This window comes from Rhodococcus sp. BP-261 (assembly GCF_019835205.1).
In the GTDB taxonomy this organism is placed as follows: Bacteria; Actinomycetota; Actinomycetes; order Mycobacteriales; family Mycobacteriaceae; genus Rhodococcoides; species Rhodococcoides kyotonensis_B.
In genome coordinates this window covers 111,159-159,739 of record NZ_JABUCO010000010.1, presented here as the reverse complement: position 1 = coordinate 159,739, position 48,581 = coordinate 111,159, and the positions used below count along the sequence as shown (strand labels likewise).

The following is a 48,581-nucleotide window of genomic DNA, read 5'->3' as shown; positions in this document are numbered from 1 at the left end:
CGGAACGGCTCGCCGAGGTCGAGGACCTACTCAACAACCGTCCTCGTAGGACCCTCGGATGGGATACTCCTCTGAAGGCATACGACAAGACGCTCGTTGCGATGACCGCTTGAGACCGCCGTATAGCCCGCTATACATTCGCACGCACGTAGAACTCACATCGGCGAACTCGCCTGCGCCCAGAACCGCTTCGGGATCCGCCCGGCCCGACGGGCCTGAAATCCCGCTGCGACAGCGTGCTTCATCGCCGACGCCATGAGCGCCGGATCCTTCGCGCGTGTGACTGCCGTCGCGAGGAGGACTGCGTCGCAACCCAATTCCATCGCCAGCGCCGCGTCGCTCGCGGTACCGATGCCCGCGTCGAGAATGACCGGGACCCCTGCCGCGTCGACGATCATCTCGATGTTGTGCGGGTTCGAGATGCCGAGGCCGGTTCCGATCGGCGCACCCAGCGGCATGACGGCGACGCATCCGACGTCCTCCAGCCTGCGCGCCAGCACCGGATCGTCGGTCGTGTACGGGAGCACGTTGAATCCGTCGTCGACCAGTTGTTCTGCAGCCTTGACCAATTCGATCGCGTCGGGCAGCAGGGTGCGCTCGTCGGCGATGACTTCGAGCTTCACCCAGTCGGTGTCGAGCGCTTCCCGGCCGAGCTGCGCCGTCAGCACCGCCTCCGCCGCACCGCGGCATCCGGCCGTGTTGGGCAGCGGCGCGATGTCGAGCTTGCGCAACAGATCCAGCACACCGGTGCCTCCGGCGACGTCGACGCGTCGCATCGCGACAGTGGTCAGTTCGGTCCCGGAGGCGACGAGGGCCTCCTCCAGCACCGTCAGATTCGCGGCCCCACCCGTGCCCATGATGAGGCGGGAATCGAACGCCCTGTCGGCAATCTTCAGTGACTCAGCCACCCTGCACCGCCGTCAGAACCTCGATGTTGCAACCCTTTTCGACGGTCGTGGCGTCCCATCGACTTTTCGGCAGCACGACGCCGTCGACCGCGACGGCGATGCCCTTCTCCGGCATGGACAGTCGCGTCAGCAACTGCGTCATGGTCAGCTGCTCGGTCAGCTCGTGGTCCTGCCCGTTGACGGTGATCATTGTTTCCTACCTATCTCGAATCGGGCTGGATCTGCAGCCTTCGCTTCGGGGAGTGCATCGCCCGCCAGTAGTGCGGCGACGGCGTCTGCGGTGACGGGGGTCAGCAGAATTCCGTTGCGGCCGTGACCCGATGCGACGATGACGCGCTCGGAGATCCGGCCGATGACGGGAAGACCGTCGGGACTCATCGGTCGTAGTCCGGCTGCGGCTTCGTACAGTTCGTATTCGCCGATGCTGGGCATGAGGCGTTCGGCGTCGGCGATGAGGTCGCGTACGCCCGCGACGGTGACCTGCGTGTCGCGTCCGGATTCGTACTGGGTGGCGCCGACGACCAGGCCGTCGCCGCGCGGGACGAGGTAGATCGGCCGTCCGTGGACGCTGCCGCGGATGGTCCTGCTCGGAGCTTCGACGGCACTCGACCTGCGACGCAAGCGCAGGATCTCGCCTTTCACCGCACGGACGGGCACGTCGGGAAGCAGCGATGCCGTCCGATCTCCCGCCGCGACGACGATCTGATCGGCGTCCAGCGCGTCCATGTCGGTGACGGCTTCGGCGACGAACTCGACTCCTGTCGCAGCCTTCTGCAGCGCCGCGACGAGCAACCGGTTGTCGACGGCGAATTCGGTGGGCGCGAGCAGGCCGAGGCGGATGTTCTGCGCCAGCGACGGCTCCAGCTCGCGCACCTGGGCGCGGCTCAACACGTCGAGCCGATGCCCCTGCTCCCCGACGAATTCGGCGATGGTCCGCAGGTCCGCGGCATCGGCAGCGTCGAGCGCGACCGTCAGCGATCCCGTCGACGAGAAGACGTCGCCCGGGAGTGAACGCGCGAACTCCGGCCACCGCGCCAGCGAGTGAGCCCCGAGCTCGAGCAGGTCGTGTTCGCCTGGCCACCCTTCGGACAGCGGCGCGAGCATGCCGCCCGCGACCCAGGACGCTCCGGTTCCGACGGCCGGGTCGTACAGGCGCACCGACCAGCCGTCGCGTGCCGCGCGGACCGCCACGGCCAGGCCGATGACACCGCCGCCGACGACTGCCAGGGACTTGGACATTCTGTTCCACCTCACTCCCTGCGCCGGCATGATCCGGTTCAGGTATTGACGGTAAGGACCGGCGTGTCCACTCTCAGCCCTGCGAACCCCAGGACTCCCGTGTATCTACGTACTCCCGACAGACTACCGTTTGCAGAGTGCATCCCTACGAGAGTCCCCAGAACCAGACGGCGCGCGAGCGTTTGGCATCGGCTCGCCTCTACCTGTGCACCGACGCCAGGCGCGAGAAGGGCGATCTTGCCCAGTTCGCGGAAGCGGCCTTGTCGGGTGGCGTCGACATCATTCAGCTCCGCGACAAGAACTCGGCGGGCGAGCGCGAGTTCGGTCCGCTCGAAGCGAAGGACGAACTCGCCGCGTTGGCGATTCTGTCCGCCGCCACCAAGCGTCACGGGGCGCTTCTGGCCGTGAACGACCGCGCCGACCTCGCGTTGGCGTCGGGCGCCGATGTCCTGCATCTCGGCCAGGGCGACCTGCCGGTGCACTACGCGCGCGAGATCCTCGGTCCCGACGTCGTCATCGGCCGGTCGACGCAGAATCGCAACCAGGCTTCCCTCGCCGCGATCGAGGACGGCGTCGACTACTTCGCGACGGGCCCCGTGTGGGCGACGCCGACGAAGCCCAACCGTTCCGCGGCAGGCCTCGAACTCGTGCGCAGTACCGCCGAATCGGCTCCGGCGCGTCCGTGGTTCGCGATCGGCGGGGTCGACGCGACCAACGTCGACGAGGTCCTCGAGGCGGGCTGCGAGCGGATCGTCGTCGTTCGGGCCATCACTCAGGCACGGGATCCCCAGGCCGCGGCGCGAGAACTGGCGTCGAAGCTACGACGCTGAGCCCAACCACGCCAGCACCGTCGACGGGGCAAGCACGTGCACCGACGTCGGCACGCGTTGTCGAAGACCTCGGTCGGCGGTGACGAGCGCGGTCAGGCTGTCGGCCGCCTCGGCGCGGCGGGCGAGTTCGTCGTCGCCGCTACCCGGCGCATGGATGACGGGGACGCGGGCGTCGTCGAACGCCGCGCTACGCGCCTCGCCCTCGAGGACGGCGTCGATGTGAGTCAACCATCCGAAGTCGCCGCCGGGTAGTTCGACGGTTCTCGGCACGGCATCGGCGAGCGACGTCAGCAGCTCGCCGGTGGCGCCGCTGCGGTCGCGCCACCAGCCGTTCGGACGCGAGCCGAGCACGTTTGCCGTGTCGAGCAGGATGCGGAGCGGCGTCGCCCGGAGCGTCGGCCAGGCGATCTCGAAGCCGGGGTGCAGCGGCAGCTGATCGACCATGTCCTCGGGAACCCAACGCAGTTCGGTACTTTCACCGTTCGGCGTCGTCTCGAGTTGACCCGGGGCATCTGCGACGACGGTCGTGTACGTCCATCCACTGTCGGCGCGTGCGGTGACCTTCTCGCCGCGCACGTGCACGAATTCGGCTGCGATCGCCGCTTCTTCCTCCGCTTCGCGGACCGCGGCGTGCACGGTGGTCTCATGACTGTCGCGTGCCCCGCCCGGCAACGCCCATGTTCCGCCCTGGTGCGACCACAGCGCGCGGTGTTGCAGCAGCACGGTCGGTGTCCCGTCGGCAGCAGGAGCGCGCAACAACAAACCAGCGGCGCCGTGCCTGCCCCAGTGCCGCGTGCCGTTCTCGCCTACAACCCACCCGTCACCGTCGCCGCGCATACGACACACCTTAGGTGAACCGACATGCAGTGTGTTCACGGTCCGAGTACACGCGCTCACTGCTGCTTATATGCTCGACTCTGTGACTGTGGTCGGCACTACACCCTCTGCTGCCGTACCTCCCACGACTGCAGCCTCCGCCGCGAGCAGCGATCCGCGGCGGGACCTGCAGCGGCTGGTGCGTTCGACGCCCGTGCGCATGATCGCGTTCGGCGTCGTGCTGATCGTGGCATTCGTCGCCACCGGTCTCGTCACGTCGGTCGCCGTCTCCGATCGCGCGCGCACTCTCGACACTCTGCTCGTCCGCACCGAGCCTCTCGCCAATTCGGCCCAGAACCTGTACGGCGCTTTGTCGGTCGCCGACGCGGCCGCGTCGACCGCCTTTCTCGCAGGAGGTCTCGAACCGCAGGAGACCCGCGACCGCTACACGCAGGCGATCGGCGACGCGGGGGCCGAGCTGATTCGGGCATCCAACGGTCTCGGCGACTCCGACGACGACGCGCGCACGGTGCTGATGGAGATCGCCGCGGGTCTGCCCGTGTACACCGGACTCGTCGAGACGGCGAGGACGAACAATCGCGTCGGCAATCCCGTCGGCGCCGCGTACCTCGGTGAAGCCTCGAATCAGATGCAGACGGTTCTGCTTCCGCGCGCCGAGCGGCTGTACACCGAGCAGTCCGCCCGCGTCGCGACCGACCAGGAGCGATTCATCCGTCCGCCGTTGTTCGCGATCGCGCTGGTCGTTCTCTGCCTCGTCCTTCTCGTGCTCGCCCAGGTCTTTCTGGCGGGGCGCACCAACCGAACGTTCAACTGGGGCTTCCTCGGGGCGACGGCGACGATGACCGTCCTGCTGGGATGGATGCTGGTCGGCGGAATCGTCTCGTCGACGGCCACCGACCGTGCTCTCGATCGCGGCGTCGCGCCATTGCAGAGCCTGACTTCAGGTTTCATCCTCGCCCAGCAGGCACGTGCCGACGAGACTCTCGACCTGGTGCGCCGCGGGAGCAGCCGGGGCTACGACGCCGAATTCACCACCAACACAGACAAATTGACGACATTGTTCGCCGACGACCCGGACATCTCCGCCACGCTGACCGCATGGAAGGCCTCGCACGCCCGAATCGCCGACGCTCTCGGCACCGGCGACTTCGCGACCGCCGTCCTCATCACGACGGGGAGCGGAGTCCGGGATTCGTCGACCCAGTTCCGTGCGCTCGACAGCAAACTGGTCGACGGCATCGAGCAGGCTCGAATCGAGCTACGTGGCAACGTCATTCGCGCGAAGTCGGCACTGGCGGGCATGGCGTCCGGCGCGGTGGCGCTGACGATCGTCGCTGCTGCTGCCGTCGCCGCCGGCATCGCACCCAGACTGCGGGAGTACCTGTGAAAACTTCTGTCGCAGTTGCCGTTCTGTTCATGATCGCGATACTCGTGACCGGGTGCACGACGCAGCCGCCCATCCCGGAAGTGCCGGACGTCGAATACTCCGGCACACCGTTTCCCGATGGCGCAGGGCCCGCATCCGCCACGCAGGACCCGGGCCCCCAGGACGTGCAGTGCTCCAGACCGACTGCGAGCCTTCGTCCGACACCGGCGGGCACAGTTCCTGCTCCCCCCACCCCGACGGTCGACGCCATTCGCGAGCGCGGGCGTCTCATCGTCGGCCTCGACACGGGCAGCAACCTCTTCTCCTTCCTCGAGCCGATGGACGGCAAGCTCGTCGGCTTCGACGTCGACATCGCCCGCGAGATCGCGCGAGACCTGTTCGGCGATCCCGACCGCATCGACTTCCGCATCCTGACGTCCGCGGAACGCATCGAGGCGCTGCAGAACTCGACGGTCGACGTCGTCGTCAAGACGATGACCATCACGTGTGCACGCAAGGAGCAGGTGTCGTTCTCGACCGTTTACTTCCAGGCTCAGCATCGTGTGCTGGCGGTGCGGAACTCGGGAATCAACGGCGTCGCCGACCTCGCGAACAAGCGGGTGTGCGCGGTGGACGGCACGACGTCACTGCGTCGTCTCGAACGCATCGTGCCGACCGCGCAGATCGTGACGGCAGCGATGTGGTCGGATTGCCTTGTCGTACTGCAACAACGCCAGGTCGACGCCATCAGCACCGACGACACGATCCTCGCGGGTCTCGCCGCGCAGGACCCGTATCTCGAACTCGTCGGTACCAGCCTGAGCCCGGAGGCGTACGGCGTCGGCATCAAGAAGGAGAGCGACGACTTGGTCCGGTTCGTCAACGGCACGCTCGAACGCATTCGCGCCGACGGCACCTGGAACCGCCTGTATTCGCGCTGGCTCACGGTCATGGGTGCCTCGCCCGGTCCGCCGTCCCCGTCGTACGTGGACTGAGCAACGCACATGAACGCACGCGATCCGGAAACCCCCACCGGGCCGGCAACAGCCCCAGCGGCGATGACCGCCGCGTCCGAACGTACTCAGGCTGCCGAACGCACGCAGGCTTCCGAACGAACGCAGGCTTCGGAACGCACCCAGGCGGCCGAGAGAACGCAGGCAGCCGAGAGAACGCAAGCCGCTGAACGGACTCAGGCCGCGGTCATGGCTCGGTCGTCGCGCTCGTCGCGCACGTCGGGGCGGACGCGGTCGGGACGCACCAACGGAATTCGCCGACGCCTCGGCGCCGGGCTGGTCGACGTCCCTCGCGTCGATCCGGTTGATCCCGCCACGGCGGTCATGAAGGATCCGACGGTTCCGCAGAAGAAGCGGTTCTGCTGGAAGTGCAACTCACCGGTCGGCCGCAGCTCGGCAGGTGATCCCGATCAGGAATCGGGTACGTGCCCGCATTGCGGTGCGCACTACGACTTCTCACCGCTGCTCGAGCCGGGTGATCTGGTCGTCGGCCAGTACGAGGTGCAGGGCTGCATCGCGCACGGTGGCCTGGGCTGGATCTATCTCGCGATCGACCGCAACGTCAGCGACCGCTGGGTCGTCCTGAAGGGATTGCTGCATTTCGGCGACGACGAGGCGCATGCCGTCGCCGTCGCCGAGCGACAGTTCCTCGCCGAGGTGGCGCATCCGGGTGTCGTGAAGATCTACAACTTCGTGGAACAGCCCCGCGGCGACGGAACCAAGGTCGGCTTCATCGTCATGGAGTACGTCGGTGGGCGATCGCTGCGCGACATACTGTCCGCACGCGGCGATCACGAGCGTATGCCGGTCGAGCAGGCCATTGCGTACGTCCTGGAAGTTCTGCCCGCGCTGTCGTACCTGCATTCGATCGGTTTGGTCTACAACGACCTCAAACCGGAGAACATCATGGTGACCGACGACCAGATCAAGCTGATCGATCTCGGCGCCGTCGCGGGTATCGAGGACTACGGATACCTGTACGGCACCGCCGGCTACCAGGCTCCGGAGATCGTCAAGACCGGACCGACGATCGCATCCGACATCTACACGGTCGGAAGAACTCTCGCGGTCCTCACACTCGAGATGCCGTCGACCGGTGGGCGTTACGACCCCGGCATTCCGTCACCCGACGATCACGAACTGCTGCGCACGTATCCGTCGTTCCATCGCTTGTTGATGCGCGCCACCAATCCGGATCCGACGCAGCGCTTCGCGACGGCCGATGTGCTGGCCAGCCAAGCCACCGGTGTTCTGCGAGAGATCCTCGCGCAGCAGACCGGAACCGAGCGACCCGGCCTGTCCACCGCGTTCAGTCCTCCGCGCACGGTGTTCGGCACCGAGGAATCCGTCGGTCGGACCGATACGTACGTCGACGGCAAACTTCGCGGTGACAAGCTCGGTGCGCGAGAAGTAGTGTCGGCGTTGCCCGTTCCGCTCGTCGACCCGACCGACCCCAGTGCACCGCTGTTGGCCGCCGCAGTGCACAGCGAGCCGCAGCAGACTCTCGACTCGTTGGCGCACGCTCGTCGCAACGGCATCGAACGCTTCGCCGACGGTTCCACCGGTGGTCTCGAGATCACTCTGGCCGAGGTGAAGGCGCACATCGACCTCGGCGACGTGGCGACCGCGAATTCGGTGCTGTCACAGGTCAAGACCGGCGACGAGGACCCCTGGCGAGTGCAGTGGTACTCGGGACTGCTCGCTCTGCTCCGGGGCGAACTCGTCTCCGCGCACCGACATTTCGAGAAAGTGCTCGACGCGATGCCGGGCGAGCTCGCGCCGAAGATTGCTCTGGCTGCGAGTGCCGAACTCATCGTCGAGAGCAATCCGAACCTGGGGGCAGACGAGCGCGACATGTGGCGCGACCGGGCGGAGTCGTACTACCGCGTCGTCTGGCGGACCAGCCGGGCGGTCGTCAGCTGCGCGTTCGGTCTGGCCCGCCAGCTCGCCTACCGGGGCGAGACGGACGCCGCGGTGGCCACCCTGGACCAGGTGCCGATCAGTTCGCGGCACTACTCGGTGGCCAGGATGACGTCCATCTTGACTTTGCTGATGGACCGGCCGTCGAAAGATCTGCAGGAGGAGGACTTTCGCGAGGCCGCACGACGCGTCGGAGCACTTCCCCGCAGCGAGGCCCGCGCGCTGCAGATGCGGACCCTCGTCCTGGCGATGGCGATGGACTGGATTCGGTCCGGTCACGCATCCGAGGCCGAACGCGAGCCCATCCTCGGGGTGCACTTCACCGACACCGGGCTCGCGAAGGGCACCGAGAAAGGCCTACGAGCATTGGCGCGCAACGCGACCGACCGCGCTCATCGGTTCACGCTGGTCGACCTCGCGAACGCGATCCGGCCTCGGTCGCGGTTCTGACCAGGTGCCTGCGGAACGACCATGTGAGTGGGAATGTACAGCCGGCTGTACATTCGCACGCACGGGTCGCGTCAGCGGCTCCTGACCAGAGCATCTGCCGCGCGGGCGATGGCGAGTTCCTCGTTGGTGGGCACGACCAACACCGTCACCGCCGATCCGTCGGTGGAGATCACCCGAGCTGCTTTGCCGCGCTGCGCATTTCGTTCCGGATCGATCTCGATGCCGAAGCCCTGGAGGTTCACGAGCGCATCCGCTCGGACCTGCGATGCGTTCTCGCCCACGCCTGCGGTGAAGGTGATGACGTCGAGGTGCCCGAGGTCGACCATGTAGGCACCGATGTACTTGCGTAACCGGTGGATGTAGACGTCGTAGGCCAGGGCCGCGTCGGCGTCCCCGTCGTCGATACGCTGTTGCAGTGCACGGAAATCGTTGATGCCGGACATCCCCTTGAGCCCTGACCTGCGGTTCAGCAATTCGTCGATGGCGTCGACGTCCATGTCGGCGCTGCGACGAAGGTGCATCACGATTCCGGGATCGATGTCGCCGCTGCGTGTCCCCATGACGAGTCCTTCGAGCGGCGTCAGCCCCATCGACGTGTCGATCGGCTCCCCCGCCCTGATCGCCGACGCGGAAGCCCCGTTGCCGAGGTGCAGGACGATCTGGTCGAGCACCTCCCTGCCGAGAAACTTCTCGACCTGCTGCGACACGTATTCGTGCGACGTTCCGTGGAAGCCGTAGCGCCGAATTCCGTACTGGCGAGCGGTGTCTCGATCGATCGCATAGGTCGACGCGGCGGCGGGCAGCCCGTGGAAGAACGCCGTGTCGAACACTGCGACATGCGGTACGTCGGGCAACTGACGCCTGGCGACCTCGATGCCGAGCACGTTCGGCGGATTGTGTAGCGGCGCCAGGCTGCTCAGCTCGTCGATCTGCTTCAGGACTGCGTCGTCGACGACCGTCGGCCGGTAGAACACTTCGCCGCCGTGTACGACGCGATGCCCGACGGCAGTGACGCTGTCATGGAGGTCGACGCCCGCGTCGGCCAGCATGTCGAACGCGATCTGCAGGCCCTTGGCGTGATCCGGGATCTCGAGGCGCTTCTCGGACTCGTCGCCGGAAAGATCGAGTACGACGCGGCCCTCGGTCTCACCGATCTGCTCGACGAGACCGGTTGCGACGGCGGTTCCGTCCTCCGGTTCGACGAGCTGGAACTTGATGGACGAGGAGCCGGAGTTGACGACGAGAACGGTCATGCTTCTTTCGACCCCTGAGCTTGGATGGCGGTGATGGCGACGGTGTTGACGATGTCCTCGACGAGTGCGCCGCGCGAGAGGTCGTTGACGGGTTTCGCCAGACCCTGCAGCACCGGCCCGACGGCGACGGCTCCCGCGCTACGCTGGACCGCCTTGTACGTGTTGTTGCCGGTGTTGAGGTCCGGGAAGATGAATACCGTTGCGCGTCCGGCCACCTCGGAATCGGGGAGCTTGGATTTCGCGACCGACGGCTCGATGGCCGCGTCGTACTGGATGGGCCCCTCCACCAACAGCTCCGGGCTGCGTTCGCGGACGAGCTTCGTTGCCTCGCGCACCTTGTCCACGTCGGCGCCCGATCCGGAGTCACCGGTGGAGTACGACAGCATCGCGACGCGCGGGTCGATGCCGAACTGCGCCGACGTCTGCGCCGACGAGATCGCGATGTCCGCCAGCTGCTCGGCTGTCGGATCCGGCACGATCGCGCAATCGCCGTATGCCAGGACGCGATCGGACAGGCACATCAGGAAGATGCTGGACACGGTGTTCACGCCGGCTGCGGTCTTGATGATCTCGAACGACGGCCGGATGGTGTGCGCCGTCGTGTGCGCGGCGCCGGACACCATGCCGTCGGCAATTCCCTTGTGCACCATCATCGTTCCGAAGTACGAGATGTCGGTCATGATCTCGCGAGCACGTTCGATCGTCATGCCCTTGCGCTTACGGATCTCGGTGTAGTCGGCGGCGAACTCCTCGGCGTGATCGGACGCTTTCGGGTCGAGGACGGCGACGCCGTCGAGCGAGACGCCGAGTTCGGCTGCGCGCCTCCGGATCGGCCCCTCTTCGCCGAGGATCGTCAATTCCGCGACCTGGCGCTGCAGCAACCGACCGGCCGCACGCAGGATTCGGTCGTCGTTGCCCTCCGGGAGCACGATGTGTTTGCGGTCCGCCCTGGCACGTTGAATGAGCTGATACTCGAACATCTGCGGCGTCATGATCGACGGGATGCTGAGCTCGAGGCTGTCGAGCAGTGCCTGCGCGTCGACGCGCTGTTCCATCAGGCTGAGTGCGGTGTCCACCTTGCGCTGCGAGCCGACGGCGACGCGTCCACGCGCTTTCGCGGCTGCCGACGCGGTGTCGAACGTGCCGAGGTCGGTGGTCAGGATCGGCAGGCGGGGCCCGAGACCTGCGACGAGTCGCGCGATGGCCGGGTGCGGTTCGATTCCGCCGTTCATGATGATCCCGGCGAGTGACGGAAAGCCCTCTGCTTCATGCGCATTGACGAGCGCGAGCAGAACGTCCGATCGGTCGCCGGGCGCGATGACGACGACGCCCTCGGTGAGTCGTTCGAGGATGTGCTCCGCCGTCATACCGCCGACCATGACGCGGAGCGCCTCACGCTGCATCAATTCGGAGTCACCGCTGTAGAGCGTGCCGTCGACGGCGTCGAGCAGTTCGGCCATGGTCGGTGCGACGAGTAAGGGAATCTCCGGCAGACTCCACGCAGGCACGCCGAGCGGTTCGAGTGCGGCGGTGACATCGTCGAGGCGGTCGGGGTCGCATCGGTTCGCGACGATGGCCACCAGATGCGCGTGATTGGCACGGAGTTCGGACTGACTCAGCTGCGCCAGCTGCACGATCTCGTCCGGCGACCTCTCCGATCCACGCAACGACAACAGCACGGGCGCACCGAGATTCGCGGCGATACGAGCATTGAAGCTCAGTTCGCTCGGGCTGCCGACGTCGGTGTAGTCGCTGCCGACGATCACGACCGCGTCGCACTGCGCGGCGACGTCGTGGAAGCGCGAGACGATCTCGCCGAGGGCCGCGTCGGGATCGGCATGTACTTCCTCGTACGTGACGCCGAGAGACTGCTCGTACGAGAGATCCGCCGTCGTGTGATCGACGAGCAGTTCCAGAATGTAGTCGGGCTCGTCCGTCGAACGCGCGATAGGGCGGAAGACGCCGACGCGGGCCGCCGACGCGCACAACATCTGCAGCACGCCCAGCGCGATGGTCGATTTACCGGTGTCGCCCTCCGGAGAGGCGATGTAGATGCTCGATGCTCGCTCGGCCATGCCAGCCAGAGTAGCGGGTGAGTAGTTGACAGAAGGTGACCTGCCGTAGTCGGATCTGTCATGGCCGAATCACCGTTTCCCGACGTTCGCTGGGGCAGCGAGAACAGCATCATTCGTAAGCCTGCGATCGCGTTCGCCGCGACGAAGCCCGGGTCCTGGGTCATCCGGAACCTCGCAGGCATCGACCGGAGACTTCTCGAGCGCACCGACGGGAAGTACACGATCCTCGGGCCCATCGCCGCGCCCGTCGTCTTGCTGACGACGACAGGTCGCAAGTCGGGGACGCCGCGGACCTCACCGCTGCTGTACTACCGGGAGGGCGACACGCTGTACGTCGTCGGCAGCAACTTCGGGCAACAGCATCACCCGGCCTGGACGTCGAACCTGCTCGCCGATCCGCATGCAACCGTCGCGATCGGGGGTAAGAGGATTCCCGTCACGGCCACCCCCGTTCTCGGGGACGAGAAAGTGCGCATCTACGACGCGTTCAACGACATGGTCCGGGTGTACGGGGAATACAAGACCCGGACCGACCGAGAGATGCGGATGTTCGCCCTCACTGCGGACTGATTGCCATCGCTTGCCCCCGGATCGGCATCGATGTCACGCGGCAACCGTCTATCGGATGCCACGGACCATCGATGCCGACAGGAGAGCCGACGAAAGCTCGCAAAACTACCCCAGCTTGCGCAACCGCGGCGCCAGGTCGCGCTCGAACAACTCCAGGAACCGCTTCTGGTCGTGACCTGGCGCGTGGAACACGAGGTGGTTGAGCCCGGCGTCGGTGTACTGCTTGACCTTCTCGACCGCCTCGTCCGGATCCGACGCCACGATCCACCGCTTCGCCACCTGCTCGATCGGCAATTCGTCGGCCGCCTTCTCCATCTCGATCGGGTCGTCGATCGAATGCTTCTGCTCCGGCGTCAGCGACAACGGCGCCCAGAAGCGAGTGTTCTCCAAAGCCAGATCCGGATCGGTGTCGTACGAAATCTTGATCTCGATCATCTTGTCGATCTCACCGGCATCGCGCTCGGCCTTGCCCGCACCCTCTTCGACGGCAGGCAGCAACTTGTCGGTGTAGAGCTCCATGCCCTTGCCCGACGTACAGATGAACCCGTCACCAGCCCGGCCTGCGTACCGTGCCACCACCGGACCACCCGCAGCGATGTACACCGGAATACCACCCTCGGGCACGTCGTAGATCGACGCGCCCTTCGTCGTGTAGTACTCGCCCTCGAAGTCGACGCGGTCGCCGAGCCACAGCTCGCGCATCAACCGCACAGACTCCCGCAACCGCGCGAAACGCTCCTTGAACTCCGGCCACTCGCCGGTGAACCCGGTCGCGATCTCGTTGAGCGCCTCGCCGGTACCGACACCGAGCATGATGCGCCCCGGGTACAGGCAGCCCATCGTCGCGAAAGCCTGCGCAATCACCGACGGGTTGTACCGGAACGTCGGCGTCAGCACCGATGTGCCCAACTGAATCCGCTCGGTGCGCTCACCGACCGCCGTCATCCACGCCAACGAGAACGGCGCATGCCCACCTTCGTGACGCCACGGCTGGAAATGATCGCTGACGGTCGCCGAGTCCATCCCGTGCTGCTCGGCCAACACACCGAGTTCGACGAGCTCCCGCGGACCGAACTGCTCCGCCGACGCCTTGTACCCGAGCTTCAACGCCTGTGCCACGCTCTACTCCCTCGTCCTTAGTCATCAGTCACTTCGATTGTGCACGCCGAGTCCGCCGAGTCCTCTGCTTACTCGATTCCGAGCACCGTGATGACGGCTGCGAGGATCGCGATTCCACCGATTCCGACGGCGAACAGCCACAATTCCTTCGCCTCGGGCATCGGCGCGCCCTGTTCCAGCGCCTTGCGCACCTGCAGCCAGCGACGCAGGCCGACCATGGCCGCCGACGCAGCCATGAGGATGAGGACGAGTCCCAATCCGGTGCGCACCCAGCCGGTGCTGAAGTCCGGGACCAGGTGCACGATGGCGATGCCACCGGCCATCAGACCCAGTGATGTGCGCATCCACGCGAGGAACGTGCGTTCGCTGGCGAGGGTGAAACGTTCGTCCGGACGGGTCGACGGATCATCGGTCACGGAACCAACAATACGATCCGGCCGATTCGAACCGGGGTCACTACTGGCCGCGACGCGTCCTGGGTCCGGCCGGCCCGGCCCCCTGACAGACCGAATGTGGCTTTCGGGTCACTCTGAGTGACCGGTTGGCCGCATTCGGTCCGGTCCCGCGGTCCGGTCAGCCAGGAATCCGCACGAGCGTCAGCCGAGATTCCTGCCGAAGCTCGAACCCGATCGACAGGTACAGCCGAATTGCGTGCGTGTTGGCTGCCGACGCGTGCAGGAACGGCTTCTCGCCACGCTCGCGGATGAGGTGCCCGACGGCCCGGACCAGGTCGGTCGCGAGCCCCCGCCCTCGGTAGGCGGGGTCCGTACACACGGCACTGATCTCGGTCCAACCCGCCGGATGCATTCGCTCCCCGGCCATCGCCACCAACGCCTCGCCGTCACGCACGCCGAGATAGGTTCCCAGCTCGAAGGTCCGAGGCAGGAACGGTCCCGGCTTGGTGCGCTCGACGAGGTCGAGCATCTCCGGCACGTCGTCGGCGCCGAGAACGATCGCGTCGGGATACGGCCGCGTCTCGAGGTGCGTGCCGACGAGCTGTACGAGCCCGAACTGGTCGACGACGTGCCACCCGGCGGGAACCCGGTGTCCGACGCCCGTCAGCGACACGATTTCGCCGGGCCCGAACAATGCGGCGATGTCGTCCCAGTCCCCTGTCTCGATGACGGGCGGGTGCCCGAGGAACGGCGCGACCTCGGGGTCGAACCGGAATACTCGTCCCGATCCCGACACCCGCGCGAACCGGGCATGCGCCCCCACCAGAGATCCTCTGACCGGGTCGTCCAGTGGGTGACCGTCGACGTCCTGCGTGCTCACTGCGTGCCTTTCGACGGTGCTTACCCGGTCACGTCGAGGATGTCGATGACGAAGACGAGGCTGTCGCCCGCCTCGATTCCCGCACGCGGTTGACCGTCGGGGTAACCGTCGGCGGACGTCATTGCGACGGCGACCTTCGAGCCGACCGTCTGGCCTGCGATGGCCTTCTGGAATCCGGTGACGACACCGGTCAGCGGGAATTCGGCGGGGGTACCGCGCTCGTAGCTGCTGTCGAAGACCGACCCGTCCCGCCCGTTGACGCCCATGTAGCACACCGCCACCTGAGCAGCGTCGGCCACGACGGGCCCGGACCCTTCGTTCAACGTGTGCACCTGGGTCTCGGACACCGCGAAGGGCGCCTCGACCTGGACCGACGGCGTGGTCGAGTCCGTCGAACCGATGACGGCGACGCTGCCCGTGTCGCCGTCCAAGGTCCACTCCGGGTCACCCGCATCGCTCGGCGCTTCTGTGGGGCAGGACGTGGTGGAGGGTGCCGAACCGGCATCGGCATCGGAAGGCTCGGAGGAATCCGAACTGCAGCCCGAGAGCATCAGGGCCAGTGCGGTCCCAACTACGAATCCGGTCGAGGACAGGCGAGAAGTTTTCACGCGCTCACGGTACAGACTCTCGTGCTGTTGCGGCGCGACGCACACTTTTCGGCGACGACATCGGCAGTGCCGCAGTGTGTTTGCTGGAACAGGTTTCGGATCCGCACGGAAGAGAGAACCATCGAGTCGGAAGTCGATCCCGAACTCGACAGTGAAGGAGACGCAATGAGCGACAACATCTACCGCGTGACCGAGATCGTCGGAACATCGACGGAGGGCACGGACGACGCGGTTCGCAAGGCGATAGCTCGCGCGAACGAAACGTTGACGAACCTCGACTGGTTCGAGGTCGTAGAGACGCGCGGCCACATCGAGAACGGGTCGATCGCCCACTTCCAAGTGACGATCAAGGTGGGCTTCAAGCTCGAATGACGTTCGCCTCGTGCGTGGGAATGTATAGCCCTCTATACATTCCCACGCACGTGCGGCGCAGCCGCTTCCTGCCAGCGAGAGAAGAGGAACAGAGTGACTGTCACGATCGACGCACACGAGTTGAAAGCGCAACTGGCGAGCGATGATCCGCCGGTTCTGCTCGACGTCCGGTGGGCTCTCGGTGACTCCGAGGGCCGTGAGCATTACCGCGACGCACACATTCCCGGTGCCGTGTTCGTCGACCTCGACAACGAGCTCGCGAGCCACGGCGAACCGTCCGACGGCCGCCACCCGCTCCCCGAGATCTCCGACCTGCAGAACGCCGCGCGTAGCTGGGGAATCGGTTCCGGCTCCCGCGTCGTGGCGTACGACAACACCGGTAATCTCGCGGCTGCACGCGCATGGTGGCTGCTGAGGTGGGGAGGCTTGACCGACGTCACTCTTCTCGACGGCGGACTGGCTTCCTGGACAGCGGCGGGTTTCGAGACCGCGTCGGGCGACGAGATCCCTGCGCCCGGCGACGTGGAGTTGACCCCAGGTCACCTTCCGACGCTGACGGCCGACGAAATCGCGAGCTACTCCGGCACGTTGCTCGACGCACGTGCACCCGAGCGCTATTCGGGTGAGACGGAACCGATCGACCCCAAGGCCGGCCATATCCCCGGCGCGATCAACGCACCGACTGCCGCCAACCTGGACGCCGACGGACGGTTCCTGTCTGCCGATGCGTTGCGTGAGCGGTTCGACTCCGCCGGCGCGGACGTCGCCGTCTACTGCGGATCGGGAGTGACTGCGGCACATCAGATCGCGGCGTTGGCGATCGCGGGGGTCGATGCGGCTCTGTACCCGGGTTCGTGGTCGCAGTGGTCGAATCAACCGAACAGGCCCGTCGCGACCGGCGTCTCACCTCGCTGACGAGCCCCTGGCAGTCAGCCGTGGACGGACAGATTCTCTGCGGCCCGCGCACAGGCGAGGCCACGCGCCGAGTGATCGTCGAACCACCGCAGGTCGAACACTCGCTTCATCCACGTCATGTCCCCTATCGAACACCGTGACGCCACCGAGTGGAACAGTTCGAATCACCGAGATTCGAACTGCGGCAGTTCCAGGTTTTCCCGGAACGTAGCACCGAGGTAGTCGCGACCGACGATTCCCCGACGCCGTAGCTCCGGCAGCAACCCGTTCAACGCGAAGTCACGAGTCCGTGGGTCGGCGAGGCCGCCGATCGAGATGACGTCGAGAACGCCGGCGTCGTAGCGCTGCGCGATCGCGTCGGCCAGCTGATCGGGTGTCCCAGCCTCGGCCCAGTGACCCGTGTCCTTCGACGCAATGATCAACTCGCGCAGTGTCTTTCCCTCCGCCGCGAGCTTGCCGAAGATTTCGACGCGGCCGCGTCGGCGATTCACGGTCTTCGGGTCGGGCAGCAGATCGACCGGAATCGGCTTGTCCAGCGGCAGCTCCGTCAGATCGATCTCCCCGCCGAGCATGTCGGCGAGCCGAGCGCGCCCGGCGTCGAAGTCGGTCGACTCCTCCCGCTCCTTCAGCAGTTGTCGCACCTCCGCCTCGGAAGCGCCGTAAGTGGCATGGAACGACGAGAAGATGAGCGGGAGCTCACCCCCGCGACCCAATTCTGCTGCGCGAGTACGGATCGTCTTCGTGTAGGTGACCGCATCTTCGAGCGTCGCGAGCGACGTGAAGACCACTTCGGCGAACCGCGCACCGAGTTCGATTCCTCCCGCGGACTGACCGGCCTGGAACTGTACCGGCCGTCCCTGCGGCAGCGACGGAATGTTGAGCGGCCCCTGCACGGTGTAGTACTTCCCGCGGTAGTCGATCGGCTGCACGAGCGACGCGTCGAGCACGGCACCGTCCGGACCCGGCGTCAGAGCACCGGGTTTCCAGCTGTCGTACAGAGCGTGGACCACCTCGAGGGATTCGGTGGCGCGTGCGTACCGCTCCTCCGGGCTCGGCAGATTCTGGTCGCCGTAGTTCTCTTCACCGAGTGACGACGTCACCGCGTTCCACGCGGCTCGACCGTTGCTGACGTGGTCGAGGGTCCCGAACAGCCGGGCCAGATTGTATGGGTGGTGGAACGTCGTGGTCACCGTGGCGATCAGTCCGACGTGTTTCGTCACCGCAGCAAGCGCCGCCAGGTAGATCAACGGTTCCTGCGCACCGATCGCACCCTGTGCACCGAAGCTCAAGAGGTCGGCTGCGAACAACGCGTCGATCCTGTTGTGCTCGGCGATCTTTGCGACCTCCACCGACGTCGCCAGGGTGGACTGCGTCGGATCGACGGCAAGGTCGTAGATGTCCTGACCACCGCTGACGCCGGTGACGGTCTTGAGTGTTCTGCGGCGCCCGGCGGAAGTCATCCTGCGTGTGCCTTTCGCTGTCGAATCCCTCTCCAAACGCGCAATTTTAAGAACACAACGCCAACGGCACCAGGAATAAAATCACCGTGATTCTGGGTCGATACCTGCGTGTGGGATCACGGACGGACATGGTTACTGTCGTGCTGATCTCCCAGATTCCCCTGGGTTTCGTTGGACACGAGACAGAGTCGATCGAGGCACCATGACGAGCATTCCCGAACAGCACCGCATCGCGATCGTCGGCGCAGGCCCTCGCGGTACCGGTATGCTCGAACGCCTGCTCGCCCATCTCGCGGACACCGACGCGGCCGACACCACATCGATTCACATCGTCGATCCCTTCCCCGCAGGCGCGGGCCGAATCTGGCGCGGCAGCCAGCCCCCGTTGCTCTGGATGAACTCGGTCGCCGCCGACGTCACGATGTTCACCGACGAGACGACGACCGTCGACGGCCCGATCAAGCCCGGCCCGACATTGGCCGAGTGGGTCCTGTCGAACATCGGGACACTGAAGTCGGATCCCGAAGTAGCGTCGGAACTCGAGATGTTCACGGCCCAGTCCTTCGCGTCGCGGACACTGCAGAGCCGATATCTGGAGTGGGTGTTCGCGCAGGCCGTCACCGATGCACCGGCCACGGTCGACGTCCACCGCAGCACCGTCGTCGACATCGCGGACTCACCGGACGGCTCGCAGACACTGACTCTCGACGACGGTTCGACGCTCGACGTAGACGTCGTCGTCCTCGCGCAGGGTCACCCGGACGCTCTTCCGTCGTCGGCCGAGACCTACCTGCAGAAGTTCGCCGATTCGCACGACCTGACGTACGTGGGTCCCGGGTACACCGCGGACCTCGATCCCGACGTCGTGCCGTCGGACGAGCCGATCCTCGTCGCCGGTCTCGGACTCGCGTTCATCGACTGGATGGTTCTGCTCGCCGAGAGCCGCGGCGGTGTGTTCTCTCGTGGCATCGACGGCGACCTGATCTACGAGCCTTCCGGGCGCGAACCGATCGTCTACGCGGGCTCGCGACGCGGCGTCCCGTATCACTCGAAAATCGGGTACGACATCGCCGCCGCCCGACCTCCGCTGCCCAAGTACTTCACCGCCGACGCATTTCCCGGCGACGGGTGGCTCGATTTCCGACGCGACGTCTGGCCACTGGCCGCGAAAGAGCTTGCGGGAGCCCACTTTCACGAGCTGTTCGCCTCCCATCCAGAACGCATTACCGGTGAGTGGGCGGATTTCGACGCGCGGTTCGCTGCCCTCGAGTGGGGATCGGACGAGGCACGCCGACTCGTGGAGGCGTTCGTGCCCAAGGACGACGACCGGATCGATCTCGACCTGATCGACCGACCGTTGACGGGTGAGTCCTACGACGACGTCGACGACGCCACCGCGCGCATCATCGGATACATCGACGACGATCTCGCACGCCGTGCCGATCATCACTACAGCAGCGACGCCGCAGTGTTCAGCGCTTTGCTGTCGGTCTACATGACCACCGGAGAACTGTTGCGCCGCGGCCGCATTCCGGCCGCGTCGGTCGCCATGGACATCGAAGGCTGGCTGCACTCCTTCTTCAGTTTCGTCGCCAGCGGTCCACCTCCGCAACGGCTCGAGCAACTGCGCGCCCTGGCGTCATGCGGCGTCGTCAGGTTCCTCGGCCCCGACACGACGTTCAGCGCCGACACCACGGACGGGGTATTCGTCGCGCAGAGCGCAGCCCATCCCGAGATCATAATGGCGAGAACACTTGTCGACGCCCGCCTTCCGGTCGCGTCGATCCGGTCAAGTGGCGATGCGCTGCTGCGTACCCTGCACTCCCGCGGCGAGATGGTGGAGATCCGAGCGAACGAGCGCAGCGCCGCGAAGATCTCGGTCGACGGCAGATCTCGAATCATCAAGGCCGACGGCTCGGTTCACGAACAGCGCTACGCCGTCGGGCCATGGGTAGCCGGGCACAATTGGTCGTCGGCGTTTCCCCGGCCGCAGACGAACGCAGGATTCTTCCGCCACAACGACGCGTTGGCGCTCGAGTTGCTTCGGTAGCCGGTCGACCCCTACGAGCTCTATCCCGTCTCGATCAGCAGCACACCGCCGATGATCAGCGCTATCCCGGCCGACATCATGGCCGTCAACGGCTCCTTGAACAGAATCTTGCCCGCGATGGCCGTCAGAGCGACGCCTGATGCTGCCCACACGCCGTAGGCCACGCCGATCCCCATTCCTGCCGACAAGGCCAGCGCCAGAAACGTGAACGCGGCGCCGTAGCCGACGACGACCGGGACGAGCCACAGCTTCTTACGACCACCCTCGGACGCGCGCAGCGACAGCGTCGCGATGACTTCGGTGACGATGGCGCCGGCGAGAAAGAACCACATCAGGTAGTCACCTCACGCCGTGCAGCCCGACCCGCGCCGAATTCGACGAGCACGACGCCCGCGATGACCAGCAGAATGCCCCCGATCATCGGTGCGGTGAGCGCCTCGTCGAAGATCGCATTACCCAGGATCGCCGTCAACGCGATACCGGCCGCAGCCCAGATGCCGTACGTCTTGCCGATCGGTGCCCCGCCACGCAGGATCAACGACAGAAAGACGAACGACGCGCCATAACCTGCAACGACGACCGCGTACCACGCCGGTGTGTCGACAGCTGCCTTCATCGACAGGGACGCGGTTACTTCCACCGTGATCGCCGACGCGAGTAGCGCCCAGTACTTGTTGCCCACGCTACGGACCAACGAGCAGGAGCTGCCGAAGATTCCGCGCGAGAAGTCAGGGAATCAGTACGAACTTCCCCCGTGGGTGCTCGGCCTTCAGCTCCGCGTGCGCCGTGGCGGCGTCGTCGAGCGGGAACGTCTTCGCGATCGTGATGCTGATGTCCCCTGCTCCTGCGGAGTTCACGAGGTCCAGACGCGCCTTCTTTCGTCGTTCTGCGCTCTCCGGGTTTCCACCGCCGACGGACTGGAAGCCGTCCGTGCCCGCACGCTCGAAGGCCGCGATGGTCACGATCCGCTGCTTGTCGGCGACGAGTTCGAGTGAGACGTCGACGGCCTCGTCGGTACCGACGGTGTCGATCGCGACGTCGACGCCGTCGGGAGCGAGCTCTTTCACTCGACCCAGTAGGCCCTCACCATATTCGACGGGCTCGGCCCCGAGGCTGCGGAGTTCGTCGTGATTCACCTGGCGAGCTGTCCCGATGACCCGCGCGCCCCTCGCCGTCGCCAGCTGGATGACGACGGACCCGACGCCTCCTGCTGCGCCGTGCACGAGGACGGTGTCGCCTTTGCCGACGTTCGTCACCACCAGCGTGTCGTAGGCCGTCCCCGCGACGACCAACAGGCCTGCTGCCTCTTCCCAACCGAGAGACTCGGGCTTCGGCAGGACTGCGTCGGCGGGCACCAGCAGCCTCTCCGCATAGGCTCCTTGAGCGCCCGACACGATGACCTCGTCGCCCACCGAGATGGGACCCGCAGGCCCGGTCGCCGCACTGCCCACCTCGAGAACGACGCCACTCGCTTCGCTCCCGAGGTGCCGGGGAAGCGTCGACTCGTCGGTGCCGAACGCACCGCTGTACACCTTGTAGTCGAACGGGTTGACGCCGATTGCCTTGACCTCGACGAGCACCTGTCCTGCAGACGGTTTCGCGAGCGCCTCGTCGACGATGCGTACTACCTCGGGTCCACCGAATGCCGTTGCTACTGCTGTCCGTGTCATGCTTCGTTCCCCATTTCGTGCTGCATCGTTGGTCCGTTGTACCTGTCTATCGGATGCCGCGGTCCATCGATGCGGAACTCAGACCCGCAACCGCGGCAAGCCCCACTCTTTGCCGAGCAGTTCGTAGGACCGAAGCCGGTCCGCGTGATCGTGAGTGATCGTCGTGACCACCAGTTCGTCTGCGCCCGTCGCCTTCTGCAGACCGTCCAACTTCGCTGCGACAGTCGCTGCGGACCCGACGAATTGCGTCGCGACCCGATCTTCCACCAAAACCTGCTGTTCGTCGGTCAGCGGCTCTGCGGTCTTCGGATCCGGGTACGGAATCGCGCCGTGGCCGCTGCGAATGCTGTACACCCACTGCGGGAAAGACGACGCCAGATATGCTGCGTGCGAATCCGACTCGGCGACAACGACATCCGCCGATACTACGACGTACGGTTCGCGTGAAGTCGACGACGGCACGAATGCCGCGCGGTACGCCTCGACGGCGTCGAGCGTAGTCCCGGGGCTCACGTGATAGTTCGCGACGAACGGCAACCCACGCGCGCCCGCGACCTGCGCACTCTGTCCGCCGCTGCTTCCGAAGAGCCAGAGTTCGACGTCGGCGCCCGCGCCGGGTGTGGCCGTCAGCGCCAGCCCCGACGACGTCGTGAAGTCGTCGTTCAGGAATGCGATGACATCACCGACCTGCTCGTCGAAGTCGGGTATCTCCGCATGGGGGTGCTGGAGGACGTGCGCGACCTCCGCACGCCGCTCCGATCGCAGCACGCCGGCGGCATCGGGCGCACCCTCGTCCGCCGATGCTTCCGTGCGACGCTGGCTGGACCTGCCGATACCCAGGTCGATCCGCCCCGGGTACAGCGCGGCGACGGTTCCGAACGCCTCGACGACCGACGCGGCCGTGTGATGACCGATCTGCACCGCAGCCGATCCGACGCGAATCCTGTTGGTAGCAGCAGCGATCAGACCGATGAGAACGGTAGGTGACGAACTCGCCGCAGCCACGAAATGGTGTTCCGCCACCCAATACCGTGCGTAACCCCACTCCTCGGTCTGCCGCGCCAGATCGAGAGTATTGCGCAGAGCCTGCTGAACAGTGGACCCCTCGCTGATCGGCGACAGGTCGAGAACGTTCAGCGGCACTCGCGTCACGCAGGGACCTCGAATTCCGGTGTCTTCTCCCCTGCTTCGACGGCCACGGTCAGCTTGTTCTCGGCGGGAGCGACCGGACAGGTCGCGTAGTCGGTGAACGCGCACGGAAGGTTCGACGCCCGGTTGAAGTCGAGAGTGACACGACCATCGGCATCCGGATCCTCGACCGCGAGCGACCGCGACGCCGCGTAGGTCGTCACACCACTCGTGGCATCGGTGAACAAAATCTGCAGTCCACTCCTTTTACTGTTCTGACCCTGGGTCGTTCCGCGGGCTCCACTCCTGCCAAATGCGACGAACTGCTGACGCTCACCACCCAACTCGAAATCGATGGTTCCGACGGCGGTGTGATGATGCTCCAAGCCTTCGACGACGGCTCCCGTCGTCACGATCTTCGCTTCCGGGTACGGCGTGAACGTGCCTGTGACAGTCCATCGTTCGGAGGGCGCGTACGTCGGAAAGCCCTGGAACGACTGCAGGTGAGGCGATTTCGGATCGTGCACACGCAATGCCACCGACCCGGTCCGACGAATGACCTCGATGCGTCGCTCACCGTCCTCGACCAGAATGCCGGGGGCACCTTCGACGGGTTCCAGACGCTCGACGTCCAGACCCTCGATGTGAACGGCATCCGCGTCGGCCTTCCATCGGCCGGGAAGGTCGGCGACGGTCTCGAACTCGTCGGTGAGCCAATACAATCCGGTGAGCGCGACCCAGCCGAGCGGGTCACGATAGTAGCTCTCCCGCTCGGCGTGCCAGGTGTTCCACTGGATTTCGAAGCTGTGGACCGTAGTGGTCATGACGCTCGTACTCCTTCACGCTCGTGGGTGTCGTGCGGGTGGGCGAGTCCCAAGTGCTCGCGCAGCGTGGTGCCGCTGTACTCGGTGCGGAAGCTGCCACGTTCCTGCAGCAGCGGAACCACCTTGTCGACGAATTCGTCGAGGCCGGCCGGGGTGATGTGCGGGACGAGGATGAACCCGTCGCACGCGTCGTTCTGCACGTAGCTGTCGATCTCTGCAGCCACCTGGGCGGGAGTACCGACGAACTGCTGACGCGTCGTCACCTCGATGATCAATTCGCGGATACTGAGGTTCTTCGCCTCGGCGCGCTCGCGCCACTCACGCGCAACCTGAACCGGATCGCCGTGTCGGACGCGGCCCCGCGTGATGTTGACGTCGTCCGCCGGATCCTCGGAGGGCAACGGTCCGTCGGGGTCGTACGACGACAGGTCACGGCCCCACACCTGTTCGAGAAACGAGATCGCAGTCTGCGGTCCGACCTGCTGGTGGCGGATGACGTCGGCACGCTCGTGCGCCTCGGCGTCGGTGTCACCGAGGACGAACGTGGCCGCGGGCAGCACCTTCAGATCGTCGTGCGCACGGCCGTACTTCGCGAGCCTGCCCTTCACGTCGGTGTAGAACGCCTGCCCGGCCTCGAGTGTTCCGTGGACCGTGAAGATCGCGTCGGCCTTGGCTGCGCCGAACTCGCGGCCTTCGTCGGAATCTCCTGCTTGCAGCAGAACCGGATGGCCCTGCGGGCTTCGCGGGACGGTGAACGCAGCGTCGATGTCGAACTGCTCCCCACTGTGTCGGACGCGGCCGACCGCGTCGGTACGTCCGAAGATCCCCTTCTCACGGTCGACGACGAGGTCGTCCTCGCCCCAGCTGTCCCACAGCTTCCGTGCGACGTCGATGATCTCGCGGGCGCGTACGTACCGATCCTTCCGGTCCAGGTAGCCGCCCCGGCGGAAATTCTCACCGGTGAACGCGTCGGACGACGTCACCATGTTCCACGCGGCGCGGCCGTTCGACAGATGATCGAGCGTCGCGAACTGTTTGGCCAGCTCGAACGGTTCGTTGAACGTCGTGTTGATCGTGCCTGCGAGTCCGAGATGCGTCGTGACGGCGGCAAGCGCGTTCAACACGATCAGCGTATCGGGACGCCCGACGACGTCGAGATCGTGAATTCTGCCCCGGTGCTCGCGCAGCCTCAGTCCTTCGGCGAGAAAGAAGAAGTCGAACAGACCGCGTTCGGCCGTCTTCGCGAGATGGACGAAGGAGTCGAACTCGATCTGGCTCTTCGACGCCGGATCGCTCCACACCGTCGTGTTGTTGACGCCGGGAAAATGCGCGCCGAGGTGAATCTGTTTCCTACGCTCGACCATCACAACGCTCCTTCTGCATAACGGTTCACCGGACGAGACAGGCCGAGACGTTCCCTCAGCAGTCCGGGTGCGCCGCCGCCCGACTTCGGCAGCGCGGCAACACCGGATACCAGGGCCAGCGGCCGGAACGTCACGCCGTCGACGATTCCCGACAGTTCCGTCACCACCGCCTCCAGCCCGGCGCGGTCACCCACGTACCGCACGGTGTCCGACGCATACGGCTCCCACGAGTCCAGCTGCTCGACATCTGCTGCAGCAGAGTCGGATACGAGCACGTCGACGTCCAGCAGGACTGCCACGTTCACCGGGTCGCGCCCCTGTGCGACGACGGCCCGCCGGACACGCGCGGCGACGACGGCAGCCTCGGCGGTGGTCGCTGCCGTGACGCGTACGACGTCGGCGCGCGCGGCCGCGACGGCCAGCGAATGCTCGTCGGCGACGCGCACCGCCACGATGGGCTGCCCCTGCGGTGACCGCGGCGTGATCGACGGGCCCTTCACCGAGAAGTAATCGCCCTCGAAGTCGATGTAGTGCAGCTTGTCTCGATCGATGAACCGCCCGGTGCTCTGGTCGCGGATCTCCGCGTCGTCCTCCCAGCTGTCCCACAGCCGCGTCACGACCTCGACCGCGTCGTCGGCTTCGCGCCACAGATCGGCCGCGTCCTGAACACCTTTGCGGCCGAACGCCTTCGCGTCGTCGACGCCGGGTGACACCGCAACCTCCCAACCTGCGCGACCGTGCGATGCGAAGTCGATGCTCGCAACCTGCTTCGAGACGTGAAACGGCTCGGTGTGCGTGACGGTGACCGTCGGGATCAGTCCGATCGACGAGGTGACTGCCGCGGCGCGTGCTGCGACTGATGCGGCGTCGAGTTGGCCGAATGACGCGGTCGTGTGCGCCCCGCGTGCGAACGAATCCGAGATGAACGCGAAGTCGACGCCCGCACGCTCGGCGAGTTCGAGAAGCTCGGTCCAGTAAGCCGCGGTGAACAGGTCCTCTGCGCGGGAATCCGCTCGCCGCCAGGACGCCGGATGCCTGCCGGTGCCCTGCAATTCGACAGCAGTGAGGAAAGCTCTGTCAGGCATGAAGTGTCTCCTTGTGGGTGCCCGGTATCGCTGCCAGCAGTTCGCGCGTGTACTCACGCTGGGGTGAATCGAAAATTGCTGCGGTCGTGCCGTATTCGACGATCGATCCGGACTGCATGACGGCAACGGTGTCACTGATCTGCCTGACCACCGCGAGATCGTGTGAGATGAACAGGTAGCTGAGCTCCAGTTCGTCCTGCAGATTCGAGAGCAACGTCAGGATCTGCGCCTGCACGGATACATCCAATGCCGACACCGGCTCGTCGAGAACGAGCAGTTCCGGATGCAGCGCCAACGCGCGGGCGATCGCGACGCGTTGGCGCTGGCCGCCGGACAGTTCGGCAGGTCTACGGTGCAGATAGTCCGACCCGAGCGCGACGTGGTCGAGCAGTTCTGCTGCGCGCGTTGTTCTTTCCGCCGACGAACCGACCTTGAATGCGTCGAGCGGTTCACGCACGATCTGTTCGACGCTCAACTTGGGGTTCAGTGACGCGTACGGGTTCTGGTAGACGATCTGCACGCGGCGACGCAGCGCTCGCAGCGCGGAGCCTTTCAACGTGGAGACCTCGGTCCCGTCGAACGTCACCGACCCCGACGTGGGTGTCTCGAGACCGATGGAGATGCGCGCCAGAGTGGACTTGCCCGAGCCCGATTCACCGACGAGCGACAGCGTCCGGCCGCGTTCGACGGTGATCGACGCCGTCTTCACGGCGTCGAGCGACACACCGCGGCCGATGCGGAACGTCTTGGACACGTCCGACACGGTCAGAATCGGATCCGACGCCGGACGCTCCTGCCGCACCTCGGTACTCAGACTGGGCGCCGCGGCGAGCAGAGACTTGGTGTACTCGTGCTGTGGATTCGCGAGAACGTCTGCCGTGCGGCCGGTTTCGACAATCTCGCCCTTGCTCATGACGACGAGCCGATCCGAACGGTCTGCGGCGACACCGAGATCGTGCGTGATGAGCAGAACCGCAGCGCCCGTCTCCGCGATCCGCGCATCGAGGTGGTCGAGAATGCGGCGCTGGACGGTCACGTCGAGCGCGCTGGTCGGCTCGTCGGCGATGACTAGTTCCGGCCTGCACGCCAGGGCAATTCCGATGAGTACACGCTGGCGTTGACCACCGGAGAGGTCCTGCGGGTACTGCCGAGCGCGGACCTCCGGGTTGTCGATGCCCGCTTCCGTGAGGATACGGATCGCTTCGACTTTCGCGGATCGCTTGGTCGCAAGACCGTGCACGCGAAGCACTTCGGCGACCTGGTCACCGATGCGGATGACCGGATTCAGCGACGTCGTCGGATCCTGCGGGACCAGTCCGATGTGTGCGCCGCGGAGACGATCGAGCGTCTTCTCCGACGCGTCGTCGATGCGGTCCCCGTCGAACGTGACCGTGCCTCCGGTGACGTGTCCGGAGCCGGCGAGCAGACCGATGATGGCGTGCGCCGTCGTCGACTTGCCCGAACCGGATTCACCGACGACTGCGACGACCTCGCCCTTCTCGACGGACAGGCTGACGCCGCGCACCGCCGTCGACTCACCGTAGGAAACCTGGAGGCCCTGGACCTCGAGGATCGGGCTCATCGCTTTCCTCCTTCGATGGCGTGTCCGACGCGGTGGGCGGACAGCACGACGGCGACGATGACGAGGCCGGGAAGCGTCGTCATCCACCACGCCGTGGCGAGGAAATTACGTCCCTCGGAGATCAACGAACCCCATTCGGGAGTCGGCGGGACCGCCCCGAAGCCCAGGAAGCTGAGCGACGACACCGCCAGCACCGCCATACCGAATTCGACTGCGGCCAGCGCGATCACAGGTGCGTAGCTGTTCCGCAGGATATGGCGTCGGAACACGTCGTACCACCGCACGCCCGACGCGTATGCCGCCTCGACGTAGAGCGAACGCCTCACCCTGAGCACTTCGGACCGCATGACGCGGGCGAAATTCGCGACGAGCGAGACACCGACCGCGATGGCGACGTTGGTGGTACCGAAGCCGAGCGCGGTCACGAGAGCGAGTGACAGTAGCAATGCCGGAATCGACAGCAGGACGTCGACGATGCGCATCAGTACGGCGTCGAGCACACCGCCGACGGCACCGGACAGCAATCCGATGAGAGAGCCCGCGACGAGGGCTATTCCTACGGCCAGCAGCGTCGCCGTCAGCGACAGTCCCGCGCCGTGCACGACGCGGGTGTACACGTCGCGTCCGATGTTGTCGGTGCCGAACCAGTGGGCGGCGCTCGGGCCCTGCAACTTCTCGGCGGGTACGCCCCTCAACGGATCGCCGCTGGCGAACACCGACGGGAACAGGGCGAACCCGACGGCGAGGAGCAGTACGACCGCCGACAGCACGAGCCAGATGTTCTTCAGCCAGGCCCGCGGCGAGCGACGACGCGGAGCGGATACCGACGGCGTGGACGACCGCGCTGGCGTGAGGACCTCGCGAATCAGAGTGTCAGACACCGACTTTCTCCTTCGTTGCGTTCGCAGGGCTTTCCGGCTTCTTGTACTCCGCGACGATGCGCGGGTCGATCAACGGGTAGAGCACGTCGACCAGCAGGTTGATCGCCACGAACACCAACGACGTCAGGACGACGATGCCCTGGACTACGGGAATGTCCTGCGCCATCACCGAGGTCTGCGTCAATCGTCCGACGCCTGCCCGGGAGAAGACCGTTTCGACGACCACCGATCCGGCGAGGAGGTTGCCGACGAGGACACCTGCAATGGTGAACGCGGGAATCGACGACAGCCGGGCGACATGCTTGGTCTGCACGCGCAGACGCGAGACACCCTTGGCGCGAGCCGATTCGACGAACGGCTGCTTCCACGTGGTCGTCATGGACGTCGCGAGAACCTGAGCGATGACGGCGCCCGTCGGCAATGCCAGCGTGATCGCGGGTAGCACCAGCGACGGAAACCCCTGGTCGCCGAACGCCGGAAACAGTCGCAGTTGAAACGAGAACAGTTGCAGCAGAAGCAGTCCGACCCAGAACGTCGGGACGGCGACCCCGAGCGGCGGGATCGACAACAGGATGTTGCGCAACCATCCTGCGCGGGTGTACGTCGCGAAGAACGCGACCGTTCCGCCGAAGATCACGGCCAGCACGAGGGCGCTGAAGGCAAGCGCCAGCGTGCTGGGCAGTGCGTCGAAGATCGCCGTAGTCACCTTCTGCCCTGTGGCGATCGAGTACCCGAAGTCACCTCGGACAGCGCCGCTGAGCGAGTTCCAATACTGAATCCACACCGGCTGATCGAGGCCGTACCGCGCCTGCAACTCCGCGATCGCGGCGGCGTCGACCGGGGTGCCTGCTCCCCCGCCGTCGGCCGCGATGCTGACCGGATCGGACGGGAGCAGGAACAACACGACGAACGAGATCGTGAACGCCGCCCACAGAACGACGATCGCCTGCAGGACACGCTGTGCGAGGTACCGGGTCATGGCTACTGTCCGCTCAGCCAGGTGTCGAAGAACTGCAGACGGGCCGACGCCTCGAACTTCAGGTCCTGCACGGTCGGGCCTGCACCGATCGCCTGCGACAGCTCGATGGTCGGGATCCACAGACCGTTGTCGAGCACCTGCTGCTGTGCGCGGCCGATGATCTCGCCCCGCTCGGTGGTGTCGGTCGTGGCCAGCTCTTCGGTGAGCGACGCGTCGAGATCGGGAATCGGGCCGCGTGCGTTCAGGTTTCGGCCGTCGACGGCGAACGACGTGCGCAGGATGTCGCCGTCGGCGCGGGTGCTGTTGTAGTACGTCGCGTCGTAGTCCTTGGTGCCTTGGCGCGCGGTGGCCTCGGCATTCGACACCAGTTCGAGCTGCAGGTCGACGCCGACCTCACGCAGCTGCTGCTGGGTGAGCTCGAGGATCGCCTGGTTACCGGCGAACACGGCGCTGAACATGACCTTGAAACTCAGCTTCTGGCCGTCCTTTTCACGGATGCCGTCGGCTCCCGTGACCCAGCCTGCCGCGTCGAGAATGGATTTCGCCTTCTCGGGGTCGTAGGTGACGTCCGCGAGTTCGGTGTAGCCGGGGGTCCGACTGGCCAGCGTGCTGGTCGCGGTCTTGAAGTCCGGGCCGAGAATGGTGTCGACGAGTTCCTGACGGTCGATCGCCGGAACGAGGGCCTTGCGCACCTCGGGATCCTGCAGCGCACCCCGAGTCACGTTGGGCTGGATGCCGAACGGCGTGCCCGGATTCGACGTCGTCAGGATCCGTCCGCCGGTGGCCTCGATCTGCGGGGCATCCTGCGGGAACGCGTCGCTGATCGCGTCGAGCTGATTGGACGACAGACTGCCGGTACGGACGCCCGACTCGGGAACGACCGTGAACTCGATGGTGTCGAGGTAGGCCTCGCCGTCGTGACCGAAAACGTCCGAGCCCCAGCTGTACCCGGTGCGCTTGGCGAGTGTCACCGACCTGTCCTGCTGATAGTCGGCGTACGTGAACGGGCCGCTGCCGATGTTGCTGCCGTCGCACCGCGCCTCGGCCGGCTTGGCGACGGTGGCGAGGGACTGAATTCCCAGTTGCGCCGTCGACGTCGCCTGCAGGAACTGCGCATTCGGACCGTTGAAATCGATCTTCGCGGTGAGTGGGTCGACGACGGTGGTGCCGACGTAGCCGGACAGGTAGCTGCCGCCGAGCGGGGACTTCGCTGTGGTCAGCGTGTTCACGATCGAGTCGAAGTTGGCCTTGACCGCCTCGGCGTCGACCGGCGTGCCGTCGCTGAACGTGACGCCGTCCTTGAGCGTGAACGTGAACGACGACGCGTCGGGGGCCACTTCCCAACTGTCCGCGAGCCACGGGGTGATCTCACCGGTCTCCGGATCCTGGTCGGTGAGCGAATCGACGATCTGCCGGATGACGTAGATGGTCTGATTGGTGCCGGATTGTGCGGGATCGGAGCAGGTCGGCGCGCCGGACAGTCCGTAGCGCAGTGTGCCGCCGGGCTGGGGCTCGCCTGCATCTGCGGTGGTCGACGTGGAACTACCGCTGCACGCGGTCAGAACGACACTGGCGGCAGCGAGGGCGCCGATTCCCGCCAGAACGGAACGTGAGGACACGTAGGTACTCCGGATCTCGAGACGCGAGTACACCCACGGACATGGGTGTACTCGACTTCGGTGAAGGTGGTGAAAAGAAAGTCAGCCGGCAGGGCTCAGCTGCGACAGGTGGCACCGGCCAGGCGGCACAGGTCCACGTGGATCCGGCCCCAGCTGTTGGTGTATCCAGCGTGCATCGTTCCTCCATCGTTCCCGGCGGTAGCACCCGCTCCCGACTTGTTCGGGGGGTTGCTGCGACGTCGTAGAGCCAGGTCTCTCGGTCGCTCTGGATGGTGTTGCGCTGGCAAGTGTACGACTACGTACGACACTTATGCCAATTGGGGCATTCCCTACGGAGTATTGGGGGATTCGAACAGCGGTAGCACTCCCCTCCCGAAATGCTCAGCTTCTTCGACGTGGGGGTAGCCCGAAAAGATGAACTCATCGATGCCCACCGCCTGATATTCGCGAATCCGGTCGGCCACCTCGGCGTGACTGCCGACCAGCGCGGTACCGGCTCCCCCGCGCACCAGACCGTACCCCGCCCACAGATTCGGCCCGACCAGCAGGTTGTTTCGATCACCACCGTGCAGATCGAGCATGCGTCGCTGCCCCTCGGACGCGATGCCGCGCAATGCTTTCTGCCTGCGTGCGATGATCTCGTCGTCGAGCCCGGAGATCAGGTTCTCGGCAACCGCCCACGCCTCGTCGGCGGTGTCACGCGCAATGACGTGCAGCCTGATCCCGCCTCGGATGTCCCTGCCTCGGTCGTGTGCGGCCTTCTTGACGTGCGCGATCTTGTCGGCGACCTGATTGGGCGGTTCACCCCAGGTCAGGAACACGTCGGCCTGCGCGGCCGCGACATCGACGGCAGCCGCGGACGATCCACCGAGGTACACGTCGGGAAGCGGGACCGGCGGGTAGCCACTGAAACCGGCGCCGCTCGGCCGCTCGACGGTGTAGAACTCCGACGACGTCGAGACAGGCTTGCCGTCGCCGACGGCACGGGCGATTTCGAGGAATTCGAGCGCTCGACGGTAGCGGTCGTCCTTGCCGAGTGTGTCGCCGTACGCGCGCTGTTCGACGTCGTCACCTCCCACGACGACGTTCAGCAGTGCACGTCCACCCGAAAGTCGTTGGAACGTACTGACCATCTGCGCCGACAGGACCGGCTCTACGGCACCGGGCCGGAACGCGACGAGGAACTTCAGACGCGCCGTCGCCGCGATCAACGCCGACGTGACCAACCACGCGTCCTCGCAGTGAGCGCCCGTCGGCGTCAGCACCGCATGAAAACCGAGCCGGTCGACGGTCTGCGCCAGACGAGTCAGGTAGTCGAGCGACGCGTCGCGATGGCCGGAATCATCCACTGCTGCAGCGTTGTCCGCAATGCGCACTCCGTGCGACGTACCACCGAGGCGTTCGTCGTCGCCACCGGTAGGAAGAAACCACGAAAACTTCGGTGCCGTCCTTGTCACTGCCCACTCCGTCTCGTGCCGACCGCCTTCCGGGTTTCGTCAGCCTGCAGCGCTGTTGTCGGTCTCACCGGACGTCCTGCGGGTCAGCGGCTCACGCAGCCCCAGATGGCCGCGCAGCGTCGTCGACGTGTATTCGGTCCGGTAGGACCCGCGTTCCTGCAACTCGGGCACGAGCCAGTCGACGATCTCGTCGAGACCACCCGGCACGATGTACGGCGAGATGTTGAATCCATCCGTTGCGCCTTCGCGTACCCACCGCGTGAGCTCGTCGGCGACCTGACCCGGTGTACCTGCGAAGCCGGACCTGGCCGTCGTCTCGATGGCGACCTGACGCAACGACAGGTTCTTCGCCTCGGCCAAAGCGCGCCACTCCCTTGCCAATTCGATCGGATCCTTGCCGTCGCGGAAAGCACCACGCGTCGCCGAGATGGGAGCCGGCACCGGATCGTCCGCGGGGAGCGGACCGTCGGGATCGAGATCGGACAGGTCGCGCCCCCACACGAGCCCGATGAGCGACAACGCCGTCGGCCCGGTGAACTGGCCCTCGCGGACCCACCGTTCCTTCTCTTCTACCTCGTTCGCGTTCTCCGCCAACACTATCTGGGTACCGGGAAGGATCTTGATGTCGTCCTCGGGACGACCTGCCTTGCGGAGGCGAGACCGAATGTCGTTCGCGAACGTCAACGCTTCGTCGAAATGCGTTCCGTGACGGGAGAAGATGACGTCGGCGTTGGCAGCGGCGAAGTCACGGCCCTGCGGCGAGTCGCCGGCCTGGAAGATGACCGGATGTCCTTGCGCGCTCCGCGGGAGCGTGGCGTCGAGCTCGATGTCGAATTGCGACGTGCTCTGCTGCACCCGAGTCGGTTCACCGTTCTCCCAGGAATCCCAGATCGCACGCGCCGCCTGGATGAACTGGCCTGCCCGCTCGTAGCGGAGCTCGTGGTCGAGAAACCCTCCCCGGCGGAAGTTCTCACCGGTCCACGCGTTGTCGGTCGTGACGGCATTCCACCCTGCCCTGCCGTCGGACAGGATGTCGAGACCTGCAAGTCGACGCGCGAGGTCGCCCGGCTCGTTGTACGTCGTGTTCTGGGTCGCAACCAATCCGATGTGTTCGGTGATGCCTGCGAGCGCTGCGAGCTGCGCGATGGCGTCGGGACGCCCGGCGATGTCCAGGTCGAGAATCTTGCCCTGCTGCTCGCGCAGGCGCAGACCCTCACCGAGGAAGAACGCGTCGAACAGGCCCCGCTCGGCCGTCGTGATGATCTTGCGGAACGTCTCGAAATCGATCTGCGAACCACTTTGCGGGTCGGACCAGATGGTGGTGTGGTTGACGCCTTGAAAGAAGACACCGAAGTGCACCTGGGCGTCCGGTCGAAGGACACTCATGTTCAGACCCTCTCGTAACGATTGGCCGGCCGGGCAAGACCGAGGTTGTCGCGGAACGTCGATCCTGGAACCGGGCGATGCGCGACGCCTGTCTGGAACAGCTCGGGCAGGACGTACCGACCCAGCACCGGTAGGTCCTCGTCGACGACCGTCGGGAACAGCCGAACCCCGTCTGCTGTGGAGGCCAGATCGGTGAGCAGTTCCGTCAGGCCGGCTGCAGGACCGGAGTAGCTCGTTCGACCCGATGCCGTTGCGGCACCGAGTGATTCGAGTCGCTCGGCCGCAGTTGCGTCCGCGGTGTCGAGCGCGACGTCGATTTCGACGACGGTGAGCGCGTCCGTCCGCGCCGAGGGTGTCTCGCGGACGAGGACGACGTCGACGAGGTCGCGCTCGTCCTCCGTGCCGAACACGACGAGCTGTCCCTGCGGTGGGCGCGGCACGATCGCCGGGCCTTTCACCGAGAACGACTCGCCCTGGAAGTCGACGTAGTGCAGCTTGTCGCGGTCGAGGAAACGCCCGCTCGCGACGTGGCGGATGACAGCGTCGTCCTCCCACGAATCCCACAGTTGTCGAGCGACGGTGATCGAGTCTCGTTGCTCGCGAGTGCGATCCGCATCGGACGTCACTTCGGGTCGGCCCCACGCGCGGGCCGCCGCCGGGTCGGTCACACGAATCGGGATCCATCCGGCACGTCCGCGCGACGAGTAGTCGAGCGTCGCAAGCTGCGAAGACGTGTGGAACGGCTCGGCGTACGTCGTGCCGACGACCGGGACGAGTCCGATCGTGGACGTGGTCGCCGCGACGAACGAGGCGCGGGCGACGGCGTCGACCCTCGCGCGTACGTCGCCGGACGGCGGGAGGATCGAGTCGTCGAACGTGGCGAACGTGAAACCCGCATTCTCGGCGGCCGCGACGCGACGCGACAGCGTCTTTCCGCTGATCGACCCGCTCGACGGCTGGTTCGCACGCCGCGCCGCGCGTGGATGAGCACCCTCCCCGTCCAACTCGATTCCGACGGCGAAAATACTCATACGAGAACCTCTTTCAGGGCCTTGGCTGCGGCGAGTGGTCGGCTCGGAATCCACTCGCGTATCACGGGTGCGACGTCGGACTGGAACAACTCCAGGCTACGACGCTGCTGACGCGCGGGGATACCGTCGGCATCCGCGCTGAGATGGATGACCTCGTGACCGAACTGTTCGTGATACCGACCGATCTTGTCGATCACCTGCTCGGGGCTGCCGATCAGCGCGGAACTGCGCTCGACGAGGTCTTCGAGGGAGTCGAAGACGACCGGGATTCCAGCGCTGCGTTGCGCCGCCAGCCGTGCCTCGAACGTGAAACGGTATGCGGCAACGGCCTCCTGCGACGTCGCGGCGACATGGAAGCCGGCAGTGCCAGCGCCCACGAGGGCGTCCTCGGGACGACGACCGTAGTGCGCCCAGCGCTCACGGTAATGGCGAATCAGTTCGGCGTACGGCTCGGGCGGATTGGTGACGTTGGCGGAGAAGATCGGATCCCCATGCCGTGCAGCCAGATCCACGGATTCCCTGCTTGTCGCACTGCCGTGCCAGATGCGAATTCTGGACTGCAACGGGCGAGGTAGAGCTTTCGCGTCGACGAGAGGAGGCCGGAAACGACCGGACCACGTGACGCTGTCGCTGTCCCACAACGTGCGAAACAGTTCGTAGCCTTCACGATTACGATCCCACTGATCCTCGGGTGTCACGTGAAACAATGCGGCCTGGGCACTCCCGTTGCCCTTGCCGATGATCAATTCGAGTCGGCCATCGGACAGGTTGTCGAGCGTCGAATAGTCCTCGAAGGCGCGCACCGGATCGAGGAGGCTCAACGTGGTTACGGCCGTGAACAATCCGATGGTCGACGTGCGAGCAGCGATGTTGCTCAACACCACCGGCGGCGACGCCGAAATGAACGGATCCTCGTGGCGCTCACCGACGGCGAAACCGTCGTAACCCAATTCTTCGGCGAGAACCGCGGTGTCGACGACCTCCCGGAATCGCTGCGCCGGGGTCGTCTTGTCACCGGAAATGGGGTCGGGCCGATGCGACACAAGGCTCATCAGCAGAAACTTCATGCGGCACCCTCACAGACGAGAAGCTTCTCGAACGGGTGAGGGCCGACGTCCTCGGCCGGGATCGACCTGTCGTAGAGCGGGGTGTACCCGGTGGACAAGTACAGCGCGACGGCTTCCGGCTGGCGCCACCCCGTCGTCAGGTAGATGCGGGAGTATCCACGCAGGGCGGCGATGCGTTCGAGTTCTGCGACGACGAGTTTGCCGAGACCCCGTTTGCGGTGTGTCGATGCAGTCCAGATTCGCTTCAGCTCGGCGGTCGTGGCGTCGTACTGCCGGAACGCACCTCCTGCGACGGGTTGGCCGCCCGAGATGGCGACGACGAGAGAGCCGCCCGGTGGGGCGAATTCCTCCGCCGGATAGGAACGAAGTTCGCTGTACTGCTCACCGGGAGTGCGGCCGTAGCGCGTCGCATATTCGAGCGCGAGTTCCTCGATCAGCGGCGCGGCCAGCGGGTCGTTCTGGTGAACGGCCACGAACTGCAATGCGCCCTGCTCGTATGACGTGGTCAATTACGTTTCCCTCCATCGATCCTGGCAGGAGCACCCCCACGCGCGTGGCGTGATGGTTGCTGCGACGTCGTCGAGCCAAGGTCTCTCGGTCGCTCTGGATGGTGTGTGTTCAGTTGTACGAACCGGGCACGACTGTATTCCATTCCCGATCGCTAGGAAACATCGCTGCCAGGACGCACACCCAGTCGAAAAAGCTCCGGCGTCGGCTCTCCATCGACCAGATCGGCGACCAACTCACCGATCGCAGGCGCGAATTTGAACCCGTGGCCCGAGAAACCGGCGGCAACCGTGAGATGTCCGATGCGATCGACCACGAAGTTCGAATCAGGCGTGGTCGTGTACAGGCAGGTCAGGGGGTCGGCGGAGTCTGCATCCACCCCGGGCAGCCAGGTTCTGGCGTACGCCTTCAGCCGTTCGATGCCGTCGGGGCGTGGAGTGAAGTCCCTGTCGTCGGGGTCTATCACCGGACCGGTGCCGTGCTCGCCGATCTTGATCCCCTCGGTGCCCTGCAGTCCGTAGATTCCTTCGGTGCGGAGTTCTGCACCAGGATGGTGAATGACGCTCGGCCAGTCGGCGTCGATGGTGGGCAGAAAATGTGCAGGTTGTTCCTGAGTAGTGACGAGTGAGGGAAGGTCCACCCGGCTGCCGAGAACTTTCGACGACCATGCACCTGCCGCGACGACGATATGGTCGGCCGGAAAGGTCCGAGCATCCGTCGACACGTCCGACGCGGTGATCTCCCGCACCGGGCTTCCGTAATGCACAGCGGCACCGGCGTTTCGGGCCGCGACGACGAAGGCGGCAACACTTCCGTCCGCATCCAACCGTCCGGCATCGGGATGATGCAGGACTGTCGTGTCGAACGCCAACCCGGGCCAGCGCCGCCGCGCCTCGTTCGGGTGCAGAATTTCGGCAGTGAGCCCCGCGCGAGCCAAGGCGTCGGCGCGGGGTGTCACGGTAGCGGGCAAGCCGTGGTCCACGGCACCCGTGAGTGTGAGAAGTTCAGTGCCCGTGTTGTTCTCGAGCTCACGCCACAGTGTGTGGGCGCGTGATGCGAGCGATACGTAGTAGTCGTCCGCATAGGCGTGCCGGAAGATGCGCGAACTGCCGTGTGACGCACCGTTCTTGTGGCCGGGCTCGAACTGCTCGAGCAGGGTGACCTGGTGGCCTCGGCGCGCGAGAATCCACGCCGATGCTGTTCCGATCACGCCGCCGCCGACCACTACTACTTTCATGCCTGGGTCTATCCAGCCTTGCGGGGCAGGCCCTGCGGGTTAATCACGGACTCGGTGACAACCTCGTCCTTCAGCCCCCAGCGGTCGATGACCTTCTGGTAATCGCCGTCCTCGATGGCGTGGTTGATCGCCTCCTGGATCGCGACGATCAGACCGTTGTCCTTCTTGGTGGTCACGGCGATTTCGCCTTGCAGGGCGTCGCCCGCACCGGACACCGTGCCGATGATCTTGCTGTCACCGCTGGTGGCCGCGTGGTAGACGGCGGACGGGTTGGGTCCGACGTAGCCGTCGATGCGCTTGGACGACAGCGCAAGGTAGTAGTCGGAGGTGTTCTGGTAGTATGCGATCTCGGCCGGCGCGAGACCCTCGGCGATGTTGGCTTCGTTCCACTCGACCAGAAGTTGTTCCTGGTTGGTACCGGATCCGACACCGATTTTCTTGCCTGCGATGTCCTGACGGCCGTTCACGACCCAGTCCGTGTCCTTCTGAGTCTCGAAGGCGAGGTTGTCGAGACGGTACGTCGCGAAGTCGTACTTGTCCTTGCGCTCCTCGGTGACGGTGACGTTGGAGATGAAGACGTCGTTCTCACCGGAGTCGATCTTGACGAAGTTCTGCGCCCAGTCGGCGACGGTGATCTCCGGCTTCAGACCCAGAATGTCGGCGATGAGGATGCCGAAATCCACTTCGGAGCCGACGACGGTCTTGTCGTCGGTCGCGTAGAAGCGCAGCGGCGGGGCGGTACCGGCAGTTCCAGCAATCGTCAGGACGCCTGAATCACGAATGGTCTGCGGAACTTTCGCGGCGATCTCGTCGACCTTGTCGGCGTGAACGCGGGTGGACTGCTCAGGCGAGAGGTCGAAGGTCTGACCGTCCTCGGTCACTACCTCCGATTCGGCGGTGGGTTCACTGCACGCGGTGAGCGTAAGTGCAGCAGCGGAGAGGGCAGACGCGAGGACGAGGAGTCCTCGGTTGAATCTGGGCATGGCTTTTCCTCGAGTTCAGAGAACGTGGGCGAGGAACGCTTTGGTGCGCTCCTCTCGGGTGTTGTCGAAAAGTTCTGTGGGCGTGCCGCTCTCGACGATCTGTCCACCGTCCATGAAGACGACCGTGTCGGCGATCTCCTTGGCGAAACCGACCTCGTGCGTGACGATGACGAGTGTCGCGCCTTCGCGAGCGAGCCCCCGAATGACTTCGAGAACCTCGCCGACGAGTTCGGGGTCGAGTGCCGATGTGGGCTCGTCGAACAGAATCACTTTGGGGCGCAACGCGAGTGCTCGGGCGATGGCGACGCGCTGCTGCTGGCCGCCGGACAATCTGCGCGGGTAGTCGTGCGCCTTCTCTTTCAAGCCAACGCGTTCGAGCAGAGCCAGAGCTTCGGGCTCGACGTCGGCGCGCCTCCGCTTCTGCGCCGAGATCGGTGCTTCGATCACGTTCTCGAGCACGGTGAGGTGCGGGAACAGGTTGAAGTTCTGGAAGACGAAGCCGATCTGCGAACGCTGCTTCAGGATGTCCTTGTTGCTGAGCTCGTGCAGTTTGTTGCCCTTGCGGCGGTAGCCGACGAGATTGCCGTCGACCCTGACCGTGCCTTGATCCACCTTTTCGAGGTGGTTGAGGGTGCGCAGCAGCGTGGACTTACCGGATCCGGACGGGCCGATGATGACGGTGACCTCGCCCGGGCGAACGACGAGGTCGACGCCCCTCAGCACTTCGAGAGGTCCGAACGACTTGTGTATGCCGCGGACTTCGACGGCGTACTTCGAGTTCTCCGGTGCGGCGGTCATCGGGTTGCTCCCCGAGGCGCGAGGGTGGTCTCGGCGAGCCGCTTGCGTATCTTCTGGATCGGCGTCAGAGGGATGGTGCGCACCGCACCCTTGGCGTAGTGCCGTTCTACGTAGAACTGGACGACCGACAGGATCGACGTGAGGATGATGTACCAGATGGTCGCGACCATGAGCAGCGGAACGACCCGCCCGTTGCGGCCGTAGATGACTTGAACCTGGTAGAACAGCTCGGCGATGGCCATGACGGACACGATCGAGGTGCCCTTGAACAGGCTGATGACCTCGTTGGCGGCGTTCGGGAGGATCCCTCGCATCGCTTGTGGCAGGACGATCTTGAAGAATTCACGACGCTTCGGAATGCCCAGTGCAGCAGCCGCTTCCAACTGGCCTTGGTCGACGGAGATGATGCCCGCCCTGACGATCTCGGCCGAGTACGCAGCCTGGTGCAACGCGAGACCGATGATGGCGGCCGTCGAACCGCTGATCACGTTGTTCACGTCGAACTCGAAGAACGCGGGACCGAAGGGGATTCCGAGCGTGAGAGTTTGGTAGAGGTAGGCGATGTTGAACCAGAACAGCAACTGCACGATGAGGGGAATCGACCTGAACGCCCAGATGTAGAACCAGGAGATGACCTGCAGCACAGGGTTGTTCGACAGGCGAGACACGGCGAGCGCGATGCCGATCGCGAACCCGATGAGCGTGCCCCAGAACGTCAGCTGAATGGTCAGCCACAGCGCGGACATGACGGACGCCGCCGTGAAGTACTGAGCGAACGTTCCCCAATCCCATCCCGGGTTGGTCGCGAGGCCGTGCAGGAACTGCGCGACCAGCACGAGGACCGCGATGCTGACGACCCAGCGCCACGGGTGCCACTTCTTGGCGACGACGAGGTCCTCGTCGTCGATCTGCGGTTCGGCCGACGCGGGCCGAGCTTGCAATTGAGTCACCGAAACAAGCTTTCTGGTGGAGGTGTGGTGTGTGGCGGGACTATCTGCAGGTACAGCTACAGGCGCCCACGCGGCACAGGTCGACGTGCAGGAGTCGCCGTATTGCCCGTCGTTGACACAGTGCGCAGCTCATGTGCTTCCTCCATCGGTCCTGGCGGTAGCACCCACACCTTCCGTGAGGAAGGGGGTTGCTGCGACGTCGACGAGCCAGGTCTCTAGGTCGCTCTGGATGGTGACAGGAATGTATTCGGTACCTAGTACAGCCGTCAAGTCTCCGGTTTTCGATTGCATTGCGGCGCTTGAGCTTCGACTTCGAATCACGGTGATTCGAACTCTTGCGGGTTTCGACCGTTCGCGTCCGGCCGCGCACCTTCCAGCAAGCGCGCAGGTTGCAACGTGCGCGTGCGCTGCAACCTGCGCGGTCGACGTAGTGGGCCGCCTTCCTTGCATTCGAACACATGTTCGACTATCGTAATGGGCATGGGAATGCCGGGGGGCGTTGACAATTCAGGCGAGGCGGACGCTATCCGTCGTGCCGCCGACGCGGAGGCGTCGGAACTGTTGGCGACGCTCGCCGGCAATCGCCGCGCCGAGAACATCGCCGCCGCAACGATGGTCCACAACCTGCACGCCCTGTTCGAGCTCCGCTTCTGCGCCGAAGCCGACATCCACGAATCCGGCGACGGCGAACCCGACATCGCACTCGCCAAACGCACCGTCCAGTGCGAGGCGTCGGTCGCCTTGTCCTTGTCGCGCACCGTCACCGGCGACATGATGACCATCGGCGAACAGCTCGCCTGGCGACTGCCCGCAGTCGACGCCGCTTTCACCGCAGGCGATATCGACTACCCTAGGGTCCGCACCATCGCCCTGGTGCTCGAGAAGGCATCCGACGATACCGTCCACGCGATCGAGGACGACGTCCTCGCCACCGCACTGCGCACCACCGTCGGCCCCCTCCGCGACCGCATCTGGAGCCTGTGGATCGAACACGACCCCGACGAGGCCGCAGCAGCGCGTAAGAAAGTCGAATCCGAAGAACGACGCGCCGACGTCATTCGAGGCGACGACGGCATGGCCACCCTCCGCGCCAGAATGAGCAGTCTCGAGGGCGCCGAAATCAACGCCGTGCTCGACGAACTCGCAGGCACCGTCTGCTCCCGCGACCCACGAACGAAGAAGCAACTCCGTGGCTACGCCGTCATGGCTCTCGTCTACCGCCAGGACTTCATCGCCTGCATGTGCGAAACCGACGTATGCCCGGTCAGCGGACAGCAGGAGCATCACTCCAAGCGACGTCCACACCTGTTGCAAGTCACCGTAGACATCGAAACCCTCCTCGGACTCACCGACCGACCCGCAACCCTCAGCGACGGCACCATCCTCGACCCCGACACAGCCCGACGGCTCGCTGGCGACTCCCGACTGCAGATGATTCTCACCGAACTCATCGAGGACATCCGCGCGGAAGAAGGACACGGCGTCGAGGCGGAGGAGTCTGCAGACCACACGGCCGAGGATGTCGACTCCGCGGTGGCGCAGGAAGAACATTCGGGCAGCGAGCGTGCGGGAAGTGAGAATGCGGGCGGTACAGACGAACCCGATGACACCGTGGCCGCCGACCACGAAAACCCGAGCGCAGCTGAAGATGTCGCCGACCAGACAGCTCACCGCCCGACCGACCACCGACCCATTGCCTACCGCCCGATCAAACGCGGCCGAATCCATCCGGTCGGGCCTCTGAGCGCAGCGCTGATCCCCTGCACCACCTCCATTTCCTGCTCACTCCCGCGTGCGGTACGCCGGCGCCTACGCCCGGGCCGCGATGTCGCTCTTTCCGAGATGATTTCGCGGTTTCTCGATGCCGCAGCCGCAGACCCCGCACTCGCGAAGGGCATTCACCCCGACGGCCACGGTGGACACACCGAACCGCCACCGGCAGCACTGACCTACCGCCCCACGGCAGAACTCGTCGCACTCACACGCGCGACGTTCTCCACCTGCACATTCCCTGGGTGCAGTGTGCCCGCAGCAGCCTGCGAGATCGACCACATCGTTCCCTTCGACCACACCAACCCCCGAGCAGGCGGCTGGACCATCCGCGCCAACCTCCAGCCGCTGTGCCACTTCCATCACCAAGCCAAGACCCTGAAGCTCTGGGCCGCAGCACGACTCGCCGGCGACGCCATCATCTGGACTTCGACCTCAGGACTGCAACGCATCACCCCGTCGAACTACGGCACCGTCCTGGTACCGGACACCTTCGTACACAATCGGAAACCACGTCCACTGCCGACCACTATCGAAGACGAGCGCTCTGCGGCAGTTCTAGTCGTCGGTGAGGAGAGACCGACGGAACCACCACCGGACGACGAACCCTCCGACGAACTTTACGAACCCACCTGGTGGGAACAGAACATCACCGACACCGACACCGACTGGGGTCGGCTGTTGAACCCCGAGACGGTGACCAACGTGCCGACACTCGGCGACATCGCACGCGCCCGCACTTCACAGGAACGCGACGACGCCGTCTACCTTCGCGAACGATTCCTCGAACACCGCGCCATCGTCACAGCCCGCGAGAATTACCGACCACCACCGTTCTGATTCGAGTGCCGGGTCAACGTCCACGCGACAACGCCGCACAGCAGGATCGTCACGACCGCTGCGAGAGCCTGCTCGTCGTAAGCGGGGGCGTCGCCCACGAACGAGCTCACCGTCCGGTTGTCGGTAGCCGTGATCGCCGTCCACCCGTAGTGCTCGGCGAACGGCACGAACAACAGAAGCGGCCCGAGCACTCCCACGGCAGTGAGCGCCCCGTTCGACGGCAGGCACGACGCGAATAGGTATACGGCCACAGGCAGCAGGACGACCGGATCCACCCATATGTCGAACACCGTCGGCACGGTCACGAGAGCGAGCATCCCGAACCCGACTACAGGAGCGGGCCACCTCCGGCCGACGACCGATCCCACGACGGCCGCCGCGACGGGAAAGACCAGAAACCACCGGCTTTCGACGACGAAAGCCCCACGGTCGACGACGGACACAGCCAGCCCGGCCAGCAACACCACACCCGTCGTCTCCCTCGACACGAACGCCGCGGCGACGACGGCAGCCACGAGCGCTCCCCCGGCGACCCACTCCGCGTACGACGGCGGCGGGCCGAGCTGCTGGGCGAACCACCAACGCGTCAGCAACGCTACGAGCGGTATTCCCACGCCGATCACCACGATTCCGACCCGCGATGACCGATCGGGATCTCGGATCTGCCCGAAACCCGAGGTCGTCAGGGTCCAGAGAACAGCCACGACCGTCGCCACCAGCAGTACCCATGCAAGCCCGTCGGACGCGTCGGACCCGTCCGACAGGTAGTCGGCGTACCGACGCGGGATCGATTCGACGGGCCTCAGCGCCCCGACGACAACGCCCGTCGCCAACGCACTCTGCAACCAGGCACGATCGTCGGTATCCGCCAGGGCCAAGAGTCCGCCGAGTATCAGCCCGGCGCCGACACCATCCAACAACGAACCCGACCACATCGACGCCACCAGCACAGCGGCACCCACGCATACCGTCGTCGACCCGGCTTTCGCACTTCGAACCTGCAGCACGACGCACGCCGCGACGATCGCGGCCACGACGACCGACAGCGTCGGCTCGAATTCGCCCATATCGCGCTCAGCCAGCGTCGAGCCGACCAGTGCGCCACCGGAGACCATGGCAATTCGACCGCTCCAAAAGTTCACGAAACAATTAGACGCTGGATGATTGCAAACCTTCTCGCCGGTCTTCTCACGCGACATCATCGCTACATGGCACCCACAACAGAAGCGTGGCAGTGGCAGCTCGACGCGGTCTGCCGCGGCGCCGATTCGGAAATCTTCTTCTCACCGTCGGGTGAGGGCCGCACGGCTCGTCGACAACGAGAGGATGCCGCGAAGATCGTGTGCAGGACATGCCCGGTCATCGCGCAGTGCCGCCAGTTCGCTCTGGCCGCGGGCGAACCGTTCGGAGTATGGGGCGGCATGACCGCCCGTGAGCGCTCACTGCAGCGCGCGCAGTCGAAGAAAGCCGGATAGCGCACAATGGTGAGGTGAGCTCACCGGACGAACCGCAGCGTTGGACCTACCTGATGGACATGGACGGCGTTCTCGTCCACGAAGATCACCTCATCCCCGGCGCCGACGCGTTCGTCGCCGAGCTGGAGGCGAACGACATCCCGTTCATCGTGCTGACGAACAACTCGATCCGAACTCCGCGCGACCTGCAGGCCAGGCTCGAACGGACCGGCCTGAAGATCCCGGAGTCGGCGATCTGGACGTCCGCCCTGGCCACGGCGAATTTCCTCGGCAACCAGCGTCCCCGCGGCAGCGCCTATGTCGTCGGCGAATCCGGTCTGACGACGGCCTTGCACGACATCGGCTACGTACTCACCGATTCCAACCCCGACTACGTCGTGCTCGGCGAGACACGAACGTACTCCTTCGAAGCCATCACGACGGCCATTCGACTCGTCGAAAAGGGCGCACGCTTCATCGCGACCAACCCCGACGCCACCGGTCCGTCCCGTGACGGATCGCTACCCGCGACCGGGTCCGTCGCCGCACTGATCACCAAGGCCACCGGCCGCGAGCCCTACTACGTCGGCAAGCCGAACGCACTGATGATGCGTTCCGCGCTGCGCGCGATCGGCGGTCACTCCGAGAGCACACTGATGATCGGCGACCGGATGGACACCGACGTCGTCTCCGGTCTCGAAGCCGGTCTGCAGACCATCCTCGTGCTGACCGGCATCTCGACCACCGCATCGGTCGAGCACTACCCTTACCGGCCGACGAAAGTCATCAACTCGGTCGCAGACCTCGTCGGACGCACCCAGTCGCCGTTCTGATGTCGGCTCTACCGCACTTCGTGCTGTCCCGACGCGACTGCACCGTCGAGGCAACCGGCGTCGAGCACCGGTTCTCGACGCTGCCGGAGGCCATGCAGTCCGGTCGTGCCGTCGTCGGCGCGGTCCCGTTCGACATCGGTGATCCTGTCGCGCTCGTTCAGCCCGTCGACCTGACCAGGACCGACGGGCCGTGGGCTTCCCGTGTCTCCTTGCCACCGCTACCCCACGTGCATGTCGGACGCCAGCAGCCCGCGTCGGGCGTGCATGTCGAACGCGTGCGGGAGGTCGTGAACGCGCTCCGGCAGGGCGCAGCACAGAAAGTGGTGCTCGCGCGTGCTCTCGAACTCGTCGCCGATTCGCCGATCGACCCGCTGTCGCTGCTCGCCGCACTCGTTCGAGCCGACCCACTGGGCAACGGTTACAGCGTCGACCTGTCCTCTGCCGGAACCGATTACGAGGGTAGGCACCTCGTCGGCTCGAGTCCGGAACTTCTCGTACGACGACGCGGCACCACGGTCAGCTGCCACCCGTTCGCCGGTACGGCGGCGCGCAGCGACGACCCCGACACCGATGCAGCGATCGCCGAACGTCTGGCCGCGAGTGCGAAAGATCAAGCGGAACACCGGTTCGTCGTCGACGAGATTCGCGCAGCACTCGAACCATTGTGCGCGACAATCGAAGTCCCCGAGACACCACAACTCAGTTCGACGCCTCAGCTGTGGCATCTGAGCTCGCCGATCACCGGCACTCTGCGCGACTCGTCCACGACAGCACTGGATCTCGCGCTCGCGCTGCATCCGACCGCTGCCGTCGCGGGCGTTCCGCGCGCCGCAGCCATGCAGACGATCGCGGACATCGAGGGCCCGCGCGGCTTCTACGCGGGCGCTGTCGGATGGACGGACTCCACGGGCGACGGCGAATGGATGGTGTCCATCCGATGCCTCGAACTCGCGGCCGACGGCCTGTCAGCGGTCGCGACGGCGGGCGGAGGCATCGTCGAAGCCTCCGACCCCGACGCCGAACTCGCCGAGACGACAGCGAAATTCAGGACTGTTCTGGAGGCGCTCCGCGCCTCGTGAGCGCGAATGTACAGCCGGCTGTACATTCGCGCTCACGTGCGCTGAGCGTTAGCGAAGCGCCTGCTGCAGATCCGCGATGAGATCCTCGACGTCCTCGAGGCCGACGGAGATGCGCACGACACCGTCCGAAAGCCCGACTGCCGCACGACCTTCCGGGCCCATCGCGCGGTGCGTCGTCGTCGCGGGGTGGGTGATCAGCGTCTTCGCGTCACCCAGATTGTTCGAGATGTCGACGATTCGGAGCGCGTCGAGCAGTTCGAACGCACGCTTCTTGCCTTCGCCTTCCGGCGCGTCCAGTTCGAACGTGACGACGGTGCCGCCGCCTTTCATCTGCTTCTTCGCGAGCTCGTGCTGCGGGTGCGATTCGAGGTAGGGGTACTTGACCCACGACACCCCTGGGTGCCCTTCGAGGAACCGCGCGATTTCGAGTGCGCTCTGCGTCGAATGTCGAACGCGCACAGGCATCGTCTCGAGACCCTTCAGCAGAGTCCACGCATTGAACGGACTCAACGCCGGACCGGTGTGGCGCATGAGCGTCTGCACCGGACCGTCGATGTACTCCTTGCTCCCGAGAATCGCCCCGCCGAGGACACGGCCCTGGCCGTCGATGTGCTTGGTACCCGAGTAGACGACGACGTCCGCTCCCAGCGCCAGACTGTTCTGCAGCAACGGAGTCGCAAAGACGTTGTCCAACACCACGGTTGCGCCGGCCGCGTGCGCCAGCTCGGAGACCCGCTCGACGTCGACGAGCGACTGCATCGGGTTCGACGGCGTCTCGAAGAACACCGCCGTCGTCGGAACCGACAGCGCCTCTTCCCACTGCGCGTTGTCCTCACCGTCGACGAAGACGGTCTCGACACCCCAGCGCGGCAGGATCTCGTTGCAGACGACGAAACACGAACCGAACAGGCTGCGTGCCGCGACCAACCGGTCGCCTGCCTTCAGCAATGCACCCAGCGCGACGAACACCGCGGACATGCCGCTCGACGTCCCGAAGCACGCCTCGGCGCCCTCGATCAGCCGCAGACGTTCCTCGAACATGCGGACCGTCGGGTTGCCGTAGCGCGAGTACACGAAGTGGTCGATCTCGCCGGTGAACGCCTGCTCGGCCGCACCCGCGCTCTCGTACACGAATCCGGACGACAGGTAGAGCGCCTCGGCGTTCTCGTCGAACCCGGACCGCATCAAGCCGCCGCGGACACCCAGCGTCCCCTGACCTACGTCCTCTGGCAACGGCTTCGAAAAGCCTCCGCCCTTGGGAATACTCATGACTGCCTCCACGGCAAACCGACCGCACGCCAACCCACAGCACCGCGGTGGCCCTCTGGGTCCGTCGCACCTTCGAACCCGTCGAGAACGTTGTACGACGGCCCGATGCCCGCCGCCGTCGCGGCTTCGGCGGCACCGATCGACCGCTGGCCGGACCGGCACAGGAACACCACGGGACGTTCGCCGTCGACTCCGGCTTCCTTCAGCTGTTCGACGAAGTTCACGTTGCGCGCACCGTTCGGGTAGCTGACCCACTCGATGAGATGCGTCGGGCGCTCGATCGACGACGTGTCGGGGACGCCGACGTACTGCCACTCGGCGTGAGTTCGGACGTCCACCAGGACGGCTTCCGGGTTCTCGCGAAGCAGCTCCCACGCTGCCTGCGGGGTTATGTCACCTGCATAAGTCACGGATTCAGCCTTTCATGAATTCAACCCGAGTACACATTGCAGACCAGCCACTTGTCGTCCACGCGCACGAATTTCCACTCGTCGTTCGTCGTCGTTCCCGACTTCTCGAGCTTCGTCG

General features: G+C 65.5%; 48 protein-coding genes and 4 riboswitches (1 of these 52 only partly in view). Of the genes, 12 read left to right on the top strand and 36 right to left on the bottom strand.

The annotated features are described in order from the left end of the window. Positions 1-155: 155 nt before the first annotated feature. From HQ354_RS13865 to thiO, 3 genes are all read right to left on the bottom strand, one after another. On the bottom strand, positions 156-908 hold the full coding sequence (locus HQ354_RS13865) for a thiazole synthase (protein WP_167679203.1): 753 nt from the start codon (positions 906-908) through the stop codon (positions 156-158). Then, positions 901-1,098, bottom strand: a complete 198-nt coding sequence (thiS, locus tag HQ354_RS13860) for a sulfur carrier protein ThiS (RefSeq protein ID WP_068422047.1) — start codon at positions 1,096-1,098, stop codon at positions 901-903. The genes HQ354_RS13865 and thiS overlap by 8 nt, the downstream gene beginning before the upstream one ends. Continuing rightward, a complete protein-coding gene (thiO, locus tag HQ354_RS13855; protein ID WP_222634845.1) occupies positions 1,095-2,147 on the bottom strand; it encodes a glycine oxidase ThiO in 1,053 nt (350 codons plus the stop codon). Before thiO ends, thiS begins: the two co-directional genes overlap by 4 nt. Then, positions 2,146-2,258: riboswitch (TPP riboswitch) on the bottom strand. It overlaps the preceding gene by 2 nt. 26 nt (positions 2,259-2,284) lie before the next feature. Here thiO and thiE point away from each other — a divergent pair. Further along, entirely contained in the window at positions 2,285-2,977 is a 693-nt protein-coding gene (gene thiE, locus HQ354_RS13850; protein ID WP_068422043.1) for a thiamine phosphate synthase, read from the top strand. Here the strand turns inward: thiE and HQ354_RS13845 are convergent. Beyond that, positions 2,966-3,814, bottom strand: coding sequence for an NUDIX domain-containing protein (locus tag HQ354_RS13845; RefSeq protein WP_068422040.1), 849 nt, complete (start codon positions 3,812-3,814; stop codon positions 2,966-2,968). The genes thiE and HQ354_RS13845 overlap by 12 nt on opposite strands. Before the next feature lie 82 nt (positions 3,815-3,896). Between HQ354_RS13845 and HQ354_RS13840 the strand changes: the two genes are divergently transcribed. The 3 genes from HQ354_RS13840 to HQ354_RS13830 all read left to right on the top strand — a co-directional run bounded on the left by HQ354_RS13840 (position 3,897) and on the right by HQ354_RS13830 (position 8,563). Continuing rightward, positions 3,897-5,201: a hypothetical protein gene (locus HQ354_RS13840; RefSeq protein WP_222634843.1), complete on the top strand. Its 1,305-nt coding sequence runs from the start codon at positions 3,897-3,899 to the stop codon at positions 5,199-5,201. A gap of 29 nt (positions 5,202-5,230) precedes the next feature. Further along, on the top strand, positions 5,231-6,175 hold the full coding sequence (locus HQ354_RS13835) for a glutamate ABC transporter substrate-binding protein (protein ID WP_222634855.1): 945 nt from the start codon (positions 5,231-5,233) through the stop codon (positions 6,173-6,175). Between the two features lie 63 nt (positions 6,176-6,238). After that, on the top strand, positions 6,239-8,563 hold the full coding sequence (locus tag HQ354_RS13830; protein ID WP_222634854.1) for a serine/threonine-protein kinase: 2,325 nt from the start codon (positions 6,239-6,241) through the stop codon (positions 8,561-8,563). Positions 8,564-8,634: 71 nt separating this feature from the next. On the opposite strand, the gene HQ354_RS13825 is transcribed toward HQ354_RS13830, so the two are convergent. Further along, on the bottom strand, positions 8,635-9,816 hold the full coding sequence (locus HQ354_RS13825) for an acetate kinase (protein WP_222634842.1): 1,182 nt from the start codon (positions 9,814-9,816) through the stop codon (positions 8,635-8,637). Continuing rightward, positions 9,813-11,891 (bottom strand): phosphate acetyltransferase, encoded by a 2,079-nt coding sequence (gene pta / locus HQ354_RS13820; protein ID WP_222634841.1) that lies wholly within the window; start codon positions 11,889-11,891, stop codon positions 9,813-9,815. The genes HQ354_RS13825 and pta overlap by 4 nt, the downstream gene beginning before the upstream one ends. A gap of 60 nt (positions 11,892-11,951) precedes the next feature. Here pta and HQ354_RS13815 point away from each other — a divergent pair, with 60 nt between their 5' ends. Then, complete coding sequence (locus HQ354_RS13815; RefSeq protein WP_167679191.1) at positions 11,952-12,461, top strand: nitroreductase/quinone reductase family protein; 510 nt, start codon at positions 11,952-11,954, stop codon at positions 12,459-12,461. A gap of 105 nt (positions 12,462-12,566) precedes the next feature. Here the strand turns inward: HQ354_RS13815 and fgd are convergent, their stop codons facing one another. The 4 genes from fgd to HQ354_RS13795 form a co-directional block, all read right to left on the bottom strand. Next, on the bottom strand, positions 12,567-13,580 hold the full coding sequence (gene fgd, locus HQ354_RS13810) for a glucose-6-phosphate dehydrogenase (coenzyme-F420) (RefSeq protein ID WP_114327997.1): 1,014 nt from the start codon (positions 13,578-13,580) through the stop codon (positions 12,567-12,569). A gap of 68 nt (positions 13,581-13,648) precedes the next feature. Beyond that, positions 13,649-13,996, bottom strand: a complete 348-nt coding sequence (locus HQ354_RS13805) for a YidH family protein (protein ID WP_068422020.1) — start codon at positions 13,994-13,996, stop codon at positions 13,649-13,651. Between the two features lie 157 nt (positions 13,997-14,153). Beyond that, positions 14,154-14,855: a GNAT family N-acetyltransferase gene (locus tag HQ354_RS13800; protein ID WP_222634840.1), complete on the bottom strand. Its 702-nt coding sequence runs from the start codon at positions 14,853-14,855 to the stop codon at positions 14,154-14,156. Positions 14,856-14,875: 20 nt separating this feature from the next. Continuing rightward, positions 14,876-15,406: an FKBP-type peptidyl-prolyl cis-trans isomerase gene (locus HQ354_RS13795; protein ID WP_068422018.1), complete on the bottom strand. Its 531-nt coding sequence runs from the start codon at positions 15,404-15,406 to the stop codon at positions 14,876-14,878. A 222-nt stretch (positions 15,407-15,628) separates the two neighbouring features. Between HQ354_RS13795 and HQ354_RS13790 the strand changes: the two genes are divergently transcribed. Together HQ354_RS13790 and HQ354_RS13785 are read left to right on the top strand one after the other, a co-directional pair. Next, complete coding sequence (locus tag HQ354_RS13790; protein WP_068422270.1) at positions 15,629-15,835, top strand: dodecin; 207 nt, start codon at positions 15,629-15,631, stop codon at positions 15,833-15,835. Between the two features lie 93 nt (positions 15,836-15,928). Continuing rightward, positions 15,929-16,750 (top strand): sulfurtransferase, encoded by an 822-nt coding sequence (locus tag HQ354_RS13785; RefSeq protein WP_222634839.1) that lies wholly within the window; start codon positions 15,929-15,931, stop codon positions 16,748-16,750. A 164-nt stretch (positions 16,751-16,914) separates the two neighbouring features. Here HQ354_RS13785 and HQ354_RS13780 read toward each other — a convergent pair whose 3' ends face one another. After that, on the bottom strand, positions 16,915-18,210 hold the full coding sequence (locus tag HQ354_RS13780) for an NtaA/DmoA family FMN-dependent monooxygenase (RefSeq protein ID WP_167678929.1): 1,296 nt from the start codon (positions 18,208-18,210) through the stop codon (positions 16,915-16,917). 202 nt (positions 18,211-18,412) lie between these two features. Between HQ354_RS13780 and HQ354_RS13775 the strand changes: the two genes are divergently transcribed. Next, positions 18,413-20,260, top strand: a complete 1,848-nt coding sequence (locus HQ354_RS13775) for an FAD/NAD(P)-binding domain-containing protein (protein ID WP_222634838.1) — start codon at positions 18,413-18,415, stop codon at positions 20,258-20,260. Between the two features lie 20 nt (positions 20,261-20,280). Here HQ354_RS13775 and HQ354_RS13770 read toward each other — a convergent pair whose 3' ends face one another. The 21 genes from HQ354_RS13770 to HQ354_RS13675 form a co-directional block, all read right to left on the bottom strand. Continuing rightward, entirely contained in the window at positions 20,281-20,592 is a 312-nt protein-coding gene (locus tag HQ354_RS13770) for a multidrug efflux SMR transporter (RefSeq protein WP_068422008.1), read from the bottom strand. Next, entirely contained in the window at positions 20,592-20,942 is a 351-nt protein-coding gene (locus tag HQ354_RS13765) for a multidrug efflux SMR transporter (RefSeq protein WP_084423558.1), read from the bottom strand. Before HQ354_RS13765 ends, HQ354_RS13770 begins: the two co-directional genes overlap by 1 nt. A 46-nt stretch (positions 20,943-20,988) precedes the next feature. Next, entirely contained in the window at positions 20,989-21,930 is a 942-nt protein-coding gene (locus HQ354_RS13760; RefSeq protein ID WP_167678925.1) for an NADP-dependent oxidoreductase, read from the bottom strand. Positions 21,931-22,008: 78 nt separating this feature from the next. Then, positions 22,009-23,082 (bottom strand): MsnO8 family LLM class oxidoreductase, encoded by a 1,074-nt coding sequence (locus tag HQ354_RS13755; protein ID WP_222634837.1) that lies wholly within the window; start codon positions 23,080-23,082, stop codon positions 22,009-22,011. Then, the gene (locus HQ354_RS13750; RefSeq protein WP_222634836.1) at positions 23,079-23,882 is read right to left on the bottom strand and encodes a DUF1684 domain-containing protein; all 804 of its coding nucleotides are present in this window, start codon (positions 23,880-23,882) and stop codon (positions 23,079-23,081) included. The genes HQ354_RS13755 and HQ354_RS13750 overlap by 4 nt, the downstream gene beginning before the upstream one ends. After that, a complete protein-coding gene (locus tag HQ354_RS13745; protein ID WP_167678918.1) occupies positions 23,879-25,246 on the bottom strand; it encodes an NtaA/DmoA family FMN-dependent monooxygenase in 1,368 nt (455 codons plus the stop codon). The genes HQ354_RS13750 and HQ354_RS13745 overlap by 4 nt, the downstream gene beginning before the upstream one ends. Next, positions 25,246-26,331 (bottom strand): LLM class flavin-dependent oxidoreductase, encoded by a 1,086-nt coding sequence (locus tag HQ354_RS13740; RefSeq protein ID WP_167678916.1) that lies wholly within the window; start codon positions 26,329-26,331, stop codon positions 25,246-25,248. Before HQ354_RS13740 ends, HQ354_RS13745 begins: the two co-directional genes overlap by 1 nt. Continuing rightward, entirely contained in the window at positions 26,324-27,913 is a 1,590-nt protein-coding gene (locus HQ354_RS13735; RefSeq protein WP_167678914.1) for an ABC transporter ATP-binding protein, read from the bottom strand. Before HQ354_RS13735 ends, HQ354_RS13740 begins: the two co-directional genes overlap by 8 nt. Next, positions 27,910-28,701, bottom strand: a complete 792-nt coding sequence (locus HQ354_RS13730; protein WP_240931432.1) for an ABC transporter permease — start codon at positions 28,699-28,701, stop codon at positions 27,910-27,912. The genes HQ354_RS13735 and HQ354_RS13730 overlap by 4 nt, the downstream gene beginning before the upstream one ends. 85 nt (positions 28,702-28,786) lie before the next feature. Then, entirely contained in the window at positions 28,787-29,773 is a 987-nt protein-coding gene (locus tag HQ354_RS13725) for an ABC transporter permease (protein WP_222634835.1), read from the bottom strand. A gap of 2 nt (positions 29,774-29,775) precedes the next feature. Next, positions 29,776-31,392 carry an ABC transporter substrate-binding protein gene (locus tag HQ354_RS13720; RefSeq protein WP_222634834.1) on the bottom strand — a complete coding sequence of 539 codons (1,617 nt, stop codon included), beginning with the start codon at positions 31,390-31,392 and terminating at the stop codon, positions 29,776-29,778. A gap of 95 nt (positions 31,393-31,487) precedes the next feature. Next, complete coding sequence (locus HQ354_RS26020; RefSeq protein ID WP_346764474.1) at positions 31,488-31,568, bottom strand: putative leader peptide; 81 nt, start codon at positions 31,566-31,568, stop codon at positions 31,488-31,490. 4 nt (positions 31,569-31,572) lie between these two features. Continuing rightward, a riboswitch (SAM riboswitch) is annotated at positions 31,573-31,668 on the bottom strand. 53 nt (positions 31,669-31,721) lie between these two features. Then, positions 31,722-32,849: an LLM class flavin-dependent oxidoreductase gene (locus tag HQ354_RS13715; protein WP_167678907.1), complete on the bottom strand. Its 1,128-nt coding sequence runs from the start codon at positions 32,847-32,849 to the stop codon at positions 31,722-31,724. Between the two features lie 39 nt (positions 32,850-32,888). Next, a complete protein-coding gene (locus tag HQ354_RS13710; protein WP_167678905.1) occupies positions 32,889-34,235 on the bottom strand; it encodes an NtaA/DmoA family FMN-dependent monooxygenase in 1,347 nt (448 codons plus the stop codon). Between the two features lie 2 nt (positions 34,236-34,237). Then, complete coding sequence (locus HQ354_RS13705) at positions 34,238-35,266, bottom strand: LLM class flavin-dependent oxidoreductase (protein ID WP_167678903.1); 1,029 nt, start codon at positions 35,264-35,266, stop codon at positions 34,238-34,240. Further along, the gene (locus HQ354_RS13700) at positions 35,263-36,333 is read right to left on the bottom strand and encodes an LLM class flavin-dependent oxidoreductase (RefSeq protein ID WP_167678901.1); all 1,071 of its coding nucleotides are present in this window, start codon (positions 36,331-36,333) and stop codon (positions 35,263-35,265) included. The genes HQ354_RS13705 and HQ354_RS13700 overlap by 4 nt, the downstream gene beginning before the upstream one ends. Then, positions 36,330-36,842, bottom strand: a complete 513-nt coding sequence (locus tag HQ354_RS13695; protein WP_167678899.1) for a GNAT family N-acetyltransferase — start codon at positions 36,840-36,842, stop codon at positions 36,330-36,332. Before HQ354_RS13695 ends, HQ354_RS13700 begins: the two co-directional genes overlap by 4 nt. Positions 36,843-36,851: 9 nt before the next feature. Next, positions 36,852-36,947, bottom strand: a riboswitch (SAM riboswitch). A gap of 47 nt (positions 36,948-36,994) precedes the next feature. Then, the gene (locus HQ354_RS13690) at positions 36,995-38,077 is read right to left on the bottom strand and encodes an FAD-dependent oxidoreductase (RefSeq protein WP_167678897.1); all 1,083 of its coding nucleotides are present in this window, start codon (positions 38,075-38,077) and stop codon (positions 36,995-36,997) included. Positions 38,078-38,085: 8 nt separating this feature from the next. Then, positions 38,086-39,060 carry an ABC transporter substrate-binding protein gene (locus HQ354_RS13685; protein ID WP_167678895.1) on the bottom strand — a complete coding sequence of 325 codons (975 nt, stop codon included), beginning with the start codon at positions 39,058-39,060 and terminating at the stop codon, positions 38,086-38,088. Positions 39,061-39,075: 15 nt separating this feature from the next. Then, positions 39,076-39,858, bottom strand: a complete 783-nt coding sequence (locus HQ354_RS13680) for an amino acid ABC transporter ATP-binding protein (protein WP_167678893.1) — start codon at positions 39,856-39,858, stop codon at positions 39,076-39,078. Further along, entirely contained in the window at positions 39,855-40,808 is a 954-nt protein-coding gene (locus HQ354_RS13675) for an amino acid ABC transporter permease (protein ID WP_374107339.1), read from the bottom strand. Before HQ354_RS13675 ends, HQ354_RS13680 begins: the two co-directional genes overlap by 4 nt. Positions 40,809-40,947: 139 nt before the next feature. Then, positions 40,948-41,044, bottom strand: a riboswitch (SAM riboswitch). Positions 41,045-41,288: 244 nt separating this feature from the next. Between HQ354_RS13675 and HQ354_RS13670 the strand changes: the two genes are divergently transcribed. Then, positions 41,289-43,418 carry an HNH endonuclease signature motif containing protein gene (locus HQ354_RS13670; RefSeq protein ID WP_240931430.1) on the top strand — a complete coding sequence of 710 codons (2,130 nt, stop codon included), beginning with the start codon at positions 41,289-41,291 and terminating at the stop codon, positions 43,416-43,418. On the opposite strand, the gene HQ354_RS13665 is transcribed toward HQ354_RS13670, so the two are convergent. Further along, positions 43,397-44,560 carry a hypothetical protein gene (locus HQ354_RS13665; RefSeq protein WP_222634833.1) on the bottom strand — a complete coding sequence of 388 codons (1,164 nt, stop codon included), beginning with the start codon at positions 44,558-44,560 and terminating at the stop codon, positions 43,397-43,399. The two genes, HQ354_RS13670 and HQ354_RS13665, sit on opposite strands and share 22 nt — an antisense overlap. A 66-nt stretch (positions 44,561-44,626) precedes the next feature. Between HQ354_RS13665 and HQ354_RS13660 the strand changes: the two genes are divergently transcribed. Genes HQ354_RS13660 through HQ354_RS13650 form a run of 3 tightly spaced genes read left to right on the top strand, consistent with a single transcriptional unit; the run spans position 44,627 to position 46,784 of the window. Then, on the top strand, positions 44,627-44,893 hold the full coding sequence (locus HQ354_RS13660; protein WP_222634832.1) for a WhiB family transcriptional regulator: 267 nt from the start codon (positions 44,627-44,629) through the stop codon (positions 44,891-44,893). Positions 44,894-44,946: 53 nt separating this feature from the next. Beyond that, positions 44,947-45,705, top strand: coding sequence for an HAD-IIA family hydrolase (locus tag HQ354_RS13655; protein WP_206031296.1), 759 nt, complete (start codon positions 44,947-44,949; stop codon positions 45,703-45,705). Beyond that, positions 45,705-46,784, top strand: a complete 1,080-nt coding sequence (locus tag HQ354_RS13650) for an isochorismate synthase MenF (RefSeq protein ID WP_222634831.1) — start codon at positions 45,705-45,707, stop codon at positions 46,782-46,784. Before HQ354_RS13655 ends, HQ354_RS13650 begins: the two co-directional genes overlap by 1 nt. A gap of 48 nt (positions 46,785-46,832) precedes the next feature. On the opposite strand, the gene HQ354_RS13645 is transcribed toward HQ354_RS13650, so the two are convergent. The 3 genes in view from HQ354_RS13645 to HQ354_RS13635 are tightly spaced (at most 20 nt apart) and all read right to left on the bottom strand, a layout consistent with a single transcriptional unit that may run on beyond the window. Further along, positions 46,833-48,053: an O-succinylhomoserine sulfhydrylase gene (locus tag HQ354_RS13645; protein ID WP_222634830.1), complete on the bottom strand. Its 1,221-nt coding sequence runs from the start codon at positions 48,051-48,053 to the stop codon at positions 46,833-46,835. Continuing rightward, positions 48,050-48,463 (bottom strand): rhodanese-like domain-containing protein, encoded by a 414-nt coding sequence (locus tag HQ354_RS13640; protein ID WP_222634829.1) that lies wholly within the window; start codon positions 48,461-48,463, stop codon positions 48,050-48,052. The genes HQ354_RS13645 and HQ354_RS13640 overlap by 4 nt, the downstream gene beginning before the upstream one ends. Before the next feature lie 20 nt (positions 48,464-48,483). Continuing rightward, positions 48,484-48,581 carry the 3' portion of a hypothetical protein gene (locus HQ354_RS13635; RefSeq protein ID WP_068421948.1) on the bottom strand. Its footprint extends 439 nt past the window's final position, so only the last 98 of its 537 coding nucleotides appear in the window; the start codon falls outside the window, past its right edge — the gene reads right to left on this strand; it ends in the stop codon at positions 48,484-48,486.

Excerpts from the sequence above, each read along its gene's own strand:
- thiS (WP_068422047.1), bottom strand. The coding sequence starts at position 1,098 with ATGATCACCGTCAACGGGCAGGACCACGAGCTGACCGAGCAGCTGACC.
- thiO (WP_222634845.1), bottom strand. The coding sequence starts at position 2,147 with ATGTCCAAGTCCCTGGCAGTCGTCGGCGGCGGTGTCATCGGCCTGGCC.
- HQ354_RS13845 (WP_068422040.1), bottom strand. The coding sequence starts at position 3,814 with ATGCGCGGCGACGGTGACGGGTGGGTTGTAGGCGAGAACGGCACGCGG.
- HQ354_RS13835 (WP_222634855.1), top strand. The coding sequence starts at position 5,231 with ATGATCGCGATACTCGTGACCGGGTGCACGACGCAGCCGCCCATCCCG.
- HQ354_RS13830 (WP_222634854.1), top strand. The coding sequence starts at position 6,239 with ATGACCGCCGCGTCCGAACGTACTCAGGCTGCCGAACGCACGCAGGCT.
- HQ354_RS13825 (WP_222634842.1), bottom strand. The coding sequence starts at position 9,816 with ATGACCGTTCTCGTCGTCAACTCCGGCTCCTCGTCCATCAAGTTCCAG.
- pta (WP_222634841.1), bottom strand. The coding sequence starts at position 11,891 with ATGGCCGAGCGAGCATCGAGCATCTACATCGCCTCTCCGGAGGGCGAC.
- HQ354_RS13815 (WP_167679191.1), top strand. The coding sequence starts at position 11,952 with ATGGCCGAATCACCGTTTCCCGACGTTCGCTGGGGCAGCGAGAACAGC.
- HQ354_RS13795 (WP_068422018.1), bottom strand. The coding sequence starts at position 15,406 with ATGCTCTCGGGCTGCAGTTCGGATTCCTCCGAGCCTTCCGATGCCGAT.
- HQ354_RS13790 (WP_068422270.1), top strand. The coding sequence starts at position 15,629 with ATGAGCGACAACATCTACCGCGTGACCGAGATCGTCGGAACATCGACG.
- HQ354_RS13780 (WP_167678929.1), bottom strand. The coding sequence starts at position 18,210 with ATGACTTCCGCCGGGCGCCGCAGAACACTCAAGACCGTCACCGGCGTC.
- HQ354_RS13775 (WP_222634838.1), top strand. The coding sequence starts at position 18,413 with ATGACGAGCATTCCCGAACAGCACCGCATCGCGATCGTCGGCGCAGGC.
- HQ354_RS13770 (WP_068422008.1), bottom strand. The coding sequence starts at position 20,592 with ATGTGGTTCTTTCTCGCCGGCGCCATCGTCACCGAAGTCATCGCGACG.
- HQ354_RS13760 (WP_167678925.1), bottom strand. The coding sequence starts at position 21,930 with ATGACACGGACAGCAGTAGCAACGGCATTCGGTGGACCCGAGGTAGTA.
- HQ354_RS13750 (WP_222634836.1), bottom strand. The coding sequence starts at position 23,882 with ATGACCACTACGGTCCACAGCTTCGAAATCCAGTGGAACACCTGGCAC.
- HQ354_RS13745 (WP_167678918.1), bottom strand. The coding sequence starts at position 25,246 with ATGGTCGAGCGTAGGAAACAGATTCACCTCGGCGCGCATTTTCCCGGC.
- HQ354_RS13740 (WP_167678916.1), bottom strand. The coding sequence starts at position 26,331 with ATGCCTGACAGAGCTTTCCTCACTGCTGTCGAATTGCAGGGCACCGGC.
- HQ354_RS13735 (WP_167678914.1), bottom strand. The coding sequence starts at position 27,913 with ATGAGCCCGATCCTCGAGGTCCAGGGCCTCCAGGTTTCCTACGGTGAG.
- HQ354_RS13725 (WP_222634835.1), bottom strand. The coding sequence starts at position 29,773 with ATGACCCGGTACCTCGCACAGCGTGTCCTGCAGGCGATCGTCGTTCTG.
- HQ354_RS26020 (WP_346764474.1), bottom strand. The coding sequence starts at position 31,568 with ATGCACGCTGGATACACCAACAGCTGGGGCCGGATCCACGTGGACCTG.
- HQ354_RS13710 (WP_167678905.1), bottom strand. The coding sequence starts at position 34,235 with ATGAGTGTCCTTCGACCGGACGCCCAGGTGCACTTCGGTGTCTTCTTT.
- HQ354_RS13705 (WP_167678903.1), bottom strand. The coding sequence starts at position 35,266 with ATGAGTATTTTCGCCGTCGGAATCGAGTTGGACGGGGAGGGTGCTCAT.
- HQ354_RS13700 (WP_167678901.1), bottom strand. The coding sequence starts at position 36,333 with ATGAAGTTTCTGCTGATGAGCCTTGTGTCGCATCGGCCCGACCCCATT.
- HQ354_RS13690 (WP_167678897.1), bottom strand. The coding sequence starts at position 38,077 with ATGAAAGTAGTAGTGGTCGGCGGCGGCGTGATCGGAACAGCATCGGCG.
- HQ354_RS13685 (WP_167678895.1), bottom strand. The coding sequence starts at position 39,060 with ATGCCCAGATTCAACCGAGGACTCCTCGTCCTCGCGTCTGCCCTCTCC.
- HQ354_RS13680 (WP_167678893.1), bottom strand. The coding sequence starts at position 39,858 with ATGACCGCCGCACCGGAGAACTCGAAGTACGCCGTCGAAGTCCGCGGC.
- HQ354_RS13670 (WP_240931430.1), top strand. The coding sequence starts at position 41,289 with ATGGGAATGCCGGGGGGCGTTGACAATTCAGGCGAGGCGGACGCTATC.
- HQ354_RS13660 (WP_222634832.1), top strand. The coding sequence starts at position 44,627 with ATGGCACCCACAACAGAAGCGTGGCAGTGGCAGCTCGACGCGGTCTGC.
- HQ354_RS13655 (WP_206031296.1), top strand. The coding sequence starts at position 44,947 with ATGGACATGGACGGCGTTCTCGTCCACGAAGATCACCTCATCCCCGGC.
- HQ354_RS13650 (WP_222634831.1), top strand. The coding sequence starts at position 45,705 with ATGTCGGCTCTACCGCACTTCGTGCTGTCCCGACGCGACTGCACCGTC.
- HQ354_RS13645 (WP_222634830.1), bottom strand. The coding sequence starts at position 48,053 with ATGAGTATTCCCAAGGGCGGAGGCTTTTCGAAGCCGTTGCCAGAGGAC.